The following is a 56,052-nucleotide window of genomic DNA, read 5'->3' on the forward strand; positions in this document are numbered from 1 at the left end:
GCCGGCGCGCCAGTATCGCTACAGCGCGCCGCAGGACTACGTCGCGCAGCCGCCCGACCCGGCGCTGGTGCGCCAGGCGCTGGGGCATGCTCTGTGGCCGGTGCAGGCCTATCGCGAACAGCAGTACCGGCTGCCCGCCCTGGCCCCGGCCCGGCCCGCGGCCCTGGCCGGCGCCCCGGCGGCGGCGCCGCCGCGCTAGCGGCCCGTCCCGCCAGCCGCTCGCGCCGCGCGCCCGGTCGGAGCCGGGACAGGGCATCAGGGCATCAGGCCAGGGCGGGCAGCACCATGCCGGCGGCGCTGCCGAAGCCCAGCCGCCGGCGGCCCGGCGCCTCGCAATGCGCGGTCAGGATGACCTGGTCGCCGTCTTCCAGGAAGCTGCGGGTTTCGCCCCAGGGCAGCTGCACCGGCGTCTTGCCGCCCTGGCTCAGCTCCAGCAGCGAGCCGGCCTCGTGCGGCTCGGGCCCCGAGAGGGTGCCCGTGCCCAGCAGGTCGCCCGGCTGCAGGTTGCAGCCGTTGACGGTGTGGTGGGCGAGCAGCTGCGCCATGCTCCAGTAGGCATGGCGCAGGTTGCTGGCCGACAGTCGCGCCGGCACCAGACCGCGCTGGCGCGATTGCTCGGTCGAGAGCAGCACCTGCAGCCGCACGTCGTAGGCGCCCTGGCTGCGGTTGGCCGCGCTGTCCAGGTAGGGCAGGGGCTGCGGATCTTCGGCGGGCCGCTGCCATGCGGCGCGGAACGGTTCGAGCGCTTCGCGCGTGACGATCCACGGCGAGATGGTGCTGGCGAAGTTCTTGGCCAGGAACGGTCCGAGCGGCTGGTATTCCCAGGCCTGGATGTCGCGCGCCGACCAGTCGTTGAGCAGGCACAGGCCGAACAGGTGGCGCTCGGCCCGGTCCAGCGCGATGGGCTCGCCCAGCGCATTGCCGGTGCCCACGAACACGCCCATTTCCAGCTCGTAGTCCAGGCGCCGGCAGGGGCCGAACTGCGGCGCCTGGCCTTCGGCCGGCGGCCGCATCTGGCCGCGCGGGCGCCGGAACGCCTGGCCCGAGACGCCGATGCTCGAGGCGCGCCCGTGGTAGCCGATGGGCACCCACTTGTAGTTGGGCAGCAGGGGATTGTCGGGGCGGAACTGCCGGCCCACCGCCGTGGCGTGATGCACCGAGATATAGAAATCGGTGTAGTCGCCGATGCGCGCCGGCAGGCCCATCGCCGCCTGGGCCTGCGGATGCAGGCAGCGCGACACGGCCTGCTCCAGCACGCTGCCGCTGCGCACCGCGCGGGACAGGGCCAGCCGCAGCGCCGACCAGTGCTCGTCCTGCAGCGCCATCAGCGGATTGAGGGTGTCGCCGGTGCAGGCGGCCAGGGCCTGGGCCGCCAGGCCGTCGAAGGGTTCCAGGCTGGCCAGCCTGGCCAGGTCGATGATCTGGTCGCCCAGCGCCACGCCCACGCGCCAGGCTTGCGCCGGCTCGCTGGCCGGGCGGAACACGCCCAGCGGCAGGTTCTGCGGCGGGAAGTCGGTGGCCGGGTCGTTGGCGCTGGCCAGCCAGCTCCGGATGTCGGGATCGTGGGTTTCGTTCAGTTGCGGCATGGGCTCGATGGGGCTGGAGTTGGCGCGGTAAGGGCTCGGGCGCGGACGCTCATTGCGGCTGGAAGTGCTTTTTCAGGCCTTGCCAGCACTGGTGGTAGTCGGCCTGGCGCTGCGGCGAGCGCAACGCCGCGGCGGTGGGCCGGATCACGCGCCGGGTCTCGAACATGAAGGCCATGGTATCGGCCAGCACGTGCGGCTGCGTGGTGTCGGCGCTGCTGGCCTTCTCGAAGGTTTCGGCATCCGGGCCGTGCCCGCTCATGCAATTGTGCAGGCTGGCGCCGCCGGGGGCAAAGCCCTCGGCCTTGGCATCGTAGACCCCGTGTATCAGGCCCATGAACTCGCTGGCCACGTTGCGGTGGAACCAGGGCGGGCGGAAGGTATCCTGCATCACCAGGATGCGCGGGGCGAACACGGCAAAGTCCATGTTGGCCGTGCCCGGGGTATCCGAGGGCGAGGTCAGCACGGTGAAGATCGAAGGATCGGGATGGTCGTAGGTGATCGAGCCCACGGCATTGAAGCGGCGCAGGTCGTACTTGTAGGGATAGTGCGTGCCGTGCCAGGCCACCACGTCCAGCGGCGAGTGGCCGATGCGCGCGCGCCAGAAGGCGCCGCCCAGCTTGGCGATCAGCTCGAAATCGCCTTCGGCGTCTTCGTAGGCGGCCACCGGGGCCAGGAAGTCGCGCGCATTGGCCAGGCCGTTCGAGCCGATCGGCCCGAGCTCCGGCAGGCACAGCGGCGCGCCGTAGTTCTCCAGCAGGTAGCCGCGCGCGCGCCCGTCGGGCAGTTCGACCCGAAAGCGCACGCCGCGCGGGATGACCGCGATCTCCTGCGGCTCGACCTCCAGCACGCCCAGTTCGGTGGCCAGGCGCAGCCGGCCTTCTTGCGGCACGATCAGCAGCTCGCCGTCGGCATCGTAGAAATAGCGCCCTTGCATGTCGCGCGTGGCCGTGTACAGGTTGATGCCGTTGCCGGCCTGCTCGTCGGGCGAGCCGTTGCCGGCCCGGGTGCGCACGCCTTCCAGGAAGTCCACCGGCGCCTCGGGCCAGGGCGGCGGGCTCCAGCGCAGCTGGTTGGGCGAGACCGGCAGGTCGTCGAAGCGGCTGATCCACGCCGCCTGGCCGGGCCAGGGTTCGAAGGGCTGGTGCACCGCCGCCGGCCGGATGCGGTATAGCCAGCTGCGCCGGTTCAGGTGGCGCGGCGCGGTGAAGGCCGTGCCGGACAGCTGCTCGGCGTAAAGGCCGTAGGCGCAGCGTTGCGGCGAGTTGCGGCCCTGGGGCAGGGCGCCGGGCAGGGCCTCGGTGGCATGGCTGTTGCCGAAGCCGCAGAGATAACGCAGTTCCATGGACTAGGTCTCCGGGAAAGGCGCGGCCGGCGCGGGCGTGGCCCGTGCCGTGGCGCCAGGGGAATCAGGATTGGGCCAGCGCGCGGGCATGCGCCAGCGCCTGGCGCAGCACCTGCGCATCGCCCACGTGATTGGCCAGCAGCAGCACCAGCGCGGCGTTCATGGCGTGGCTTTGCGCGGGGGCCAGCCCTTCGTGGGCGCGGATCAGGGTTTCGTAGAAGGCGTCGGGCGCATCGATGTTCGGCGCCAGCTTCAGTGCGTCCATGCGGGTTCCTCCGTGGCGCAGGCCGCCCGCGCCAGCGCGGCGGCCACCGCCCGGGCGTCCAGGGCGCGCCAGCGCGCGGCGACGTGCTGGTCCGGGCGGATCAGGTAGGCGCCGCCCTGCGCCATATCGTAGCGTTCGGCCAGCCGGCCCTCTATGTCCACGACCGTGGCCAGCGCGGTGTCGCACGGCGGCGCGCCGGCCGGGCGCACCAGCACCACGCGGGCGCCGCGGGGGTCGGCATCGAGCGCGCGCAGCCAGTCCCGCGTGTCCCCGGGCAAGGGCGCCTGGCCCATGCAGAACACCGCCAGCACGAAGCGTCCATCCAGCTGCTGCAGCCACCATCCGGGCTGGCCCCGGACCTGCACCGGCGCATCGGGCGCGCAGGCGCCCGGCTCGGCGCAGCCGGCATAGGCATGCTGGTCGGGCGTGTTCAGGGGCGAATCGCGGTAGACGGCCGGGGTGGACAGGCGCCCGCTGTTGACCAGGCTGCGCGCGAAGTCATGATGGCGCGCCAGCTTGAGCACGGTGTTGCGAAACAGCAGGCTGATTTCGCTTTTGGGCGAGATGAAGTCGGTGGCGCGCGAGGAGTGCAGGATGTTCTCGTCGGCGGCCGCCTCGCGCTCGTGCGCATAGCTGTCCAGCAGCGATTCGCCGGCCCAGCCTTGCAGCACGCGCTGCAGCTTCCAGGCCAGGTTGTCGGCGTCCTGCACGCCGCTGTTGGCGCCGCGCGCGCCAAAGGGCGAAACCCGGTGCGCGGCGTCGCCGGCAAAGATCACGCGGCCATGCCGAAAGCGCGCCATGCGCTCGCAGGCGAAGGTGTAGACGCTGGTCCAGACCAGCTCGAAGCGGGCCGCATCGCCCAGCAGCGCATGCAGCAGCGGCCGCACGTTCTCGGGCTTGACGGCTTCCTTGGGGTCGGCGTCCCAGCCCAGCTGGAAGTCCACCCGCCAGGTGTCGTCGGGCTGGCGGTGCAGCAGCACGGACTGGCCGGGATGAAAGGGCGGGTCGAACCAGAACCAGCGTTCGGGCGGGAAGGGCGCCTGCATGCGGATGTCGGCGATCAGGAAGCGGTCGCGGAAGATGCGCCCCTGCGGCTGCTGGCCCAGCATGGCGCGCAGCGGCGAGCGCGAGCCGTCGCAGGCCAGCACCCAGTCGGCATGCAGGTCATATTCGCCTTCGGGCGTGGCCACGCGCAGGCGCGCGCCGTCGGCCTGGGGCGACAGGGCCGTTACCTTGCTCTGCCAGCGCAGGTCCAGCAAGGGCTCGCGCAGCGCCGCCTCGACCAGGAACTCCTCGGCGTGGTATTGCTGCAGGTTGATGAAGGCGGGCCGGCCGTGGCCGGGCTCGGGCAGCAGGTCGAAGCGCCAGACCTCGTCGGCGCCCAGGAACACGCGGCCCACCTGCCAGGACACGCCTTTCTCGACCATGCGCCGGCCCACGCCCAGCCTGTCCCAGATCTCCAGCGTGCGCTTGGCAAAGCAGATGGCGCGCGAGCCCGCCGACAGCTTGTCGTCCTCGTCCAGCAGCACCACGGGCACGCCGCGCCGCGCCAGGTCCAGCGCGGCCGTCAGGCCGACCGGCCCGGCGCCGACCACCACCACGCGATGGCGCGCGGGCTCGTGCGCGCGCGCATCGGGATGCGGGCGGTAGGCGTAGCGCTTGTGCGCCTGTTTTCGTTCGTCTCCCACTTGGCCCTCCGGTGTCGTGCCGCTGGCGTTCAGCCCTCCAGTTGCTGCCACATCTGGCGGTCGCGCTCGGCCGTCCAGATGCGCGGATGCTCGTGGCCGGTGGCCTCGTCGTAGGCGCGCGCCACGTCAAAGGGCATGCAGTGATCGAAGATCACCCAGTCGTGGTAGCGCGGACGCATGAAGTCGTAGACCTCGCGGTACAGCGTCTTGAGGTCCTTGCCTTCGGCCACGGCGCGATTGACCGCGCCGTACAGGTCGGTGATGAAGGCGCGGGTGCCGGCCAGGCCTTGTCGCACCTGGGCTTCGGTCAGCAGCGCGCGCCCGCGCCCGGGTACCAGCTTGGCCGGATCGAGCGCGGCCAGGCGGTCCAGCGTGACGGGCCAGTCGCGGAAATAGGCATCGCCCGCATAGGGCGTGGATTCGTATTCGACCAGGTCGCCGGCGAACAGGATGCGCTGCTGCGGCAGCCAGGCGACGGTGTCGCCCTTGGTATGGCCGCGCCCCAGCTGCATCAGGTGGACCTCGAGCTTGCCCAGGTCCACCGTCATGTGGCCCTGGAAGGTCATGGTCGGCCAGGTCAGCCCCGGCGGGATGGATTCGACGTCGCGGAACAGCCGCGGGAACCGGCCGATCTCGCTGGCCTTGTCCTGCTCGCCGCGCTCGACGATCAGGTCGTAGGTGTCGCGGCTGGCGATGATCTCCTGCGCATGGTAGGCCGAGGCCCCGAACACGCGCACCGCGTGATAGTGCGACAGCAGGATGTACTTGACCGGTTTGTCGGTGACCGTGCGGATGCGGGCGATGACGTCCTGCGCCATGGTGGGGGTGGCCTGGGTGTCGATGACCATGGCCGCGTCCTCGCCCACGATCACGCCCAGGTTGGGATCGCCCTCGGCGGTATAGGCATAGGCGTTGTCCGAGAGCTTCTCGAACGAAACGACCTTGTCCGCCAGGTCGGCCTGCGAAGCGAAAGGCTTGCTCACGATGTTGTCTCCTGCGTTCCCGGATGGTTTTTCGACGACTATAGAACCGGATTCGGTTTTGTGCAATCCATTTGCTATGAACGAATTGCAGTCGCGGGCCGGCCCGGCCTGGGGCCGGCGGGCTGGGCGGCTCAGGACGGTGGAGGTGACGGCGCTGTTGGAACCGGCCGGACCGGGCTGGCGGTTCAGGCCCGCTGGCAGCGCGGGCAGTAGTAGGTGGCGCGCTGGCCCTGCACGATGCGGCGGATGGGTGTGGCGCAGCTCTTGCAGGGCAGGCCGGCGCGTTCGTAGACGGCGGCGTGGATATCGAAATACGCGCCCGGCTCGCTGTCGCTGTTGACGTAGTCGCGCAGCGTGCTGCCGCCCGAGTGCAAGGCGTCCTGCAGCGTGGCCTGCACTGCCTGGGCCAGCCGCTCGCAGCGTGCCGGCGACAGGCGCCCGGCCGGCGTTGCCGGATGGATGCGCGCGCGAAACAGCGATTCGGATGCGTAGATGTTGCCCACGCCCACCACCGCGTCGCCGGCCAGCAGCGCTTGCTTGACGGACTGGCTGCGGCCCTTGAACCAGGCGCGCAGCCAGGCGCCGCCAAAGCGCGGGTCGAAGGGCTCTATGCCCAGCCGCGCGAGCAGCGGATGGTCCTGGACCGGCCCGGCCTCGGCCGGATGCCACAGCACCGCGCCGAAGCGGCGCGGGTCGTGCAGGCGCAGCACCGCGTCCTCGCCGAAGACCCATTCGACGTGATCGTGCTTGCGCAGGAATTCGCCCGGCGCCACGCGCCGCAGCGAGCCCGACATGCCCAGGTGCACCAGCTGCACGCCGTGCTCGAAGCGCAGCAGCAGGTATTTGCCGCGCCGCTCGCAAGCCAGCAGGGTGCGTCCGGCCAGCAGCCTGTCCATGTCCGCGGGCACCGGCCAGCGCAGGCGCGGCTCGTGCACGGCCAGGCGGGTCAATGCGCGGCCTGTCACCAGCGGCGCGATGCCCCGGCGCGTGGTTTCAACTTCTGGCAATTCGGGCATGAAGCGCGGCAACCCCAGGTGCTAAGATCGAAGGCGTCGATCTATGGGATTTCGATTGTGCCATTAAGCATGGCTTGCCGCGTGAAGCCGACCCCGTTGTTCCGCATCCTGCTTGTCAGCCTGGCCGCAGCCTGGGCCGCACAGCCCGCCTGGGCCGCGCCCGTGCAGGCCGGCCCGCAGATCGCCCAGCGCATCCTGCAGAAAAAACCCGTGCCCGAGACCGAGGTCATCCGGCTGCGCCCGGGCCAGCTGCCCGAGGTGACGCTCTCGGCCGATATCCTCTATCGCATCCTGGCTTCCGAGATCGGCGCGCAGCGCGGGGTCTACGGCACGGCGGCCAACACCATGCTCGAACTGGCGCGCGATACCGGCGATCCCCGCCTGGCGCGCCGCGCGCTCGAATTCTCGCTGGCCGGCGGCAACCTGGCCGGCGCGCTGGACGCCGCGCGCCAGTGGGCGCGGCTGGCGCCCAACGACATGGAGGCCAGCTCGACCGAACTGGCGCTGGCCGCCGCGGCCGGGCAGACGCAGGGCCTGGGCGAGGCGCTGCGCAAGCGCATCGATGCCGCCCAGGACAAGCCTGCCGCCATCGCGCAGGCCATGGCCGTGCTCGGCCGCATGGCCGACCGCCGCCAGGCGCTGGCCACGCTGGACCACGCGCTGAGCGAACCGGTGCGCAAGCTGCCCACCGCGCGCATGGCGCTGGCCGACATGGCGCAGGCCGCCGGCGATACGCGGCGTGCCGCCGCCGAGGCGCGCGCCGCCCTGGCCGCCGCGCCGCGCTCCGAAGAGGCCGCGCAGCGCATGCTCGAATACGGCCTGCAGGACGACCCCGAGCGGGCCCTGGCCGAGGCCCGCGCCTTTGCCGAGCGCAATCCCGGCGCGCGACGGCTGCGCCTGCTGCTGGCCACCCAGCTGTCGGACCGGGGCGAGCACCAGGCCGCGCTGGCCGAGATCGACGCCATGGCGCGCCGCGCGCCCGAAGACTTCGACCTGATGTTCATCCGCGCGCAGATGCTGTATCGCGCCGGCCGGCTCGACCAGGCCCGCCAGGCGCTGCAGCAGTTCGTCGACGTGCAGTCCCAGCGCGAGCAGGGCACCGCGCCCGGCTCGACCGACGCGGTCTCGGCCTCGGCCGACGCCTATCTGCTGCTCTCGCGCATCGCGCAGGAGCAGGGCGACATCGACGAGGCCGTGCGGGTGCTCGATCACGTCGACGATCCCTCTGTGCGTTATTCGGCGCGCCTGCGCCAGGCGGCCCTGCGGGCCAGCCAGGGCCGCACGGACGAAGCCCTGGCCCTGATCGAGTCGGCCCAGCCGCAAGACCCCGAGGAATCGCTGCAGGGCCTGCTGGCCAGGGCCCAGGTGCTGCGCGACGGCCGCCGGCTCGACCAGGCCATCGCCCTGATGACGCAGGCCGACCAGGACTATCCCGACACCACCGAGGTCAAGTACGAGCTGGCCATGCTGCAGGAGCGCGCCGGCAACGTGGCCGAGATGGAGCGCCTGCTGCGCCAGGTGATCGCGCTGGATCCGGACCACGCGCATTCGTACAACGCGCTGGGCTACACGCTGGCCGACCGCAACGAAAGGCTGCCCGAGGCGCTTTCGCTGATCCAGCGCGCGCTCGAGCTGATGCCCGACGATCCCTTCATTCTCGATAGCATGGGCTGGGTCAAGTTCCGCCTGGGCCAGCCGCACGAGGCCGAGCAATACCTGCGGCGCGCCTACGCGCAGCGCCCCGAGGCCGAGATCGCCATCCACCTGGGCGAAGTGCTGTGGGTGCAGGGCCGGCGCGACGAGGCCACCGAGATGTTCCGCGAGGCGGCCGGCATGGACGCCGACAACGAGTTGCTGCGCGAGACGGTGCAGCGGCTGGGCGCCAAGCCATGAGCCTGGTGCTGCGCCGTTGGTGGGGGCACTGGCGCCTGGCCTTGCTGTGCGCGGCCTGCGGCGTCCTGGCGGCCTGCGCCAGCCCGCGGCCGGTGGACGGCCAGCAGGACGAATACTCCTTCTCGCGCACCGGGCGCTTTGCCGTACGCATCGAAGACCCCAACGCCCAGCCCGAGGCCGTGCAGGGCGGCTTTGCCTGGCGCGACGAGGGCCGCCGCCTGGTGCTCGACCTGGCCAACCCCTTCGGTTCGACGCTGGCGCGCGTCGAGTCCGATGCGCGCGGCGCGCGGCTGACGCGGGCCAACGGCCAGCAGGTCGAGGCCGCCGATCCGGACGCGCTGGTGGCCGAGGTGCTGGGCAGCGACATCCCCGTGGCCGGCCTGCGCGACTGGCTGCGCGGGCGGGTGGCCGAACAGCCGCCCGCGCAGGCGCTGCAGCGCGACGAGGCCGGCCGGCCCGTCGCCTTCCGCCAGGGCGGCTGGCATGCCCGCCTGTCGCGCTACGACGCGCTGGGCCCGCAGATGCTGGTGCTCGAACGCAGCGAGGGCGGCCGGCGCATCGTGGTGCGCCTGGTGGCCGACGGCGCCTGAACCCTTGCGCGCATGACGCTGTACGACATCCCGGCCCCGGCCAAGATCAATCTTTTCCTGCACGTGGTCGGCCGCAGGGACGACGGCTATCACCTGCTGCAGACCCTGTTCCGGTTCGTGGACCTGCGCGATACGCTGCACATCGAGACCCGCGCCGACGGACGCATCGCGCGCAGCACCGAACTGCCCGGCGTGCCGCCCGATCAGGACCTGGTGGTGCGTGCGGCGCGTGCCTTGCAGGCGGCCACCGGCACCGCGCTGGGCGCGCAGATCGCCGTCGACAAGCGCATCCCCGCCGGCGGCGGGCTGGGCGGGGGCTCCAGCGATGCGGCCAGCACGCTCATCGCGCTGAACCGGCTCTGGAAAACCGGCCTGACGCGCCAGGCGCTCATGCGGCTGGCCCTGCCGCTGGGCGCCGACGTGCCGGTATTCGTTTTCGGGCAGTCCGCTTTTGCACAAGGCGTGGGCGAGCAGCTGGCCGCGGTGGCGCTGCGCCCGCGCGCCTACCTGATCGTGCAGCCGCAGGCCGCGGTGCCCACGGCAGGTGTTTTTGCCGCACCTGAGTTGACACGCGATACAAAGCTTGTCAAAATAGCGGACTTTTCCGATCTGCTTGAAACGAAAGCGGTCGATAAGGCCCGCAAGCCGGGCGCGCCAGGGGATGGGTGCGCCGGTCCTGCCGGGACCTTGCCGGCTTTTTTCGGGCGCAACGATCTGGAACCGGTGGTATTCGGGCGCTATCCGCCAGTGCGGCAGGCGGCCCGGTGGCTGGCGGACCAGGGCGTGGCGGTGCGGATGTCCGGTTCGGGAGCCTGCCTGTTCGGCGAGTTTGCGGGCCTGCCAGAAGCGCTTTTTGCACAATCGGAAATCGCCGCTAAAATGCGACTCGCGCAATCCAAGTCGCAAACGCAAGGCAGTTGTCCGATCGCGCAGGTGTTTGCCTGTGACGGACTGGACGAACACCCGTTGCGGCACTGGATTGACAAGTAGTCGTGCAGTTGGGGAGTCGCCAAGCTGGTTAAGGCACCGGATTTTGATTCCGGCATGCGAAGGTTCGAATCCTTCCTCCCCAGCCAACCGCCAATATGGGCACAATAAATAAAAGCTGTTGACCTTGCCTGGTTACGAGTGGCACCGGTTCAACAGCTTTTTCCATTTGGGTCGCCGGAGTTTCACCGCATCATCATGACCAACGATAGCTTCATGATATTTACGGGCACAGCCAACACGCGTCTGGCTGTGGACGTCGTCAATCATCTGGACATGTCGCTTGGGAAGATGACCGTCGGCCGCTTCTCCGATGGCGAGGTGATGGTCGAGATCAACGAGAACGTCCGGGGCAAGGACGTTTTTGTCTTGCAGCCCACCTGTGCGCCCACCAACGACAACCTGATGGAAGTCATGGTGATGGTCGATGCGCTGCGCCGCGCCTCGGCCGGCCGCATCACCGCCGCCATCCCGTATTTCGGCTACGCCCGCCAGGACCGCCGCCCGCGTTCGGCGCGCGTGTCGATCTCGGCCAAGGTCGTGGCCAACATGCTGCAGGTGGTGGGCGTGGACCGCGTGCTCACCATGGACCTGCACGCCGACCAGATCCAGGGCTTCTTCGACATCCCGGTGGACAACATCTACGCCGGCCCCATCCTGCTGGGCGACATCTGGCGCAAGAACCTCAAGGATCTCGTCGTGGTCTCGCCGGACATCGGCGGCGTGGTGCGCGCCCGCGCGCTGGCCAAGCCGCTGGAGGCCGACCTGGCCATCATCGACAAGCGCCGCCCGCGCGCCAACGTCTCCGAAGTCATGAACATCATCGGCGACGTCGATGGCCGCACCTGCATCATCATGGACGACATGGTCGACACCGCCGGCACGCTGTGCAAGGCCGCTGCCGCCCTGAAGGAACGCGGGGCCGGCGCCGTGTACGCCTATTGCACCCATCCGGTGCTCTCGGGCGGCGCGGTCGAGCGCATCGCCGCGTCCGACCTGGACGAGCTGGTCGTTACCGACAGCATCCCGCTGTCCGAGGAAGGCCGCAATTGCGCCAAGATCCGCCAGCTTTCGTGCGCCGCGCTGCTGGGCGAGACCATCATGCGCATCTCGAACGCCGAGTCGGTCAGCTCGCTGTTCGTCGAATAAGGGCGGTCGCTGGCCGGCCAGCCAGTCCTGCCTTTTGCTGTTCCCGTTTTTCATGCCGGCCGCTGGTCGCGGCGGCCGGCAAACCCCGGCGCGCAATGTCGCGCGCCAGGACAGTCCGGGGGGCGCAAGCCTCCCTTCATTGCTTACGGAGCTTTACATGAACTTCACCGCAACCAAGCGTAGCGAGCAGGGATCGAGTGCGAGCCGCCGCCTGCGCCGCGCTGGCCGCGTGCCCGCCATCGTCTATGGCGCCGGCGCCGAGCCCCTGGCCATCGACGTCGACCACAACGACATCTATCACGCGCTGCGCAAGGAAGAGTTCCACTCTTCCGTGCTGAAGATGCAGCTCGAAGGCGAATCCGGCACGCAGGACGTGCTGCTGCGCGACGTGCAGTGGCACCCCTACAAGAAGCAGGTGCTGCACATCGACTTCCAGCGCGTGGACGCCCGCCAGGCGCTGCACACCAAGGTGCCGCTGCACTTCATCAACGAAGACGTCTCGCCCGCCGTCAAGCTGGGCCACGCCATGATCAACCACGTCATGACCGAACTGGAAGTCAGCTGCCTGCCGGCCGACCTGCCCCAGTTCATCGAGGTTGACCTGTCCGCCATCGAAACCGGCCAGTCGGTGCACGTGGCCGACCTGAAGCTGCCCCAGGGCGTGACCTACGTGGTGCATGGCGGCGACGCCAACCCGGTGGTCGCCACCGCCGTGCTGCCCGCGTCGGCGGTCAGCGACGAAAGCGCCGAAGGCGAGCAAGGCGGCGACAAGCCCGCTGCCTGACCGCTGCAAGGCATGGGCCGCGGCGCCGTCCCGAGCGGGCCGGCCGCGGCGCGAAATGGCTCCCGCCTGGGAGCCATTTTTTTTGCCGCCCGACCCGCGGCCGGCCCGGCACGGGCCGACTGCGCCCGGCCGCGCCGCGCGCGCCTTGGCTTATAGTGTGGCCTGGCTTTTTTGATCGACATCTCATGGCTGTTCCCATCCGCCTGGTCGTGGGGCTGGGCAATCCCGGTTCCGAATACGAACGCACCCGCCACAATGCCGGCTTCTGGCTGGCCGACCGCCTCGCCGAGGACCTGCGGGCCGGCTTTTCGCTGGAAAAAGCCTTCTTCGGCCACGTGGCCAAGGCGCGCGTGGGCGGCGAGACCCTGATCATCGCCAAGCCCATGACCTACATGAACCGCTCCGGGCAAAGCGTGGGGGCGCTGGCGCGCTTCTACAAGCTCGCGCCCGAGGCGCTGCTGGTGCTGCATGACGAGCTGGACCTGCTGCCCGGCCAGGTCAAGCTCAAGCAGGGCGGCGGCCATGCCGGGCACAACGGCCTGCGGGATATCCAGGCCGTGCTGGGCAGCCCCGCGTTCTGGCGGCTGCGCCTGGGCATCGGCCACCCGCGCACGCTGGGACTGGCCCAGCAGGTGGCCGACTTCGTGCTGCACCCGCCGCGCCGCCAAGAGCAGGACGCGCTGGATGCGGCCATCGACCGCTGCCGCGCCGTCATGCCCTTGCTGCTGGAGGGCCATTTCAACCGCGCCGTCGCCCAGCTGCATGCAGACAATCCCGCCTGACCGGCCCACCCGCCGGCAAATCCGCTTTCGCCACGAGCTGCTGGCCTTCCTGCGCGACGTGCGCCGGCCGCGCCTGTCGCCGCGCCAGGGCCGCAGCCGACAGGGCTCGGGCCTGGCTGCCGACTGGCAGCGCCAGGTGCCGTTCACGCGCCTGCTGGCCTGGGCCGGCTTCCTGTGGCTGGTCAACATGTTCGCCCTCGGTCCGCTGGCCGTGGCCGCCGCCGGTTCGGGCGGGGCCTCGCACCGCATGGACATCGACAACATTCCCTGGCTGGCCGCGCTGCTGTGGGCGCCGGTGGTCGAAGAAATGCTGTTTCGGCATGGCCTGCGCAGACCGGTGCAGATGCTCTGGACAGTGCCGCTGGTGGGCGTGGCGCTGTTCTACGGCCCGGCGCTGTGGACCGGCGCGCTGGTGGCGCTGGCCATCGCCCTGGCGCTGTGGCAGGCGGGCCGCCGTCCCGCGCCGCTGCGCTGCTGGCGGCCGGCCCTGCGCCGCTACGTGCGCGCCTTTCCCTATGTCTTTCACCTGGCCACGCTGGCCTTCGCCGGCCTGCACCTGGCCAATTTCTCGCTGAACGCCATGCCGTTCTGGCTGATGCCGCTGCTGGTGCTGCCGCAATGGCTGACCGGCCTGGTGCTGGGCTGGCTGCGCGTGCGCACGGGCATCCTGGACGCCATGCTGCTGCACGGTATTTTTAACGCCGGTCCCTTGCTGCTGGTATTTTTGATCGTTACGCTGGCGCCAGATATGGCTAATCTGTAGGGCGCCCACGCCCGCGCCCGCGCGGGAGCCGCCACCCCAAGGAGCCAGTCATGCCCAGCACCATCCGTCTTCACCGCGTCCTGAGCGCGCCGCCCGAGCGCGTCTACCGCGCCTTCCTCGACCCCGACGCCATGGCCAAGTGGCTGCCTCCGCAGGGCTTCACGTGCAAGGTGCACCACCTGGATGCCCGTGTCGGCGGCGCCTACAAGATGTCGTTCACCAACTTCGGCACGGGCAAAAGCCATGCCTTCGGCGGCGAGTATCTCGAATTGCAGCCGGCCGAGCGCATCCGCTATACCGACGTATTCGACGATCCGAACCTGCCGGGGGAAATGCGCACCACCGTCGCCCTGCGGCAAGTCGCCTGCGGCACCGAATTGCACATTACCCAGGAAGGCGTCCCGGACGTCATCCCGGCCGAATCCTGCTACCTGGGCTGGCAGCAATCCCTGGCGCAGCTGGCGGCGCTGGTCGAACCCGAGATTCCCGACGCGCCGTAAGGCCGCGTCCGCCTGGCCTCGATGGATGCCCCGCTGGCCGCGGCGGCCCGGGCGCTGGCCGCCGGCGATCCGCTGGCCGCGCTGAACCACGTCGCCTTGCGCGGCGACGCCGCGGCGCTCGCGCTACGCGGCATCGCCATGGCGCAGCTGGGCGAGCTGGCGCGCGCCCGGGCGCTGCTGCGCCAAGCCGCCCGGGCGTTCGGCGCCAGGCAGGCCGTGGCGCGCGCCCGTTGCGTCGTGGCGCAGGCCGAGATCGCCCTGGCCGCGCGCGAGCTGTCGTGGCCCGAGCCGGCCCTGGCCGCGGCACGGGCCACGCTGCAGGCGCACGGCGACCACCCGAACGCCGCGCACGCGGGCCAGGTCCAGGCGCGGCGCCTGCTGTTGCTCGGCCAGCTGGATGGGGCCGAGCGTGTCCTGGCGGGCATGGATCCGCGCTCCCTGTCCCCCGCATTGCTGGCCGTCCATGAGCTGGTGCGCGCCGGCATCGCCCTGCGCCGCTTGCAAGCGGCACCGGCGCGTCAGGCGCTTGCCCGGGCGCAGGCCGCCGCCCGCCAGGCCGGCATCCCGGCCTTGGCGGCCGAGGTGCGCAGCGCAAGCCAGGTTCTGCGCGCGCCGATGGCGCGCCGCATCCGGCACGGCCAGGCGCAGCCGCTGCGGCTGCCGCAAGTGCAGGCCCTGCTGGCCTCGGATGCGCTGGTGGTGGACGAGTGCCGCCATGCGGTGCGCCAGGGCGGCACGGCGATCGCGCTGGCCAGCAGGCCGGTGCTGTTCGGGCTGGCGCGCCTGCTGGGCGAGGCCTGGCCCGGGGAAGTGCCCCGGGACCAGCTCGTCGCGGGGGTTTTTCGCACCCGGCAGGCCGACGAATCCCATCGCGTGCGGCTGCGCGTGGAGATCGGGCGCTTGCGCAAGCTGTTGCGGCCGCTGGCCGAGGTCCGCGCCACCGGGCAGGGTTTTGCGCTGGTTCCCGTGCCGGCCCGCGAGGTGGTGGTGCTTGCCCAGCCGGCCGCGGGCCGGCACGGCGCGGTGCTGGCCCTGCTGGCCGATGGCGCCGCCTGGTCGAGCTCGGCCCTGGCGCTGGGCCTGGGGACCAGCCAGCGCGCGGTGCAGCGCGCGCTCGAGTCGCTGGCCGCGGCCGGCAAGGTGCAAGCCTGCGGGCAAGGCCGCGCGCGCCGCTGGGTGCTTGCACCCGTGCCGGGATTCGCGACAACCTTGTTACTTCCGCAGCCGTTTGCCGATGGCTAGGATGACGTCATCTACCCATGACTTCAGGAGCAGCCGCATGAAATCCTCGCCCGCCCAGATCATCCAGGAATACGGCCCGTTCCCGGGCGTGGACGCCGTGCATGGCGTGACCTACGACGGTCGCCAGGTATGGTTCGCCACGGGCGACAAGCTGTGCGCGCTGGACCCGGCCAGCGCCACGGTGCAGCGCTCGCTGCCGCTTACCGCCAATGCCGGCACCGCCTGCGATGGCGCGCATCTTTTCCAGATCGCCGACGACCGCATCCACAAGATCGATCCGCAAAGCGGCCGCGTGCTGGCCGCCATCCCCGCCCCCTGCGCGGATTGCTCGGGGCTGGCCTGGGGCGAGGGCGCGCTGTGGGTCGGCGGCTACAAGGGCCGCAATATCTACCAGGTGGATCCGGAAACAGGGCAGGTGCTGCGCACCCTGGCCTGCGAGCGGTTCGTCACCGGCGTGAGCTGGTTCGGCGCCGAGCTCTGGCACGGCACCTGGGAAGACGGCCAGAGCGATTTGCGGCAGATCGATCCGCAAACCGGCAAGGTCCTGCAGCGGCTGGAAATGCCGGAAGGCATGGGTGTCTCGGGCCTGGAGGGCGACGGGCGCGACCGCTTCTACTGCGGCGGGGGCGGCAGCGGCAGGCTGCGGGTGGTGCGCAAGCCGGCGTAAGGCAGGGCCGACGGCATGGCCGCCCGCGCCGGCTTTGGATAGGGCCAGACGGCAGGGCTACAATCTGCCAGGTTTCTTGGACAGAACAGGCTCAAATCCATGGCTTTGCAATGCGGCATCGTCGGCCTGCCCAACGTGGGCAAATCGACCCTTTTTAATGCGCTGACCCGCGCCGGCATCGCTGCCGAAAACTACCCCTTCTGCACCATCGAACCCAACGTGGGCGTGGTCGAGGTGCCCGACCCGCGCCTGCAGCAGCTGGCCCAGATCGTCAAGCCCGAGCGCATCGTGCCGGCCGTGGTCGAGTTCGTGGACATCGCCGGCCTGGTGGCCGGCGCCAGCCAGGGCGAAGGCCTGGGCAACCAGTTCCTCTCGCACATCCGCGAGACCGATGCCATCGTCAACGTGGTGCGCTGCTTCGAGGACCCCAACGTCGTGCACGTGGCCGGCCGGGTCGATCCCATCGCCGACATCGAGGTCATCGCCACCGAGCTGGCGCTGGCCGACCTGCAGACCATCGAGAAGGCCATCCACCGCCACAGCAAGACCGCGCGCTCGGGCGACAAGGATGCCGCCAAGCTGGTGGCGCTGCTCGAACGCTGCCAGAAGCACCTGGACGGCGGCGCGCCCATCCGCTCGCTGGGCCTGGACAAGGAAGAGCTGTTCGCGCTTAAGTCCTTCGGCTTCATCACCGCCAAGCCGGCCATGTTCGTGGCCAACGTCAGCGACGACGGCTTCACCGACAACCCGCTGCTGGACCGGCTGACCGAATACGCGCAGAAGCAGGGCGCCCCGGTGGTGGCCATCTGCGCGGCCATCGAGGCCGAGATCGCCGAGCTGGGCGACGAGGACCGTGCGGTCTTCCTGGCCGACCTGGGCATGGAAGAACCGGGCCTGGACCGCCTGATCCGCGCCGGCTACCGCCTGCTGGGCCTGCAGACTTATTTCACCGCGGGGGTGAAGGAAGTGCGGGCCTGGACGGTGCCCATCGGCGCGACCGCGCCGCAGGCGGCCGGCGTGATCCATACCGACTTTGAGCGGGGCTTTATTCGCGCCCAGACGATTTCCTTCGATGATTTCATTGCTTGCAAGGGCGAGCAGGGGGCCAAGGAAGCGGGCAAGATGCGAGCCGAAGGCAAGGAGTACGTGGTGCAGGACGGGGACGTGTTGAATTTTCTGTTCAACGTCTGACGTCCTCTGCGTGGCAGCCAATCCCGTCCAGGCTGCCGGCAGGGCTTCAGCGCCTTTCGGTCCGCTGTCCCGGCCTGTCTGGGCGGCACTGCCGGCCCGTATTCCTAGGCAAATCGTACCAATCCGGCCCGCGCGAACGTAGCGCCTGGGTGATGCCGGCGTTATCGCGTGAAGGCAGTCTTGTCTAGGGCCGGCGTTTTCCTTTATCATAAAATTGGAATCCAATTCCAAAATATAGAATTACCTGCAGTATCGCCCATCATCGCAGCCAAAGCAGGGGGCGTAGCGGTACTTGCCCGCGAGCATCATCAAGACACCATCCAAGAGGAAACGACCATGACCCACGCCCTTTCCGCCACCTCCGAGGAGGCCCGGCGCCTGCTGACCCAGTTGGACGTTGACGAGGCGCAGTACACCGGCGGGTCCTTGGCCGTGTGTTCGCCCATCGACGGCCAGCGCATCGCCCAACTGCCCGAGCTGACGGCCGAGCAAGCGCGTGCGCGGGTGGCTGATGCCCGCCAGGCCTTCCTGGCTTGGCGCAAGGTGCCGGCGCCCAAGCGCGGCGAATTGGTGCGCCTGCTGGGGGAGGAACTGCGTGCGGCAAAGGCGGAACTGGGCCGCCTGGTCTGCATCGAAACCGGCAAGATCCTCTCCGAGGGCGAGGGCGAAGTGCAGGAGATGATCGACATCTGCGAATTCGCCACCGGCCTGTCGCGCCAGCTCTATGGCTTGACCATCGCTACCGAGCGATCCAATCACCGCATGATGGAAACCTGGCATCCGGTCGGCCCGGTGGCGGTCATCTCGGCCTTCAATTTTCCGGTGGCCGTATGGGCCTGGAATGCGGCGATCGCCTTGGTGTGCGGTAATTCGCTGCTGTGGAAGCCATCCGAGAAGGCGCCGTTGACGGCGCTGGCGACACAGGCACTGCTGCAACGGGCGCTACGCAAGTTCGGCGCCGCGCCAGACTCTCTTTCCCAGGTGCTGGTCGGCGGGCGGGAAGTCGGGCAGGTGCTGGTCGAAGACCACCGCATTCCCGTGGTGTCTGCAACAGGCTCGACCGCGATGGGCCGCAAGGTGGGCCCGAAAGTGGCCGAACGGTTCGGCCGCGCCATTCTGGAGCTCGGCGGCAACAATGCCGCCATCATTTGCCCCTCGGCGGACCTGGAACTGGCGTTGCGCGCCATTGCTTTTTCGTCGATGGGCACGGCGGGTCAGCGTTGCACCACGCTTCGCCGCATCTTTGTGCACGAGACTGTCGCGGATGATCTGCTTGCTCGCCTGAGGCGGGTCTACCAATCGGTAGCGGTGGGCGACCCGCGTGTGAGCGGCACGCTCATCGGTCCCCTGCGAGACCAGGCTTCGTTCGACGCCATGCAGCGTTCGCTGGACGCTGCGCGCAGCGCCGCGGGCCAGGTCACTGGCGGCGACAGGGTGGCGGTGGGCGGGCATGCCCAGGCCTACTACGTACGTCCGGCGCTGGTCGAGATGCCGGAACAGGCCAAGGTCGTCCAGCACGAAACCTTCGCGCCCATCCTGTATGTCATGCGCTACACCGACCTGGACGAGGCTATCGCCCTGCAGAACGACGTGCCGCAGGGCCTGTCGTCCTCGATCTTCACGAACGACTTGCGCGAAGCCGAACGCTTCATGTCGGCCGAGGGTTCGGATTGCGGCATCGCCAACGTCAACATCGGGCCTTCCGGCGCTGAGATCGGCGGCGCCTTCGGCGGCGAGAAAGAAACCGGCGGAGGCCGCGAGGCGGGTTCGGACAGCTGGAAGGCCTATATGCGCCGTACCACCAATACGGTGAACTATGGCAGCGAGTTGCCGCTGGCGCAGGGCGTGAAGTTCGACGTCGCCTGATTGGCGTGCTTGCAAGCCCCGCCCCATGGTCCGATCAAGGAAACAGACATGGACGAGATCCAATACCTGGATAGCAGCCACCGCTACAGCAAGGCGGTGATCCACGGCAACACGGTATACCTGGCCGGCCAGGTGGCCGACGATCCCGGCGCGCCGGTGCAGGAGCAGATGCGCCAGATCCTGGCTCAGATCGATGCCTTGCTGGCCCGATGCGGCACGGACAAGTCGAAGGTGCTGTCGGCCAACGTGCTGCTCAAGGACATGCGCGATCTGGCCGCCATCAACCCGGTCTGGGACGAATGGGTAGTGCCTGGCCGGGCGCCTGCCCGCACGCCGTCCGAGGCGCGGCTGGCCTTGCCGGGTTATCTGGTGGAAGTGCAGGTCACGGCCGCTCGCTAAGGCGTTTATGTCCAGGCGGATTTCGCCTTGACAGTCTTGAAAACCCAAACCTATGATTCCTCATCAACATAAAAATTGGAATTCGATTCCATAAAATGGAATCATAACCAAGGCGATCGGTATCGGGCAGTTCCGGCGCCGTTGTGCCGCTCCGGCAGAAATGGGGCGATATCGCGGGCCGGCCGCCCGGGCATCGGCTGCCGGATCTAGGGGAATGGTATGAAGAAGCTCTTTGTGACGGCGCTGTTCGCCGTTCTGCCCACCCTTGTGGCTGCCCAGCAGCCGCCCAAGGGCGCCATGACCATCGTGAACCCGTTCACGGTCAGCGGCCTGACGGACCTGGTGGCCCGCATGGTTGCCGAAAAATCCCACGCCAGGTTTCCCAATGGCGTTGCAGTGGTAAGCCGGCCGGGCGCGGGAGGCACCATCGGTATTACTTCCGTGGTGACTGCCCGGCCGGACGGAACGACCATCGGCTTTACGCCAACCGGCGCGGTGGTCGACGCGCCGCAAATGATGAGCGGCCTGATGTACCAGACGCCCGATGACATAGCGCCCATCATCAACGTGTTCTCTTCGTACCAGATGCTGGCGGTGCGCGGCGATGCGCCGTGGAAGACCCCGCAGCAGTTCATCGAGGCGGTCAGGCAATCGCCCGGCAAGTACAGCATGGGCCATACGGGAACCGGCACCGCCTCGCACCTGAACATGGCGCAACTGGTGCAGGCCGCCGAACTGGACCTGCTGGAAGTGCCCTACAAGGGTTGGGCCCAAAGCAGCATCGCCTTGCTCGGCGGGCAGGTCGATGCCATCGTGATCAATGCCGGCGAAGGCCGGGCGCTGATCGACGATGGCCGCATGCGCATCCTGGCTGTATTCCAGTCCGAGCGGGTGCCTTTTCATCCGGATGTGCCTACCTTCAAGGAAGCCGGCCATGACGTGGGTATCGGACTGAAGTTCTTCTTCTTCGGTCCGCGCAACATGGATGCCGGCGTCAAGCAATACATCCACGATGCCTTCAAGGAAGCGATGCAGCACGAGGAGTTCAGGCAGTTCCTTGCTTCGCGCGAGGTGGAGCTCGACTACATGGACGGGGAGCAGACCAAGAAGATGCTTTGGTCCGAATTCAAGCAGCACACCGCCCTGCTGGCTTCGCTGGGCCTGCTTGCGAAGTGACGGATACGTTTATTCTGGAGACATGATTCATGGCTAGCATCAAAGGTTTGAGGGAAGTGGCGTGTTTCGATTGCGCCGGGGGCGGCCAGGTATACGTGCAAGGCAACTATGCCTATATCGCGCACATGGACGCGCCGGCCGGCACCACCATCGTCGACATCAGCGACCCGAAGCATCCCAGGCAAGTGGCGCACATCGCCATACCCGATGGCGTGCACACGCACAAGGTACGTGTCGAGAACGACCTGATGCTGGTCAACTGGGAATGCCCGCCGCCGTATATCCTGGGGGAAAACTTCCAGGGCGGGCTGGCCATCTACGACGTGTCGGATCCGACACGTCCCAGGCAGATCTGTTTCTGGAAGACCGCTGGCACCGGCGTGCATCGTTTCGACTTCGACGGGCGTCACGCCTACATCACCCCTGAGGTGGATGGCTACCACCTGAACATCGCCATGATTCTGGACCTGCAGAATCCAGCCAAGCCCGAGGAGGTCGGCCGGTGGTGGATGCCTGGACAATGGGTCGCCGGCGGCGAGACGCCCGACGAAGGCTATCGCATGACCTGGTGCCACCAGGTGCTGCGCCGCGGCAATCGCCTGTACGTGGCCTATTGGCATGGCGGCATGGTGATTCTCGACATCGAGGACATGAGCAAGCCCAGGCTGGTGTCCAAGTTCGTCTATAGCCCGACCTTTCCGCACCCGACGCATACCGTGCTGCCGCTGCCTTTCGAACTGGCCGGACGCAGGATCGCCATCGTGGCCGACGAAGACGTACGTAAGGTGCGTCCTTCGCCGCCGCCGTTCATGTGGCTGTTCGACATTACCGATGAAACCCAGCCGGTGCCGATCTCGACATACCAGATCGAGGAACTGATGGACAGGAACATGCCCGAGTTCACGGGCTGCCACCAGCCTGCCGAGCAGGTCCATGGCACCGAGATACCCGTGGCCTGGTTCGCCAAGGGCCTGCGCATTGTGGATGTAAAGAACCCGCATGCGCCGCGCGAAGTCGCCCACTTCGAACCCGACATACCGGGCTTCGACCGGGCCCAGACCAACGACGTTTTCCTGACGAAGGAAGGGCTGATCTACATCATTGACCGCAATCGGGGCATGCATATCCTCGAGCGCACATGACCGAGCGGAGGCCTCATGTCCATTGCGATGCAGAAGGTGCCGGTGACAGTGCTTACCGGCCATCTCGGATCCGGAAAGACCACCTTGCTGAACCGTATCCTGACCGGCCAGCGCGATAAGAAGTATGCGGTGATCGTCAACGAGTTCGGGGAAATCGGCATCGATAACGACCTGATCGTGGAATCCGACGAGGAAATCTACGAGATGAACAATGGCTGCATTTGCTGCACCGTACGCGGCGATCTGATCGGCATCCTGCACAAGCTGCTGCGCCGGCCGGGGCGTTTCGACGCCATCGTGGTGGAGACCACGGGCGTGGCGGACCCGGCCCCGGTGGTGCAGACCTTCATGATGGATGAACAGGTTCGGGACAAGACCGAGCTTGACGCGGTGGTGACGCTGGTCGATGCCAAGCATTTCCCGCTGCGCCTGGCCGACAGTCAGGAAGCCGAGGATCAGATCGTCTATGCCGATGTGGTGCTGATCAACAAGGTGGACCTCGTCTCGCCGGAGCAAGTCGACCAGGTTCAGCGGCAGGTGGCGGCGATCAACCCCTATGCCATCTGTCATCGCGTACAGCGAGCCGAGGTGGACTTGTCGCGCGTGCTGGCCATCGGCGCGTTCGACCTGCAGCGGTGGGTTGCGCTGCAGGCGCAGCCGGTGCCGGGCGGTACCTGCGGCATGCACGGCCACGGTCAAGATCACCATGACCATCATGGGCACACCCACGCGGACGATGAGCCTTGTCAGGATCACGTGGGGCATCATCGTCACGAGATCTCGGTGATGTCCGTATCGCTGCAGGCGGGTATGCTGGACGCCAACCGCTTCTTTCCCTGGATCCAGGGCCTTGTCGATGCGCAAGGGCCGAATATCCTGCGCATGAAGGGCATTCTTGCGCTGGCGGACGAGGAGCGGCGCTACGTCATCCAGGGCGTGCACATGATCGTCGAGGGCGAGCACCAGCGCAGCTGGCGCCACGACGAAGCCCGGGACAGCAAGCTCGTATTCATCGGGCGAAATCTGGACGCCGAGGTGCTGCGCGCTGGTTTCCTGCTTTGCCAGGCATAGGCATCGCGGGCCAGGCAGCATGACCGCATGAAGATACTTGGCCGATTGGAACTCGGAGAGCCCTGCCTGTGGGCCGGTTTCCTGGATGGAGTGCCTTGCTTCCTGGCACTGGACGGCCGTTTGCATGGGCTGCAGGGTACGGCGCGGCGCACGCTGGCCCTGCACGATGGCGATGTTCTGTCGTTTTGCGTGGTACCGGACCCGGGCGGGCCGGCCTGCCTGCTGACCGCCGGCGAGGACGGTCGCGTGATGCGCAGCACAGCCCGGACGGATCCGGTTTGCGTGGCCACCCGTACGAACAAGTGGATCAGCGCCCTGGCGGCAGGCCCGGATGGCGCCATGGCTTATGCCAGCGGACGCACTGTGTGGCTGACCATGGGCTCGGGCGAGCCGGTTGTTCTGCCTCAGTCGCGTCCCGTCGAGGCGCTGGCGTTCGGCCGGGACGGCAGACGGCTTGCGATCGGCCTATACGATGCGCTGGCCTTGCAGGACACGCTGGCGGGCACGGCTCCCGTGGAGCTGGCCTGGAAGGGGGTGCCCACGCAATTGGCGTTCTCTCCAGACGACCGCTTCGTGGTCGCCTGCACGCGAGATGCCATGATGCATGGCTGGCGGCTGGATACGTTCAGGCACTTTCGCATGGTCGGCTATTCCCGGCCGCCGAGCGGTCTGTCTTGGTTGGCCGATGGGCAATGGCTGGCCACTAACGGATCGGAGGGTGGCGCGGTGCTGTGGCCGTTCCGGGGCAAGGACGGACCCATCGGCAGCACGCCGCTGGTCCTGGGCGATCGTACCGATGCGCAGGCCAGCGCCGTGGCATGCCATCCCTCGCGGCGATGGGTGGCAGTGGGTTATTCCGATGGCCTGATGGCGCTGGAAAGCTACGAAGGCGACGTGCGCCGCATACTGGGACAGGCCGGCAGGGAGCCGGTCAGCTGTCTGGCTTGGCAGGCGGACGGCGAGCGCCTGGCCTATGGCACGCCTTCGGGGGCATGCGGTGTGATGGGAGCCGGCGCAGGCGCCGGCGGTTCGTAAGAAGGAGCGATCATGTGCGCCGATGTCGACTACGAAGACCGGACCGTTTATCGCAAGGTGCCGCCTCCCTCGGAGGCGCTGATCGAGCGCACCCGTCTGGTGGAGGCCGGCATGCCGGGCGAGCGCGTGCCGCAGCAGGCTTGGGACACTTTCTTTGCCGTCTCCTGCGGGGCGATGGACATGCGCAGCTTCCAGCGCATGTTCGAGGCCCGCCGTATTGCACTCTCTTTCCTGGCCCTGCAACGTGCGCGCTACGCCCGTCGGCACGACGGCGGAACCGGCCTGCGGTGCATCGGCGACTGAGCCCGGCCGGTGCGGGTGCAATGGCCGCCATGTGACCGGACTGGATTCTATCTTGTAGAATCCGCTCTCCGAACATGGAGGACAGACGCCGGAAGGCCGCCGTGAGCATCGACTCGCTGGTGCGACGGCGCGGCAGGAAGTGCTTATGGGAAAAACACTGACCAAGGGATTGCAGTTGCTCGAGCGGTTGGCTGCCAGTCCGGAGCCTGTGAGTATCCTGGAGTTGTCCCGCGATCTGGACCTGGTGCAGAGCAACGTGCATCGCCTGCTTCAGACACTGATGCAATGCGGCTACGTGCAGCAGGATGCGTTGACCCGGCGCTATCGGTGCAGCATGCGCTTGTGGGAACTGGGTACGCAGCTTTCGGACCGGCTCGACCTGCCGCGCATCGCGCGGCCGCATATGCAGGAGCTTGCCCGGCAGACCCAGGAGACGGTGCATCTGGCCATCCTGGACGGCACCGACGTGTTGTACATCGACAAGATCGACAGCCCGCAACCGGTTCGCTCGTATACCCGTGTCGGCGGCCGTGCCCCCGCCTATTGCACCGGTACGGGCAAGATGCTGCTGGCGTATTGCGAGGACCTCAAATCGGCCTTGCCTGGCCGGCTGGTCAAGCACACGGCCGTGACCATCGCCAGCCACACCGCCCTGAAGGCCGCCTTGCGGCAGGTGCGAGAGCAGGGCTATTCCGAGAATGCCGGCGAATGGCGAGAGGATGTCTACGGCATGGCGGCGCCCCTGTTCGACGCCACCGGCTCGGTGCCCGCGGCCATCGGCATCTCGGGTCCCTTGGCCCGTATGGACGCTGACGTGGTCAGGCGTATACGACCCATGCTGCAGGAAACGGCGCGCATCATCTCGCGAGAGATGGGTTATCGGGGCGGCTGAACCGGATGCCCTTTCCCTTGGATTGGAATGTTATGTTATAACGTTTCGATTTTAGCGGAGGGTGAACATGACGGCGATGCAAGCGCTGCTCGCCGCCTGCCTGACAGCGCTGGCGGCAATGGGGCAGGCCAATGGGACAGAGGAGCAAGGGAGCCGCAGCAATACGCCGCGCGGCGCCGTCGCCACCCTGCCCGCGGTAGTCGTCACCGCCACGACCTCGGCGCGCAGCCAGGCCGACGCCCCGGCCAGCGTCTCGGTCATCGATGGCCAGGCGCTGCGCAACCGGCCTGTGGGCGACCTGGCCGACGCCGTGCGCGATACGCCCGGCATCGGGCTGGACGACAGCGTGGGACTGGGGCGACGCGGCATATCGGTGCGCGGCATGAGCCCGGCGCACACGCTGATTTTGATCGACGGGCAGCGCATCAACACCTCCGCCGGGGCCATCGCCCACTCGGACTTCGAGCTGGGCTGGGTGCCGACCGAGGCCATCGAGAGGGTGGAAGTGGTGCGCGGGCCGATGTCCTCGCTGTATGGCTCCGAAGCCTTGGGCGGCGTGGTCAACGTCATCACGCGCAGCGCCACCGACAGCTGGCACGGCTCGGTCAGCAGCTATGCGCTGATCAACGATCACGGCCTGGACGGCGATCAATACAAAAGCGGCTTCTACCTGGGCGGGCCGCTGGTGCCGGGCAAGCTGGGGCTCAACGCCTGGGGCGAGTTCCGGCGCCGCGATGCGCTGCGCGAGGCGGGCAACACGGCGCTGACCGCGCTCGATGAGCAGCGCGCGGTCACGGGGCATGTGGGCCTGAGCTGGACGCCGGATGCGCGCCAGCGCATCGATTTTTCCGTGGACGCGGGCAAGGAAGACCAGCACGGCTGGCGCGGCGGCTCGACCAATACCGTCTACAAGGCCGACAACGACGTGAAGCGGCGGCGCTATGCGCTCTCGCATGCCGGCCAGTGGCAGTGGGGCAGCAGCCAGCTGCGCCTGTATCGCAGCACGCTCGAGCGCCATGCCTGGCGCAGCGACGGCGGCGATGCCACCGGCCCGAACCGTTTCGTCGATACCGTGCTCGATGGCCGGGTGGGCTTTGCCGCGGGCGATGCGCACACGCTGACCCTGGGCGCCGAGACGCGGCGCGAAAGCCTGGAAGACCCCACCGTCAACCGCGCGGGCAAGAAAGCGCAGACGCACTACGCCCTGTTCGCGCAGGACGAGATCGCGCTGGGCAGCCAGTGGGAACTCGTGTTGGGCAGCCGCTTCGATCACCACGAGGACTTCGGCTGGGAGACCAGCCCGCGCGCCTACCTGCTGTTCCATCCCACCGACGCGTGGACGCTGCGCGCCGGCGTGGGCCGCGGCTTCAAGGCGCCCACGCTCAAGCAGCTCTCGCCCGAGTACGAATCGCGCGCGGCCATGGGCGGGCGCGGCATCATCCGCGGCAATCCCGAATTGCGGCCCGAGACTAACCAGTCCTTCGAATTGGGCGCGGCCTTCGCGCAGGCGGGCTGGTCGGCCGGAGCGACCCTGTTTCACAACAACGTCAGGAACCTGATCGAGACGGTGCGCCAGCCTAGCTGCGACGTGCCCGGGCGCGTATGCCTGGAGTACGAGAACGTCGCCAAGGCGCGCCTGCGGGGGCTGGAGCTGACCGCCGGCATGCCGCTGCTGCCGCAATGGCGGCTCGAGGCCAACTACACCTACCTGGATGCGCGCGACCGCAGCACCGACGAGCGCCTGGCCGACCGTTCGCGCCATCGCGCCAACGCCACGCTGGCCTGGGACGTGATGGCGCAGCTGCGCACGCGCCTGCGGGCCGAATATATCGGCGCGCAGTACCGCTCGGCCACCGAAAGCGAGCGTCCCGGCTATACGCTGCTGCACTGGTACGTGGACTACGACGTGAACCGCAACCTGAGCCTGCATGCCGGCATCGAGAATTTCACCGACAAGCGCCTGGCCAACGACGACGCCGGCGTGTATGGCCGCGCCGACGAAGGGCGGCGCTACTTTGCCGGATTGACCGCGAGGTTCTGATGCCTGGGATGTTCCTGATGCCGGTGCGCCGCGCGGTCCGGCTGGCATGGCGGTGCAGCCTGGCCCTGTCGCTGTGGCTGCTGGTTGGGGCCCCCGCGTGGGGTGTGCCGGTGGTGCAGGTGCTGCACAACGGCTTCGTGTCCGCCGAGAAGTTCCAGCGCCTGCAAGCCTATGCCGAGCGCGAGGGCATGCAGCTGCGGCACCTGGACGTGGAGCGCGCTTCGCCCGATGCCTGGCGCCAGGCCCTGCGGCAGGCCCCGCTGCTGGTGCTGGACGTGCCGCGCCCGAACGACCGCGCCATGGTCGAGCAGGCGCTGCGGCAGGGCGCGGCGCAGCAAGGCCTGTCCGTGCCGCCCCGCCTGACGGTGGGCGGCGGACGGCCCGCATGGCAAGGCCTGGCGCCCGCGCACGGCGCGGCGCTGGCGGCGCTGTATGCGGCCGGCGGCCACGGCAATTTCGGCCGCTTCTTCGCGCTGGCCAAGGCGGTGCAGGCGGGGCAAGCGCCCGCGGCCGGGCTGCTGGCGCCGCCCGAGCGGCTGCCCGCCACGGGCTTCTATCATCCCGATGCGCCGCGCGTTCTCGAGGACTTGCCGTCCTATCTCGCCTGGCATGCGGACCGCCGGTCAGCCGGGGACGCGCCGGGCCCGGCGCAGGCTGGCGGCGGCCAGGCGGGCAGCGGCCAAGCCGCCGAGGCCGCGCAGCCGGCCGGCCGCGTGGCTTTCCTGATACACCAGGGCGTGGTGGCCGACATGCTGACCCGCGAGGTCGATGCGTTGATCGCGCGCAGCGAGGCGGCCGGATTGCTGCCCGCGGTCTTCTGGTTCGATGCCGCCGCTCCCGGCGGCCTGGCGCAGGTGCTGGGCAAAGGCCGCATCGACGTGCTGGTCAACCTGACCCACATGCAGGACGGCGCGGCCCGCAGCCGCGATTTCCTGGCGCTGGACGTGCCCGTGATCCAGACCCTGCGCTTTCGCGAGGGCGAGGCGGCCGACTGGCCGCAGGCGCCCAGCGGCGTGTCGGCGCGCACCGCCGCCGTGTTCCTGGCCGGTCCGGAAGGCTGGGGCATCAGCGACCCGCTGGTGCTGTCGGCCGCCACGGCTGGCGTCTCGGACCTGCTGCCGGCCCAGCTGGACGCCTTGATGGACAAGCTGCAAAGCCTGGTGGCGCTGCGCCGCACCGCGCCGGCCGACAAGAAGCTGGCCCTGATGTTCTGGAACTATCCGGCCGGCGAGAAGAACCTGGGCGCCTCGAACCTGAATATCCCGCGCAGCATTGTTTCCATCCAGGCCGCGCTGGCGGCCGCGGGCTACGCGGTCGGCGAGCCGCTCGACGAGGCGCAGGTGATCGCGGCAGGCCAGCGCATGCTGGGGGCGCTCTATGGCAGCGTGCCGCTCGATGCGCTGCTGGCCGAAGGCCTGGCCGCGCTGTATCCGCTGGCCGACTACGAGCGCTGGCTGGCCGGGCTGCCGGCGCAGCGCCAGGCCGAACTGCGCCACGGCGGCGCGCCGGCCCGCCACCGGGCCGTGCGCGAGATCGACGGCCGCCGCTACTTCGTGGTGCCCCGCTGGCAGCTGGGCCATCTGCTGGTGATGCCGCAGATGCCGCGCCATGCCGATCCGCACGGCCACTACCACGACACCGCCAGCGCGCCCGACCACCTGTACATGGCGGCCTATCTATACCTGCGCCAGCAGCATGGCGCCCACGCGCTGGTCCACCTGGGCACGCACGGCACGCAGGAATGGCTGCCCGGCAAGGACCGCGGCCTGGCCGCCAGCGACTATCCCTGGCTGGCGGTGGGCAGCCTGCCGGTGTTCTATCCCTACATCCAGGACAACGTGGGCGAGGCCATCCAGGCGAGGCGGCGCGGGCGCGCCGTCACGCTCAGCCACCAGACGCCGCCTTTCGCGCCGGCCGGCCTGTACGACCAGCTGCGCGACCTGCACCACCTGATCCACGAGTACGAGCAACTGGACGAAGGCGGCGTGCGCGAACGGGTGGCCGCGCAGATCCGGGCGGCGGCCGTGGCCGCCCACCTGCATGACGACCTGGGCTGGACGGCGCAACAGGCCGAAGGGGATTTCCCCGGCTTCCTGCAGGCGCTGCACGACCAACTGCACGAACTGGCGCGCACCGCCATGCCGCTGGGCCTGCATACCTACGGGCAGCCGGCCAGCGCCGAGCACCGCGCCAGCACCGTCATGCAGCAGCTGGGCGAGCCCTTGCAGGCCGCGCTGGGCCTGGACGAGGAGGCCATGCTGGTGCCCGACCCGGACGCCTTGCCGCGCAACCCGGCCTATCGCGCGGTGCGCTGGTTGCTGGACGCCGGCGCCGGCGCTAGCGATGGCGATGGCGATGGCGATGCGCAGCCGCTGCCGGCGCAGGTCCAGGCCTTGGCCGGGCGCGCCCGCGCGCTGGACCAGCATCTGCGCGATACGCAGGAAAACGAGGCGCTGCTGGCCGCCCTGGCCGGACGGTTCGTGGCGCCCGGGCCGGGCGGCGACCCCATCCGCAATCCCGACGTGCCCAGCGGCCGCAACCTGTATGCCTTCGAGGCCGACAAGATCCCGGCGCGCGCGGCCTACGAGGCGGCGCAAGCCGCCTATGCGCAACTGGTGCAGGCGTTTCGCGCCGAACACGACGGCGCCTGGCCGCGCAAGCTGGCCTTCAGCCTGTGGGCCTCGGAGGCGATCCGCCACCTGGGCGTGACCGAGGCGCAGATCCTGCATGCGCTGGGCCTGCGGCCGGTCTGGGACGCGGGCGGGCGCGTGAGCGCTTTGGAGATCATCCCCGCGGCCGAATTGGGCCGCCCGCGCAGCGACGTGGTGGTGCAGGTCACCGGTGTCTATCGCGACCAGTTCGACAGCTTCATGCGCCTGCTGGACGAGGCCATGCGGCGGCTGGCCGAGCTGGACGAGCCGGGCAATCCCATCGCCGCCAACAACCGGCGCATCGCGGCGGCGCTGCGCGATGGCGGCCTGCCGGCCGAACAGGCCGAGGCGGCGGCCCGTTCGCGCATCTTCGGCAACGCGCCGGGCGAGTACGGCACCGGCGTGCCGGACCTGGCGCGGCGCTCGACCGAGTGGGAAGACGACGCGGCGCTGGCGCGGCAGTTCCTGTCCAGCAGCCGCCATGCCTATGGCAGCGACGGCTGGGGCCAGAGCCCCGCGCAGGCCAACCTGCTCGCCGAGCAGTTGCGCGGCGCGCAGGCCGCCGTCATGTCGCGCTCTTCGAACCTGCATGGCGTGCTGTCCACCGACCATCCCTTCGAGTTCCTGGGCGGGCTGTCGGCGGCCATCCGGCACCTGGACGGCAAGGCGCCGCAACTGCTGATCTCGGACCTGCGCGGCGGGCCGCCCCGGACCACGGGGCTGGCGCGCTTCCTGGCCGACGAGCTGCGCGTGCGTTACCTGAACCCGCAGTGGATTGCAGCGATGCAGCAGGAGGGCTACGCCGGCACGCTGCAAGTGCTCAACGCCACCAACAACCTGTTCGGCTGGCAGGCGGTGGATGCCGATACCGTGCGCGCCGACCAGTGGCAGGCCATGTTCGATACCTATGTCGCCGATACCCGCGGGCTGGGCACGGGCGAGTGGTTCGAACGGCACAACCCCACCGCGCAGGCCCAGGTGATCGAACGCATGGCCGAGGCCATCCGCAAGGGCTATTGGGATGCGCCCGAGCAGACCCGGCAGGCGCTGGCCCGACGCTGGCAGGAACTGGCCGGGCAGCACGGCGTGGATACCGGGGCGCCGGCCACGCGCCGCGCCATCGCCCAGATGGCGCCAGGCTACGGGCTGCAGGCCGTCGAGCCGCCGGCCGAGGCCGCTGCGGCCGCTGCTTCCGCCACAACCGAAGCCGGAACCGCAACCGAGACCGAAGCTGACGCCGAGGCCAACGCCGGCGCCCAAGCGCCCCAGGACGTCGCAGCCGCTGCCGACCAACCCCTGCAGGACGTGCAGGGCCAGGTGCTGGCGCGCGTGCAGCAAGACGCGGCGCCGCACGACAGCCGCCAGGCCTGGGTGCTGGCGTTCATGCTGATGCTGGTGGCGGCCGGCGGCCTGTGGCAGGCGGCGGGCCCGGGACGCGCCGGCCGGTGCGGCGCAACGATTCCTTCTTCCCGAAGCATGCCATGACCTTTTTTGCTGAAATCGAAACCCTGCTTTACGACGTCTCGCGCGTTTTCCTGGCGCCGGTGATGCTGCTGATCGCTGCCGCGCTGGCCTATGCGCTGGCCATGCTGGGCGCCTTCCTGGTCGAGGCCTGGCAGCGCCGGCGCGGCCTGCGCACGCCGGCGCTGTCCGCCTACGCGGCCGGAACGCCGGACGGGCCGCCGCCGGCCAGCGACGACCTGGAACTGTGGATCATGAAGCGGCTGGAATGGCTGCGCATCGTCTCGCGCACCGCGCCCATGCTCGGGCTGATCGCCACCATGATCCCCATGGGGCCGGCGCTGCTGGCCCTGGGCACCGGCGACGGCGCGGCGGTCGGGCGCAACATGGTGGCCGCCTTCTCGGCGGTGATCCTGGCGCTGCTGGCGGCCAGCATCTGCTTTTTCATCCTGACCATACGGCGGCGCTGGCTGCTGCAGGACCTGCGCCGCATCGAACGCCAGCGCCAGGGAGCGGCCTGATGCGTTTCCTGGACGAGGACGAGGCCAACGACCCGATGCTCTCGGTGGTCAACCTGATCGACCTGTTCCTGGTCATCATCGGCATGCTGATGGTGGCGATCGCCCAGAACCCCCTGAACCCCTATTCGCGGGACAAGGTGGTGGTGGTCGAGAACCCCGGCCAGGCGGACATGCGCATCACCATCAAGGATGGGCAGGAGCTCACGCGCTACGAATCCAGCGGCGAGCTCGGCCAGGGGCAGGGCGCGCGGGCGGGCGTCACGTATCGCCTGGAGGATGGGCGGATGATCTACGTTCCCGAGGATTGACCGGCCTTGGCGCGGCGCGGCGCCGGCCGGCAGCGGGGAAGGCGCGCGGCTGCTGGTTTATGATCGCCGCACCGCCTTGTGACGCCTTTCAGTCCCGAACCCATGAATTTCATCTTCCGCGGCGACGAGCTGCTCTTGCGCGAGGCCGACCTGGCCTTGCCCGACACCGCCGCCTGCCAGGCGCTGCAATCGGCGCCGGCCGCGTGGCAGGCCTTGTGGGCGGCCAATGCCCATCCCGAGCAGCGCGTCCTGCAGCTGGGCCGCGGCGCCGATCCGGCCATGCCCCAGGGCTATGCCTTTCGCAAGCTGCGCAGCTGTTTCGGCACGCACGACGAACGGTTCATGGGGCTGGCCAGCCGGGCCTTCCAGGTGGCCGAATGGGCACGCACGCACCGCTATTGCGGCGCCTGCGGCACGCCCACCGAGCGCCTGGCCCACGAGCTGTGCATGCGCTGCCCGGCCTGCGGGCTGCCGGCCTATCCGCGCGTCTCGCCGGCCATGATGGTGCTGATCAAGCGCGGCGACGAAATCTTGCTGGCGCGCCACGCCACCTATGCCTCGGCGCGCCATACCGCGCTGGCCGGCTTCGTCGAGGCCGGCGAGAGCATCGAGGACGCCATCCATCGCGAGGTCCAGGAGGAAGTGGGGCTGCAGGTGCGCGACCTGCGTTATTTCCAGAGCCAGTCGTGGCCCTTTCCGCATTCGCTGATGATCGCCTTCACCGCCGAGTACGCCGGCGGCCAGGTGCGCGTGCAGCAAGACGAGATCGCCGAGGCCAACTGGCACGGCCCGGGCGCGCGCCTGCCGGTGATCCCGATGCCGCAGTCGGTGGCCGGCCGCCTGATCCGCGCCAACCTGCCGCCCGGGGCGGTGCTGGATCCGGCGTCCGAGACGCCGTAGCGCGCGCCAAGGGCCTGGCGCCGCGGCCCTAGCCCCCGGGCAGCGCCGCATCGGCCAGCAGCCGATAGCGCGCGCCCGTGCCCGGCTCGCCCACGCTGCTGTAAAGCCCGATCGACTCGAAGCCGGCCGGCGGGCCGTCGCGCCAGGTTTCTATCATCTGCAGGCTTTGCGCATCGCAGCCGCCGGCGTCGCGCCGCAGCCGCGCCAGCGTGACGTGAGGGCGGAACTTGCGCGTCTCGACCGGCAGCTGCAGGCGGCGCAGCACGGTTTGCACGTGGGCCACCAGGGCGCGCAGCGCTTCGGGATAATCGTATTGGGCCACCTGCACCTGCGGCCGGGCGGCCGAAGGCCAAAGCGCCAGGTTGAGAAACGCCAGTTCGGGCAGCGGGGCGGCCAGCTCGGGCAGCGCGTGGGCCAGGGCATGGCCCTGGTCCGGCCGGACAGGGCCCAGGAAGGCCACCGTCAGGTGCAGGTCGTCGAAGGCCACCCGGCGCGCCGGGCGCGCGATGGGCAGGTCGGCCAGGCGCTCGCGCGTGCGGGCATCGGGCGCAAGGGCGATGAAACAGCGGTTCCAGGGACTCGGCATGCCTTTACCTTAGCGCCTGCGGGGCCGGCACGCAAAGCGGCGCCGCAGGCCCGGGAAGGGGATAAAGTAACGGATCGGTCCGCTCATCCGTCATATAGGGAGTGAGCACCGCCGGGCCCGGCCCGGCGCGATTTCGACCGATATCCAAGGAGCCTGGATGAGCAGTGCCATTTCCTCCGGCGCGCCCCGCACCGAGACGCCGCCGGCCCCCGCGGCCACGCGCGCGGCCGCCCTGAAGCAGGCCACCGCGGCGCTGCACGAAAAGGTGGACACGGCCATGATGGCCGGCGAACCCATGTCCGGCCGCGAGCGTTATGCCCGCTTCGTCGCCGTGCAATACCGCTTTCATCAGCTGACCCGCCACTATTTCGGCGACCCGGTCCTGAACGGCTGGTTTCCCGGGCTGGCCGCGCGCGAGCGGCTGGCCGCCGTCGAGCAGGACTGCCGCGACCTGGGCCTGGACCCGGCGCAGCTGCAAGAGCCGCCGCTGCCCGCGCCCCAGGGGCCCGAGGCGCTGGCGCGCGCGGTCGGCTGGCTGTACGTGAACGAGGGCTCGAACCTGGGCGCGGCCTTCCTGTACAAGCGCGCGCTGCAGCTGGGGCTGGACGCGCAGTTCGGCGCCCGCCACCTTGCCCCGCATCCGGACGGGCGCATGCCGCATTGGCAGCAATTTGTCGCGCAACTGAACGCCGCGCCGCTGGCCCCCGAACACGAGGCGCTGGCGATCGAGGGCGCGCGGCAGGCCTTCGAGCGGGTGATCGCGCTGGCACGGCCGCTGGCGCAGGCCGGCTGAAAGCGGCCGCGGGCGGGCAGACGCCCGTGCTATGCTTGCATTCATGAATGATTATCATAATCATTAACATGATCTTGCAGCATTGCCTGCGGGCCTGAGGGACGTGGCGCCATCTCCCGACATCGACCGTCTTTACGCCGAGTACGCCGAACGCCTGCGCCGCTTCCTGGTGCTCAAGACGGGCGACGACGAGCTGGCCGCCGACCTCGTGCAGGACTGCTTCGCCCGCCTGATGGACCGGCGCGGGCAGGCCTGGCCCGACAACGTCCTGGCCTACCTGTACACCGTGGCCACGCACCTGCTGATCGACCATCGCCGCAACCACCACCAGGCCAGGACCGACTCCGTGCCGGTCGAAGGGCTGCTGGACGTGCTGGATCCCGCGGCCGGGCCCGATGCCGTGGCCGAGGCGCGCCAGCGCCTGCGGCGCGCCGAGCAGGCGCTGGCCGAATTGCCGCTGCGCACGCGCCAGATCTTCCAGCTGTGCCGCTACGAGGGCCGCAGCTACCAGCAGGCGGCCGATCACCTGGCCATCTCGACCAGCTCGGTGCAAAAGCACCTGGCCATGGCGCTGGAGTTCATCCGCGAGCGGGTGGAGGGGCGATGAAGCCAGCACGCGCCACGCCGCCGTTTTTACCGTTTCCTTGCCGTGAAACGTCTTAGTTCACATGAAGAGCCCGTCATGTCCGCGATGACTCCCCCCGTGCCGCCGGGCGTGCGAGCGGCCGCCAGCCAATGGGCCGTGCGCCTGGCGCAGGGGCCGCTCGATGCGCGCACCCGGCGCCGCCTGGATCGCTGGCTGGCGGCCGACCCGACGCATGGGCCGGCCCTGGCGGACGCCGAGATGGCCTGGGCCCTGGCGGGCGAGTTGCGCGAGCTTGCCTTGTTTGCCGCGCCCGTGCCGCGGGTGAGCCGCGGGCTGGCGGGGCGGCGGCTGGGCGCCTGGCTGGGCGCCGGATGGAGCGTCCGCCGCTTGGCGCCCGCGCTGGCCGGCTGCCTGCTGGCGCTGATGCTGGGCGGGGCGTTCCTGCTGGGCGGCGATGGCTGGCGGGCGCTGGGGGCGGACTATCGCACCGCGGCCGGCGAGATCCGGCCCCTGCGGCTGGCCGACGGCAGCCAGGTCCTGCTGGGCAGCGACAGCGCGCTGGACCTGGACTATGGCCCCAAGGAGCGGCGGGTGCGGCTGCTGCGCGGCGAGGCGGTGTTCACACCGGCCCCGCGCCAGGGCGCCGAGCAGCGGCCGTTCGTGGTCGAGGCGGCGGCCGGCCAGACCACGGCGCTGGGCACGCGTTTCGTGGTCCAGCGTGAAAGCGCCGAACAGGCCTGGGTGGGGGTGCTGGCGCATCGCACCGAAGTGGCCATGCTCCAGGCCCCGCGCAGCGGCGAGCGGCGCCTGGCACTGGAGGCGGGCCAGGCGGCCCGCTACAGCCCCGAGTCGGGGGTGGTCGCCAGCCAGATGGACCCGCAGGCGCTGGCCGACTGGGCGCAAGGCTCGCTGGTGTTCGACCAGGCCCCGCTTGCGCGCGTGGTGCGGCGGCTGGACGATTTCTGGCCGGGCCGGCTGGTGCTGCTGGGACGGCGGGACGATGCCGCGCCGGTGACGGCCCTGGTCCACCTGGACAACCTGGAGCAGGCGCTGCGTGCCCTCTGTACCCAGTTCCGCCTCAAGCGCCTGTCCCTGCCGGGCATGACACTGTTGTATTGAACGGGGCGCGCAGCCCGGGACTGGCTGGATTGACCGCCGGCGGTTTTTTTACTCGATTCCTTTCCCCGTCCGTCATTGGTAATGATGCTCGTTCGCATCTGTATTGCCGAGACGGAAATGAAAACAAGACCGACACACCGTATACGACACCTGGGCCGCGTCCTGGCGGCGGGCGCGCTGGGCTTGCCGTTGCTGGGCGGCATGGCCTGGGCCCAGGCCGCCGCCGCGCAGGCGGCCGAATCGCAGCGCCACCGCTTCGACATCGCGGCGCAGCCGCTGAAGCAGGCCTTGATGGACCTGGCCCGGCAGGCCGGCATCGACCTGTACGCGGGCCAGGCGAACCTGTCCGGCCAGCAGGCCGGCCCGCTGGTGGGCAACTATACGGTGGCCCAGGCGCTCGACCTGATGCTGGCCGGCACCGGCATCGGCTATCGCCAGCAGGCGCCGGCCGCCAGCGGGCGGCCTGTGGTGCACCTGGTGCCCGCGCCTGCCGGCAGCCGCGCCGTGCCGTCCATGCCCGAAGTGGTGGTGACGGGCCGGCTGGCGCAGGACGAATGGATCTACCAGGCGCCGCGCGCGGCCAGCGTGATCACGCGCGAGCAGATGGACCGCACGCCGGCCCGCCATGCCGCCGAACTGATCCAGGACACCCCGGGCGTGGCCAGCGCGGTCAACCGCCTCAATCCCGGCCTGTCCGTGAATATCCGCGGCATGCAGGATTTCGGGCGCGTCAACATGATGATCGACGGCATGCGCCAGAATTTCGTGCAGGCCGGCCACATGCAGCGCAACGGCGAGATGTACGTGGATTCGGAGCTGCTTTCGGACGTGGTGATCGAGCGAGGCCCGCGCACCAGCGTGCACGGGGCCGGCGCCATCGGCGGCAGCGTCAATTTCCGCACGCTGGATTTCGACGACATCATCCCCGCAGGCCGCGACATGGGCTTTCGCCTGCGCGCCAACACCGGCAGCAACGGCGTGAACTTCCTGGGCAGCGCCGCCGGCGCGGCCCGCGTCGGCGACCGGCTCGAGCTGCTGGCGGCCTATTCGCACCGCTCCTTTGGCGACTACCGCATCGGCACCCGGGGCGATAACCGCAACGTGGTGCGCGACGAGCAGGGCGAGCTGGCCTTCTTCAACGACGTGAAGTTCGCCAGCCAGCGCCAGAACTCCAACCTGTTCAAGGCGCGCTGGAACCTGGGCGCGGGGCAGTCGCTGCAATTGGGCTACGTGGGCACGCGGGTGGACTACGAGAACACCACCGACCGCCAGAACGCCGCGCAGGAAGGCGGCTCGGCCTGGCGCCGGCTGGGCACCTCGCGCGCGCAGTCGCAGGGCTACACGCTGGATTACCGGCTGCAGCCCCCGGGCAACGATTTGGTGGATCTGAACCTCAAGCTTTATACGGTGGAGACCACCAATCGCAACTACAACGATCCGGTGTATCCGCGGTCGCTGAGCATCGGCTTTGGCAGTCTCACCGATCCCGGGCAGATCCGCCAATGGGTCGACGATGTATGGAGCCGCGGCCAGTGCGAGCGCGACGAGATTGCCGCCTCGGTGGCTTCGTCCTGCAGCTACGGCCTGGGCACGGACCATCGGGTGCGCACGCGGACCTACGGCCTGCAACTGGACAACACGTCGCGCTTTGCCGTGGGCAGCGCCAGCATCCTGAGCGCCAACTACGGGGCCGAATACTTTACCGACCGGGCCGACTCCACGGTGCGGATGGACCACAAGGGCAGGCATATCGCCACCTACAACCCCTACGGCCAGGGCCAGAGCCTGAACCCCACCGGCCGGCGCAACATGGGCAGCCTGTTCCTGAACATGACCTTGGAGAACGAGGTCTATACCCTGTCGGCCGGCCTGCGCTACGACCGGTACTGGCTCAAGGGCGACACGCAGGTGCGCGGCACGCACAACGAGTACGAGAGCCGCTACGAGCGATTCCTGAGCTATCACTGCTCGCGCGCCAACACTGCCCGCCATGCCGAAGCCTGCGCGGCGGGGCGCGAAGGGGGCGAGGCTGCCGCCCGGGCCTGGGCGGACGCGCATTCGGCCCGTCCTACCGACAGGTACGACACCTTCTTCCAGTACGAGCCCCGCTGGGTCCAGCGCAGGGGCGTGTACGACCGTACGGTGGACCGCTCCGACGGCAAGCTGCTGCCCTCGCTGGCCGCGGCCGTGCGTCCCACCTCCTGGCTGGAGCTCTATGCCAACTGGGGCAAGTCCTGGCGGCCGCCGGCCATCAACGAATCGCTGATGGTGGGCGCGCATCCGGGCGACGACTATTCCTTCATGCACCCGAACCCGGACGCCGATCCCGAGACCACCACCAGCTGGGAAATCGGCGCCAACACCATCTTCCAGGACGTGCTGGCGCGTGGCGACCGCTTCATGGCCAAGCTGAGCTATTTCGACACCCGCGCCCACAACTACCTGTTTTCGTCGCTGGAGAACACGCTGCCCGGCACCAACACCAACGTGCCCTTCGGCTTCGGCAACGTGGCCTTCGTCAACAACCGCCACGTCACGCGGTTTCGCGGCATCGAGCTGGAAGGCCACTACGACGCCGGCTGGATCTATGCCGGCGCAGCCTACACCCACTACGTGGGCGGGCCCAACAAGTTCTGCCAGGACCTGTACTTCGCCGGCGCCGGCAGCAGCATCTACGACCGTCCCAACGAGGACGGCACCTACCCGCGCCCGCACCAGGAGGCCGTGGCCGCGGGCTACGACTCCTGGGAAGCCTGGGCCAACGACCAGGTGGTGTGCCGCAACACGGTGTTCAACAGCGTCATCGCCAAGCCGGTGGACAAGGCCAGCGCCGTGCTGGGCGTGCGGCTGTTCGAGCGCAAGCTCGATACCGGCGTGCGGTTCACCTACAGCGGCAGCGGTTGGTACAACCGCGACACCGGCGGCGCCCAGACCTGGTTCCGCTACACCACCTGGGACTGGTACGCCAGCTACCAGGCCACCGAGAACGTCAAGCTGATGGCCTCGGTGGAGAACCTGACCAACCGTATGTACCTGGACGGCTATTCCGACGTGCTGGCGCGCACCTACGCGCCGGGACGCACGGTGCAGGTGGGCATGGAGGTGCATTTCTAGGGCGCCGCGGGAGGTCGCCCGCAGGAACATGCGGTTTCTTCCGCATGGGTGGCCTGGGCGCCCGCCGCCCTGGCCGCCGGCGCCGGCGCGAGCCGGCATCGCAATCACGACTCTTACAGGAGTATCGACATGAGTGCATACATCAGCGACTACGACGAGGTTTGGTTCCCGGACGGCACCTCGGCGGACAACGACCTGCGCACGGTCCTGACCGCGTTCGAGGAAAACGGCGTGGCGGGCGAGCACACCGACGTGCCGAACTTCGGCGGCTTCTTCGGCGGTGACGGCTTCAACGGCAGCAGCTACGGCTACACCAGCACGCTGGTCGATGGCTTCGCCTTCCTGGCGACCGGCGATCTGCACTATTACTTCCCGCCCTTTAACGGCGCGCCCAATCCCGACTACACGCCGCACACGCTGCACGGCACCCTGACCAGCATCACGCTGGGCGCCGGCGTGGACCAGGCCGGCAACGTGGTCGATCCCTTCATCACCTTCACCTTCGACGATCCGCTGGTGGGCAACCTGGCCGATGGCCGCGAGAACGTGGTGCACGACATCATCTGGGGCCTGATGAACGGCTCGGTATCCGGCGCCGACGACAGCGCGGGCACGGGCACGCAGGGCGGCCTGCTGGCCGCGCTGCAGGCCAATGGCCTGCAGCTCGATGGCGTGTCCATCGCCGACCTGGTCGGCGGCGCGCTGGCCACCGAAACCGAGTGGGCGCTGGCGGCTTGATGCGGCCGCATTGAGCAAGCCGCCCGCCTGCCGGGCCCGGACCCCGGTCCGGGCTCGCGCGGGCGGGCTCTGTCATTGCCGGACGGCGCCTGCCCCGGCGCCGGTACACCTGGAAAGCCGATACGCGAGCCGCCATGCAACATTCCCGGGAACACCCCGCCGCCCCCGGCGCCGCCGAAATCCGCGCGGCGCTGTCCTGCTATCGCGGCGGCTGGCGCAGCGTGGCGGTCTTCAGCGCCGCCATCAACCTGCTGATGCTGGTGCCCTCGCTATTCATGCTGCAGGTCTACGACCGCGTGCTGGCATCGGGCAACCTCTACACGCTGGCCATGCTCTGCCTGATGGCCGCAGGGCTGCTCGCCGTCATGGGCGCGCTGGAGTACGCGCGCGGGCTGCTGCTCATACAGCTGGGCGCGCGCTTCGATGCGCTGCTGGGCCCGCGCGTGCACGGCGCGGCCTTCGCGCGCGGGTTGTCCGGTGCGCCGGCCAATGCGGCGCAGGCGGTGGGCGACCTGAACGCGCTGCGCCAGTTCCTGACCGGCAGCGCGGTGTTCGCGTTCTTCGATGCGCCGTGGTTTCCGCTGTTCCTGGCGGTGATGTTCCTGTTCCACCCCTGGCTGGGCGCGTTGGCGCTGGCTGGCGCCGGCCTGCTGATGGCGCTGGCCTGGGCCAACGAGCGGGCCTGCCGCCAGCCGCTGGCCGAGGCGGGCGCCCTGTCGGTACGCGCCAGCCTGTTGGCCGAAAGCCAGTTGCGCAATGCCGAAAGCATCCAGGCCATGGGCATGCTCGATGCCTTGCGGGCGCGCTGGCAGGGCCTGCATGGCGCCTATGTCGGCCTGCAGGGCCAGGCCAGCCGCCGTTCGGCGCTGGTCTCGTCCGTCTCCAGGAGCGTGCGCATCGCCCTGCAATCGGGCGTGCTGGCGGTAGGCGCCTGGCTGGCGCTGGACAACCGCGTCAGCGCCGGCATGATGGTGGCCGGCTCCATCCTGATGGGCCGGGTGCTCAGCCCCATCGACCAGGTGATCGCGGCGTGGCGGCAATGGGCCGCCACGCGGCTGGCCCAGCAGCGTCTGCAGGCGCTGCTGGCCGCGCACCCGGCGCCGGCGGCGGGCTTGCCGCTGCCCGCCCCGCAAGGCGCGCTGGCGCTGGAGACGGTCACGGTGGTGCCGCCCGGGGCGGCGCAGCCTTCGCTGGTGAACCTTAGCCTGGCGCTGGCGCCCGGGCAGGTGCTGGGCGTGGTGGGACCGTCGGGTTCGGGCAAGTCCACGCTGGCGCGGGCGGTGGCGGGCATCTGGCCGGCCCGCGTGGGCACGGTGCGCCTGGACGGGGCGGACCTGCGGCACTGGGACCGCCAGCGCCTTGGCGCATGGATGGGCTACCTGCCGCAGGACGTCGAGCTGTTCGCCGGCACGGTGGCCGAGAACATCGCACGTTTCGCCGTGCCGCAGGACCCGGCGCAGCGCCAGGCGCAGGACGCGCAAGTGATCGAGGCGGCCAGGCTGGCGGGCGCCCATGAGTTGATCCTGGCGCTGCCTCACGGCTACGACACCGTGCTGGGCGCGGGCGGGCTCGGCCTGTCGGGCGGCCAGCGCCAGCGGGTCGCGCTGGCGCGCGCCTTGTACGGCGATCCCAGGCTGGTGGTGCTGGACGAGCCCAACGCCAGCCTGGACGAGGCGGGCGAGCAGGCGCTGCTCGATGCCTTGCTGCGGCTGCGCGAGCGGCGCGTCACCGTGGTGCTGGTCGCGCATCGCCCCAAGGTGCTGGCCGCCGCCACCCACCTGCTGGTGCTGCGCGCCGGTCAAAAGCAGGCCTTCGGCCCGGCGCAGGAAGTGATGGCGCACGCCGGCGGCGCGGCCGCGCCCACGGGCAGGGCCGCCGCGACGCCCGCGGCTGCATCGCCGGCCAGCCTGGGCGCGCAGGCGTGGCGCGGCGTGCTGGATCTGCGGCGCGACAGGCAGGTGCAGGCATGAGCCAGGAGCGCGCGCGCGTGCTGCCCCTGCGGCCCGAGGCCGTGCCGCAGGCATCATCGGCTCCGGCCGCCGCCGATGCGCCGCGCGGCGGCGCGCGCCTGGGCTGGTGGGTGCTGGCGCTGGGGTTCGGCGGCTTTCTGGCCTGGGCCGCGCTGGCGCCGCTGGACAACGGCGTGGCGGTGCCCGGCACGGTCGTCGTGACCGGCGAGCGGCAGGCCGTGGAAAGCCTGGGCGGCGGCGTGGTGCGGGCGCTGCTGGTGCGCGAAGGCGAACGGGTGCGGGCCGGCCAGCCGCTGGTGCACCTGGACGCCACCGCCGCGCAAGGCCAGGTGCACAGCCTGCAGGCGCAGTGGCAGGCCGTGCAAGCCAGGCAGGCGCGCCTGGCTGCCGAGAAGGCGCAGGCCCCGGACATGCAAGGGCCGCCGGCCGGCTCCGCGCCTGCGCTGCGCGCGGCCTACGAGCGGGAGCGCCAGCTGTTCGGCAGCCGCCGCGCCGCGCTCGAAGGCGAGCTGGCCGGCATCCAGGCCAGCCTGCTGGGCAACCAGGCGCTGGCCGCCGGGCTGCAATCGGCGCTGGCGCAAAAGCGCGCGCAGCAGGCGCTGCTGCAAGAGCAGCTGGCCAGCCTGCGCGGGCTGGCCGAGGAAGGCTACGTGCCGCGCAACCGCGTGCTGGAACTGCAGCGCATGCAGGCGCAGCTGGCGGGCGAAATCGCCGCCGACCTGGGCACGCTGGGCCAGGCCCGCCAGCAGGCGGCCGAGCTGAAGCTGCGCGCGCAGCAGCGCCGCGACGCCTTTTTCGAGGAAGTGGACACCGACCTGGCGCAGGCCGCCGTGCAGGCCGAGCAGATCGGCCAGCAGCTGGCCACGGCGCGCTTCGAGCTGGCGCACACCGAGATCCGCGCCCCGGCCAGCGGCATGGTGGTGGGACTGAGCGCCCATACCGTGGGCGGGGTGGTGCAGCCGGGGGCGCGGCTGATGGAGATCGTGCCCGAGGACCGGCCCCTGACGGTGGACGCCAGCCTGCCGGTGCAAAGCGTGGACAAGGTCCGGGCCGGCCAGCCCGTGGAACTGATGTTCACGGCCTTCGACGCCGCCACCACGCCGCGCCTGCCGGGGCAGGTCACGCTGGTGTCGGCGGACCGCTTCGAGCAGGAGCGCACCGGCCAGCCCTACTACCGCTTGCGCGTGCAGGTCGATGCCGCCCGGCTGCAGGGCTTGCAGGGCTTGCAATTGCGCGCCGGCATGCCGGTGGAGGTGTTCGTGCGCACGGGCGAGCGTTCCATGCTGAACTATCTGTTCAAGCCGCTCATCGACCGTGCCCGGACGGCCTGGGGAGATGCATGAGGCTGGCGGGCAGGGCGGCCGATAGCGCGTTCGGGCGCGTCCTGGCCGGCGCGGCGCTGGCGCTGTGCCTGGTGGCGCCGGGCTGGTCCCTGGACTTTCGCCAGGCCTATACGCTGGCGCTGGCGGCCGACCCGGTCTGGGCCCAGGCGCGCGCCCAGGCCCGGGCCGATGCGCAGCAGGCCAGCCTGGGCCGCAGCGGCCTGCTGCCGCGGCTGGACTACCGCTATGCGCGCGGGCGCAACTGGTCCGAATCGCGCCAGCGCACGGCGCTGGGCAGCAGCACGCAGGAGTTCGACTATTCCAGCTATGCCTCGGCCTTCACCCTGACGCAGCCCTTGTTCGATGCGGCCGCCTACGCCCGCTATCGCGAAGGCCAGGCGCGCGCCCGGGCGGGGGCCTACACCCTGGCGCGGGCGCGCCAGGCGCTGGCCGTGCGGGTGTTGCAGGCCTATACCGACGTGCTGTACGCGCAGGATGCGCTGGACCTGGCCCGGGCGCAGGAGCGCGCGCTGCAGGAGGACGCGCGGCGCAGCGCGCGCTTCGTGGCCGGCGGCGAGGGCACCGTCACCGACCAGTTCGAGATCGAGGCGCGCCTGCGCGTGGTGCAGGCGCAGGCCATCGAGGCCGGCGACCTGCTGCGCGCGGCGCGCAATGCGCTGCGCGGGCTGACCGGCCCGGCCTGGAACGGTTCGACGCTGGCGCCCTTGCAGGAAGCCGGGCTGGACGTGCTGGAAGAGGCCCCGCTGCCGCTGGCGCGCTGGCGCGAGCTGGCGCTGGCCGGCAATCCGGAGCTGGCCGCGCAAAGGCAGCTGGTGCAGGCAAGCCATCAGCGCTACCTGGGAGAGCGCGCCGGCCACCTGCCCAGCGTGCGCCTGTATGCCCGCAGGCAGTTGAGCGATTCGAACGCCGAGAACCAGATCGGGCAGCGCTACGACACCAGCACCGTGGGCGTAGAAATCAACGTGCCGATCTACGGCGGGGGCCAGACCTCGGCGGCCAGCGCCCAGGCGCTGGCGCAAGAGCAGGCCTTGCAGCACCGCCTGCAGGCCGATACCACCGCCTTGCTGGACGATCTGGAGCGCCAGTTCGATACCCTGGCCAGCAGCCGCGCGCGCATCCAGGCCTACCAACTGGCCGCGCGGGCGGCCGGCGAGCGCGTGCGGGCCACGCGGCGCAGCGTGCTGGGCGGCGAGCGCACCAGCCTGGACGTGCTCGATGCCGAGCGCCAGCTCGCCGAGGCCCGGCGCGACCTGGCGCGGGCACGCTACGATTATCTGCTGGCCTGGCTGAGCCTGCGGTGGCAGGCCGGCATCCTGGCCGAGCAGGACGTCACGCGCATCGCGACCTTGTTCGGCACGGGCGCACCCCCGGACGCCCCGGCCAAGGCGGCGGTACGATTGCCACCATGACGCCAGACCGCCAAGCCGAAGGAGCCTGGGCCCGCTGGGTCCGGCGGGGCTATTTCGCCCTGGGCATGGGCCTGCTTGCGCTGGCCGTGGTGGGCGCCTTCCTGCCCGTCATGCCCAGCACCATCTTCGTGATCCTGGCCGCGGCCTGCTTCGGCAAGGCCTCGCCGCGCTGGGAGGCCTGGCTGCTGAACCACCCGCGCTTCGGGCCCGCGCTGGTGGCCTGGCGCGAACAAGGCGCGATCTCGGCGCGCGGCAAATGCATGGCCGTGGGCGGCATCTCGCTGGGGCTGCTGCTGTTCTGGCTGGGCGCGCGCCCGGGCTGGCTGCTGGGCGGGGCGGTCAGCGCCGGCATGCTGGGCTGCGCCCTGTGGCTGGCCACCCGGCCGGCGCCCAGGCCCGGCGACGGCCCGGCCGCAAAAGCAGAGTAAAAGAGCGCCTGGCGGCTTGCCGGCCCCCGAATATGTATCCAAGCTTGTATCGGGCGAACCGGCCGGCGCGATGGGCGTCAAAGGGGGCTTGAGGGGCCGTCCGGCCCCGTTTGCAGGGATTTTCCGCCACCCCCTGTTCCGCCGTGGTCCCGCTTGGGGGCCGCGGCGCTTCATCTTGCGGTAGCATTCGAGGTTACGCCCGCGGCCGGAGCGCGGGCGGAGGCCGCGGCGCCTCGGCATACACACGACAGGGAGGTCTTCGGGGCCGCAATGAAACAGTGGATCAAAAGGATACTCATCAGCCTCGTGGTCGTGGCCGTGGTGGCGGTCGTGGGCGTGGCAATCTTCCTGCTGACGTTTGATCCTAACGCCTACAAGTACAAGCTGGCCGAAGTGGTGCAGAACCGCTACGACCGCACGCTTTCCATCGACGGGCCGATCGAGCTGTCCCTGTTTCCCCGCATCGGCCTGGCCGTGCAGGACGTCTCGCTGTCCGAGGTCAACAGCACCGAGCAGTTCGCCGCCATCAAGAGCGCGCGCGTGGCCGTGGCCGTCTGGCCGCTGCTGTTCAACCAGCTGGTGGTGGACCACATCGCCATCAATGGCTTCCAGGCCCGCGTGGTGCGCGGCAAGGACGGCAACTTCAACTTCAGCAACCTGGTGGACCGCAATGCCGTGCCGATCTCGATCGACGGCGAGCCGGTCGTGCCCACGGCCGGGCAGGCCGCGGCCGGCGCGGCCCTGGAAGGCGCGCGCATGGGCGGGCAGGCCGTGGTCGACGCCTCCGAGGCGGTGCGCCGCGCCGACATGCAGATCGACATCGCCGGCCTGGATCTGAAGGACGGCGACATCCAGCTGCAGGACGCCATCAGCGGCATGGCGGTGCGGGTCAGCAGCCTGTCCATCGCCACCGGCCGCGTCACTTTCGACCAGGCCTTCGACGTCACGCTGTCGGCCAACATCGAGGGCGGCGATCCGCGCGTGCAGGCCAAGCTGGCCGGCCAAGGCCTGCTGATGCTCGATCCGGCCGCCATGCGCTATGCGGCGCAGCGCCTGGACCTGCGCCTGGACGGGCGGCTGGGCGACGTGCAGGCCAGCGCCATCACCGCGCGCGGCAACGTCGCCTTCGACGCCGGCCTGCGTTCGCTGGACGTGGCCGGGCTGGAGCTGGGCTTTGCCGGCGACGTGCAGGGCGCCTATCCCATGAAGGGCGTGGAGGCCTCGGTCAGCGTGCCGCGCCTGTCGGCCCATCCGGGGCGCCAGCGCCTGCAGATCGAGAAATTCGCGCTGCGGGCCACCGGCAACTGGGACGGCAGCCCCTTCGACGTGGGCCTGGATGCCCCGGCGCTGGACATCCGGCCCACCGAGGCTAGCGGGCAGGGCATCTCGGGCCGCGTGCGGGTGGACGGCCAGCAGGCGCTGGACCTGACCTTCGGCCTGACCGGCCTGAGCGGCAGCGCCGACGCGCTGGACATCAAGGAAGCCAAGTTCAATGCCGCGCTGCGCCAGGGCCAGCGGCTGGTCAAGCTCACCTCGGTCTCGCCGTTGTCGCTGAGCCTGCTGCAGCGCAGCTTCGCGCTGTCGGCGGTCAAGGGCGAGGTCGACATCACGGACCCCGAACTGCCCAAGGGCATGCTGCAGATCCCGGTGATCGGCAGCGTCTCGGCCGACCTGGCCAAGGACCTGGCGCGCGCGCGCATCAACGCCGTGCTCGAGGGCGGCAAGTTCGACCTGTCGGCCGACGTGACGCAGCTGGCGCAGGACCCCATCGTCAAGTTCGGCCTGGCGGTCGACATCCTGGACCTGGACAAGCTGGCCCCGCCGTTCGAGCCGGCGCCCAAGCCCGCCCAGGGCGGCGGCAACGGCGAGGGCGGCTCGCAGGGCGAGCGGCCCGTGCCGCCCCCGCCGCCGCAGGAAAAAACCTGGGATTTCACTGCCCTGCAAGGCGTGACCGCCGACGGCACGATCAAGGTCGGCGAGCTGGTGGTGCGCAACCTGAAGGCCAGCGAACTGAACGCGCAGATCCGGGTCGCCAATGGCCGGCTGGACATCTCTGGCCTGTCGGCCGCGCTGTACGGTGGCAAGGTGGCGGGACAGCTGTTCGCCGACAGCAAGGACAACCAGCTCGGCGCCAAGGTCTCGCTGGCCGGCATCGAGATCGATCCGCTGCTGACCGACGCCATGGGCCAGAGCAGCCTGCGCGGCAACGGCAGCCTGGCGCTGGATCTGCGCGCCAGCGGCGTCAGCGCCACCGAATGGCGCCGCACCCTGTCCGGCTCCAGCCAGCTGCGCCTGAAGGACGGCGCCATCAAGGGCATCAACGTCGCGCAGATGCTGCGCGAGGCGCGCGCCCTGGTCTCGGGCGAGGCCGGCGCGGCCCAGGCGGACGTGGCGCGCGAAACCGACTTCTCGTCGCTGGAGGCCGACCTGGGCTTTGCCAAGGGCATCGGCACGGTGCGGCGCCTGGCCATGGCCGCGCCGCTGCTGCGCATCACCCAGGGCAAGCCCGCCGAAATGAACCTGATCGAGTCCACGCTGGACATGACGCTGAACGTGCGCGTGGTCAACACGTCCACCGGACAGGGCGGCAAGGAGCTGGCCGAACTGCGCGACCTGACCATCCCTTTGCGCATCGTCGGCCCCTTCAAGCAGCCGGCCTATTCCATCCAGTGGCGCGGGGTGGGCAGCGAGGCGCTGCGCCGTTCGCTGGAGAACAAGCTGCTCGAGGAAGTCGAGCGCCGCACCAAGGCGCAGGCCGAGCCGGCGCCGGGCAAGCCCGATACGGGCACCGGATCGGGTTCGCTGATCGAGCAGGAAACGGTCAAGAGCCTGGGCAATGCCATCAAGGGGCTGCTGGGCCGCTGACGGCGCGCCGGGGGCCCCGGGCGCGGCTCAGGGCTGGCCGGTCAGCCGGCGGTACTTGGCCATCAGCGCGTCCTGGCCTTCGTGCCAGTCGGGATGCAGGGTGATGCACTCGACCGGGCACACGACCTTGCACTGCGGCTCGTCGTGGTGGCCGACGCATTCGGTGCAGCGTTCAGGGGCGATCTCGTAGATCTGCGGCCCCATGTAGATGGCGTCGTTGGGACACTGCGGCTCGCATACGTCGCAGTTGATGCACTCGTCGGTAATGCGCAGGGCCATGGCGTCAGGGCCAGGACTGCTCGCGCTTCTCGCGGGCCTTGACCTGCAGCCAGCGCTCGACCGAAGGGAACACGAACTTGCTGACGTCCCCGCCCAGGATGGCGATTTCGCGCACGATGGTGCCCGAGATGAACTGGTACTGGTCCGAGGGCGTCATGAACAGGGTCTCGACCTCGGGCAGCAGGTGGCGGTTCATGCCGGCCATCTGGAACTCGTACTCGAAGTCGGAAACCGCGCGCAAGCCGCGCACGATGACGCGCGCCTCCTGCTCGCGCACGAAGTCCTTGAGCAGCCCGGAGAAGCTGCGCACGATCACGTTGGGATAGTGGCCGAGCACTTCCTCGGCGATTTCCAGGCGTTCCTGCAGCGAGAAGAAAGGATTCTTGGCGCGGCTTTGCGCCACGCCCACCACCACCTTGTCGAACAGGCCGGCCGCGCGGCGGACCAGGTCTTCATGGCCGCGGGTCAGGGGATCGAAGGTTCCGGGATAGACAGCAGTGATCATCGTGCTTGGGCTCCGGGCCGAATGGAAAATCCTGGGCCTAAAGCGCGATTATTGACTTAATTCTGCGATGCAGCAAATTGGAAGAGGTGGTAGTGGACGGCGCCGGCCTTGTCCTGCCTGAGCAGGGTAAAGCCGGGCGGCGCGGCCAGCGGCGCCTCGGATTCGGCGTAGACCAGGCCGGCGGGCGCCAGCGCCCCGGGCAGCAGCGGCCACAGGCGTTCGAGCCAGCCCTGGCGAAACGGCGGGTCGAGCAGCACCAGGTCGTAGCCGGCGGCGCCGCGCAAGGCCGCCAGCGCATCGCCCGGGTGCACGCGCACGGCCTGCGCGCCAAGCTTCTGGCGCAAGGCCCGCAAGGCCGCCACGGCGCGCCGGTCGGTCTCGACCAGCAGCACCTCGCGCGCGCCGCGCGAGGCCGCCTCCAGGCCCAGGGCCCCGGTGCCGGCGAACAGGTCCAGCACCCGCTTGTCCGCGAACTCGCCCTGCCAGAAATGGCCCAGCCAGTTGTAGAGCGTCTCGCGCACCCGGTCCGGCGTGGGACGCAGGCCGGGCGCATCGATCACGGCGATGGGGGTGCGCCGGTAACTGCCGCCGACGATGCGAATATACTTCGTGGTCATGTTCAATTTCTTCAAGAAAAAGCCCCCCGCGCCGCCCCCGGCTCCCGAGCGCGAAGAGGCTGGCGCGCAAGCCCAGCCGCCCCAGGCCCCCGAGCCGGTCCCCGCGCCCGAGCCGGAGCCTGCGCCTGCGCCTGCGGAACCCGCCGCATCCGCTTCCGCCGCATCCGCTTCCGCAGAAGAATCCGCCTTCGCGGAATCCGCCGCGCCGCCTGCCGTCCCGGCGCCGTCTTTAGGGGCGACGCCCGCGGACGAACCGCAGCCTCTTGCCCGGCCCGAGGCGGCCGGCGGGTCCGATGCCGCTGCGGCCAAGGAAAAATCCTCCTGGCTGAACCGGTTGCGCAGCGGCCTGTCGCGCACGGGCAAGAGCCTGAGCGGGCTGTTCGTCGGCGTCAAGGTCGACGAGTCGCTGTTCGAGGAGCTCGAAACGGCGCTCATTATGGCCGATGCGGGCGTGGAGGCCACCGAGAAGCTGCTGGCCGCCTTGCGCGCCAAGGTGCGCAAGGACCGCATCGACGACGCCCAGCAGGTCAAGGCGGCCTTGCGCGAATTGCTCGCCGAGCATCTCAAGCCGCTGGAGCGCACGTTCGACCTGCAGCGGGCCAAGCCGCTGGTGGTGATGATCGCGGGCGTGAATGGCGCGGGCAAGACCACTTCCATCGGCAAGCTGGCCAACACCTTCCAGGCGCAGGGCGCCAGCGTGCTGCTGGCCGCGGGCGACACCTTCCGCGCCGCCGCGCGCGAACAGCTGATCGAATGGGGCGCGCGCAACAACGTTACCGTCATTTCGCAGGACGGCGGCGACCCGGCGGCGGTGTCCTTCGATGCCGTCAACGCCGGCCGCGCCCGCGGCGCGGGCGTGGTCATGATCGATACGGCCGGACGCCTGCCCACCCAGCTGCACCTGATGGAAGAGCTCAAGAAGATCCGCCGCGTGATCGGCAAGGCCGACCCGGCGGCGCCGCACGAGGTGCTGCTGGTGCTGGACGGCAATACCGGCCAGAACGCGCTGGCGCAGATCCGCGCCTTCGATGCGGCCATCAACCTTACCGGGCTGGTCGTGACCAAGCTCGACGGTACCGCCAAGGGCGGCACGCTGGCGGCGGTGGCCGCAGGCAGCCAGGGCGTGCGGCCCGTGCCGGTCTACTGGATCGGCGTGGGCGAAGGCATGCAGGACCTGCAGCCTTTCGTGGCCAAGGATTTCGCGGCGGCGCTGCTGGGCGATTAGGCGTCCCGCGCCGGCCGTGCCGCCGGGCAGGCCTGCCGCCCCGGGCGGGCCTGCCCGGCCGCCTGCTTCGACTTCCTACTTCCAGAACGGCTTGCTTTCCCCCAGCGCCACGAAGGCCCGCTCGGCCTGCTGGCTCAGGGCGTCGAGCCGGGCGGTGATCCAGCCGCGCGCGAACCAGGCCTGCGGGTGGCCGGCCGTCAGCGTCTCGAAGTGCGACAGGGCCACGTGCAGGTCGTTCATCTCTCCAAGGATGTCCTGCACGGCCGAGAGCGCCTTGCGGTAGGCCTTCACGCGCTGGGACGAAAGCAGCGGCTCGGCGAAGGACAGGCCGTAGCGCAGGCGCTTGCCTTTCTTGCGCAGCTCGTGGCGGGCCTCGGCCGGCAGCGAGAGAAACTGCGCCCCTTCGGCCACCAGCGCCTTGTGCCACTTGTGCAGCCGCTTCTCCAGCAGGGCGCGCAGCCGGGGGGGCGGCGGCGCGCTCAAGGGGATGATCTCGACCTCGCCGGCCAGCGCGGGCGTCTCGCCTTCGTCGCCGGACGGCTGCAGCGCAGCGCCGGCGTGGGCCGCCGATGTCCCCGCGCCGGATGCCGAGGCCGCCATCGCACGGCCGCCTGCCGCAGGATCGCCTGACGCGGTACCGCCCGCCGCGGGATCGCCCGCCGCAGCCGCGGACCGCGCGGGCGCGGTCCCGGCCGCGTGGGCAGCGGGCAGGCCGATGGTCCAGGCCAGCATTTCGAGCAGCCAGCCCTGGAAGCCGGCCGAGGCCGCCTTGGCGCGGGCATCGACGTCCGGGCCGGACGCGGGCAGTTCCAGGGCAGGCATGCCCGCGCGCTCGAGCGTGGGCAGCACGGTATCGCGCAGCACGTCGGCGTCGCGGCTCAGGCCGAAATCGGCGAAGTGCTGCCGGGCCGCCTGGACCAGTTCGGGGGCCGGGTCGGGCGTCCAGCCGCGAAACAGCTTCCAGGCCGAACGCAGGCGCCGCATGCCCACGCGCAATTGATGCACGTGGTCGGGGTTGCCGGCCAGGTAGCGGCCGTCGGTGTCCGCCTCGGCCAGCACCGTGGCGTTGCGCACCACCTGCTCCAGGCATTCGTAGCCCACCGCGCGCAGCGCCTGCTCGGGCGTCATGTCCGGCGCCAGCGGCGCGGTGCCCGCCGGCCAAGGAGCCCAGAAGCCCCGGACCACGCGTTCGCGCTCGGCGTCGCTGCCGGCCTGGGCCAGCGCCTGCGCCGTGCGCGCCAGCGCGTCGCCGCGTTCGGACTTGCTGCGCAGATCCAGCACCAGGCCATGCTTGCGCAGCCAGCGGCGGCCCAGGTCGAACACGGCGTCCAGGCGGCCAGAGACCAGTTCGAATTCGACTTCGCTAAGCGGCAGTTCGAGCTGGCCCGCGCGCAGGCAGCCGGTATCGAAGGCGGCCTCGACAGTGCCGTGACGGGTGCGGATGCGGCGCAGCAGGCGGCTGACGTCGGTTTCGTAGCGCACCGACAGCTCGCCCTTGAGCCCGGCCAGCACGGGCGCGACCGCGGTGTCGGCGTAGACCGACAGGTCCAGCACCGGACCCGGCCGCTCGTGGTTCAGTTCCATGCGCGCCAGCGCGTGATCGCCGGGCGCCTTGAGCGTCTGGACCCATTGCCGGCCTTCCTTGCGCAGGCGGATGGCCACCCGCGCCTTGGCCAGCTCGCGGCCCGGCGTGTCGAAATACAGGGCTTGCAGGCGGATGCGCGTGCAGGCGCCTTGCTCCAGTTCGCGGCGTACGCCGGCTCGGGCCGCACGCGGCACGTGCAGCTTCAATTCTTGTTCGGACATGATGATGCGACTTGCACCCTATAGGGACGTTGATCACCGATATTAGCGATATCCCCCGGGGGATTTGATGAATAGTCATAAAAACTTCATCAAATCGCGGTCCGATGTTGTTGTAAACGTTTGCAGCTGGCCGTCGGGCGCAAGCTGCCGCCGTGGCCAGGGCGCGGCCCGGTTCAGCCGTGCGGGGCGGCTCCGTTTAGCTGTGCGGGCGCGCCCGTTCAGCTGTGCGGCGCCCCCCGATAGCCCAGCTTGCGGGAGATTTCGGCGGTGCATTCGTGCAGCTGCCGCGCCACGGGACCGTCCCAGTCGGCATCGAACAGGCCGGTGGGACCCAGCGCGGTCAAGGCCAGCACCAACGCGCCCGTATGGTCGAACACCGGCGCGCTCAGCGCGTCCACGCCGGGCAGGGGCGTACCCAGGGCGCGCGCCATGCCCTGGCCGCGCACGGCGGCCAGCAGGGCCTGCCACTCGGCCGGATCGGGGCGGACCTGGTTGCGGCCGGTGACCACCGCCGCGTCGTCGGCCTCGCGCGCGATGTAGTGCTCGGCCACCTTGGGCGGCAGCCAGGCGGCATAGACGTGGCCGGTGGCGGTGTGCTGCATGGACATCACGGTGCCCTTGCGCATGTTCACGTGCACCGGATAGCTGGCTTCGGTGATGTGGATCATGGTGGGCCCGTGCGAGCCCAGCACCGACAGGGCCAGCGTATGGCCGATGGCGGCCGCCAGGCGCGCCACCTCGGGCAGCGCCAGGCGCACCGGATCCAGCCGCTGCAGGCTCACCAGGCCCATCTGCAGGGCGAAGGGGCCCAGCTCGTACTGGCCGGTGACCGCGTCCTGCTGCACCAGGCCCACCCGCACGAAGCTCACCAGGTAGGGATGCGCCTTGGCCGAGGTCATGCCGGCCGCCTGCGCCAGGTCGCGCAGGGTCATGGCGCGGCCGGCCTCGACCAGCGCGGCCAGCAGCGGAAAGCCGGTCTCGACCGACTGGATGCTGCGCTGGCCGTCGCGCGCGGCCCCTAGCGTGCGGCCAGCCATTGGTCCAGGCGCTCCAGGGTTTGCTCGCCGGCCACCAGGCCCAGCCGGGTGCGGCGCCAAAGGATGTCCTCGGCGCTGCGGGCCCACTCGTTCTCGGCCAGCCAGCGCACTTCGGCCTCGAGCAGGCCGGCGCCGAAGTCCTCGCCCAGGTCGGCCATGCCTTGCGCTGCGCCCAGCAGCAGCTCGGTCAGCGTGCCATAGGTGTGCACGTAGCGATGGGCCAGGGCCGGCGGCAGCCAGCGGTAGCGGTCCTGCAGCGCCGCCAGGTAGGCGGCCGGGTCGGCCCCCGGCATGTTGGCCCCGGGCAGCGGCGCGCTGGCGGTCCAGTCCTCGCGGCGGCCCGTGTAGGGCGCCAGCTTCTGCATGGCGTGCTGGGCAAGCTGGCGATAGGTGGTGATCTTGCCGCCGAACACCGACAGCAGCACGGGCTCGCCGCCGCGCCCGCCGCGCACGTCGAAGACGTAGTCGCGCGTGACGGTCGAGAGATCGCCCTGGGCGTCGTCGTACAGCGGGCGCACGCCCGAATAGCTCCAGGCGATGTCCCGGGCGCTGATCTGCTGCTTGAAATAGCGGTTGACCGCGCGGCACAGGTAGTCGGTCTCTTCGGGGCTGATGCGCGCCTGCGACGGGTCGCCGTCGAAGGCCACCTCGGTGGTGCCGATCAGGCTGTAGCGGTCCTGGTAGGGGATCACGAAGACGATGCGCCGGTCGTCGTTCTGCAGGATGTAGGCGTGCTCGCCCTCGTAGAGCCGGGGCACGGTGAAATGGCTGCCCTTGACCAGCCGGAGCTTGTTGGTGACCGGCCCCATGCCAGCCTGGCTGGCGATCAGCGACTGCAGGGCATGCACCCAAGGGCCGGTGGCGTTGACCAGAATGCGGGCGTTGACCGTGACCTCGCGGCCCTCGAGCGTGCGCAGGCGCGCCCGCCAGCCGGGCGTGCCCGGCTCGGCGCCGGGCGGGCCGCAGCCTTCCAGCCGGCGCAGCCCCACGCATTCGTGCCGGGTGAGCACGGTGGCGCCGCGCTCGCAGGCGTCCATGGCGTTGAGCACCACCAGCCGCGCGTCGTCCACGCTGCAATCGGAATAGGCAAAGCCGGTGGCCAGGTCGGCGCGCAGGGGCACGCCGGCCGGATCGCTGCGCAGGGCCAGGCGCCGCGCGCCGGGCAGGCGCGGCGAGCGGCGCGCCAGGTGGTCGTACAGGAACAGGCCCAGGCGCAGCATCCAGGCCGGGCGCAGGTGCCGGTCGTGCGGCAGCACGAAGCGCATGGGATGCACGATGTGCGCGGCGTTGTTCAGCAGCACCTCGCGCTCGGCCAGGGCCTCGCGCACCAGGCGGAACTCGCCGTGCTCCAGATAGCGCAGGCCGCCATGCACCAGCTTGCTGCTGGCCGAGGAGGTGGCCTGGGCCAGGTCGCCGCGCTCGCACAGCAGCACCTTCAGGCCGCGGCCGGCCGCATCGCGGGCGATGCCCGCGCCGTTGATGCCGCCGCCCACGACCAGCAGGTCGACGTCGTGGTGGCTGGCTGGCTGCTCGCTGGTCATGGCGTATCGGGGACAGGGTCGGTGCAATGCAGTTTACCTTGCGGGCCGGGCCGGCGCGCTGGCCTTTCGCGGCGGCGCTAAAATGCCGGTTTGATCCGCCTTGCCGGTCCCGCCATGTCCGCCTCCAGCACCCACACCCTTTCCGCCGTCCCCAGCGACAAGCCGCTGGGCGAGTTCTCCATTTCCCCTGTCGGCGAGATCATCGCCGAGCTGCGCGCCGGGCGCATGGTCATCCTGGTGGACGAGGAAGACCGCGAAAACGAGGGCGACCTGCTGATGGCGGCCGAGTTCGTCACGCCCGAGGCCATCAATTTCATGGTCACCCACGGGCGCGGGCTAGTCTGCCTGACCCTGACCGAAGAGCGCTGCCGCCAGCTCGACCTGCCCTTGATGGCCAGCCGCAACGGCACGCGCTACGGCACCAACTTCACCGTCTCGATCGAGGCCGCGCAGGGCGTGGAAACCGGCATCTCGGCGGCCGACCGCGCCCGCACCATCCTGGCAGCAGTGGCGCGCGATGCCAAGCCCGAGGACCTGGTGCAGCCGGGCCACATCTTCCCGGTCAAGGCCGTGCGCGGCGGCGTGCTGGTGCGCGCCGGCCACACCGAGGCCGGCTGCGACCTGACCCAGATGGCGGGGCTGACCCCGGCGGCGGTCATCTGCGAGATCCTCAAGCCCGACGGCACGATGGCGCGCCTGCCCGACCTGGTCCGCTTCGCCCAGCAGCACGGGCTCAAGATCGGCACCATCGCCGACCTGATCCAGTACCGCAACGAACACGAGTCGGTGGTCGAGCGCGTGGCCAGCACCACGATGGAGACGCCCTGGGGCACCTTCCAGGCCCACGCCTATCGCGACACGGCCAGCGGCGCGCCGCACCTGGCGCTGGTGCACGGC

The 56,052-nt window shown here is 70.0% G+C and carries 50 protein-coding genes and 1 tRNA gene (2 of these 51 running past the window's edge); 38 read left to right on the forward strand and 13 right to left on the reverse strand.

All coding sequences use genetic code 11. The features are described 5' to 3' along the window. On the forward strand, positions 1-199 hold the final stretch of the coding sequence (locus tag V8Z80_RS12410) for an LTA synthase family protein (RefSeq protein WP_336062161.1). 1,769 nt of this gene lie to the left of the window's left edge; only the last 199 of its 1,968 coding nucleotides appear in the window; its start codon lies beyond the left edge, outside the window; it ends in the stop codon at positions 197-199. Between the two features lie 64 nt (positions 200-263). On the opposite strand, the gene fahA is transcribed toward V8Z80_RS12410, so the two are convergent. The 6 genes from fahA to mutM all read right to left on the reverse strand — a co-directional run bounded on the left by fahA (position 264) and on the right by mutM (position 6,880). After that, entirely contained in the window at positions 264-1,586 is a 1,323-nt protein-coding gene (gene fahA, locus V8Z80_RS12415; RefSeq protein WP_336062162.1) for a fumarylacetoacetase, read from the reverse strand. 49 nt (positions 1,587-1,635) lie between these two features. Beyond that, on the reverse strand, positions 1,636-2,928 hold the full coding sequence (hmgA, locus tag V8Z80_RS12420; protein WP_336062163.1) for a homogentisate 1,2-dioxygenase: 1,293 nt from the start codon (positions 2,926-2,928) through the stop codon (positions 1,636-1,638). A gap of 64 nt (positions 2,929-2,992) precedes the next feature. Further along, a complete protein-coding gene (locus tag V8Z80_RS12425; protein ID WP_155194520.1) occupies positions 2,993-3,193 on the reverse strand; it encodes a DUF2783 domain-containing protein in 201 nt (66 codons plus the stop codon). After that, the gene (locus tag V8Z80_RS12430; protein ID WP_336062164.1) at positions 3,181-4,881 is read right to left on the reverse strand and encodes an FAD-dependent oxidoreductase; all 1,701 of its coding nucleotides are present in this window, start codon (positions 4,879-4,881) and stop codon (positions 3,181-3,183) included. The genes V8Z80_RS12425 and V8Z80_RS12430 overlap by 13 nt, the downstream gene beginning before the upstream one ends. 29 nt (positions 4,882-4,910) lie before the next feature. Further along, the gene (locus V8Z80_RS12435; RefSeq protein ID WP_336062165.1) at positions 4,911-5,864 is read right to left on the reverse strand and encodes an MBL fold metallo-hydrolase; all 954 of its coding nucleotides are present in this window, start codon (positions 5,862-5,864) and stop codon (positions 4,911-4,913) included. A 185-nt stretch (positions 5,865-6,049) separates the two neighbouring features. Beyond that, entirely contained in the window at positions 6,050-6,880 is an 831-nt protein-coding gene (gene mutM / locus V8Z80_RS12440; protein ID WP_155194517.1) for a bifunctional DNA-formamidopyrimidine glycosylase/DNA-(apurinic or apyrimidinic site) lyase, read from the reverse strand. 69 nt (positions 6,881-6,949) lie between these two features. Here mutM and V8Z80_RS12445 point away from each other — a divergent pair, with 69 nt between their 5' ends. The 25 genes from V8Z80_RS12445 (at position 6,950) to nudC (ending at position 33,194) form a co-directional block, all read left to right on the forward strand. Then, positions 6,950-8,773 carry a tetratricopeptide repeat protein gene (locus tag V8Z80_RS12445; protein ID WP_442951972.1) on the forward strand — a complete coding sequence of 608 codons (1,824 nt, stop codon included), beginning with the start codon at positions 6,950-6,952 and terminating at the stop codon, positions 8,771-8,773. Then, positions 8,770-9,363, forward strand: a complete 594-nt coding sequence (locus tag V8Z80_RS12450; protein WP_336062167.1) for an outer membrane lipoprotein LolB — start codon at positions 8,770-8,772, stop codon at positions 9,361-9,363. The genes V8Z80_RS12445 and V8Z80_RS12450 overlap by 4 nt, the downstream gene beginning before the upstream one ends. A gap of 12 nt (positions 9,364-9,375) precedes the next feature. Continuing rightward, on the forward strand, positions 9,376-10,353 hold the full coding sequence (gene ispE, locus V8Z80_RS12455) for a 4-(cytidine 5'-diphospho)-2-C-methyl-D-erythritol kinase (RefSeq protein WP_336062168.1): 978 nt from the start codon (positions 9,376-9,378) through the stop codon (positions 10,351-10,353). A 9-nt stretch (positions 10,354-10,362) separates the two neighbouring features. Next, positions 10,363-10,439, forward strand: a tRNA-Gln gene (locus V8Z80_RS12460). A 109-nt stretch (positions 10,440-10,548) separates the two neighbouring features. After that, positions 10,549-11,499 (forward strand): ribose-phosphate pyrophosphokinase, encoded by a 951-nt coding sequence (locus V8Z80_RS12465; protein WP_336062169.1) that lies wholly within the window; start codon positions 10,549-10,551, stop codon positions 11,497-11,499. Positions 11,500-11,656: 157 nt separating this feature from the next. Then, positions 11,657-12,283, forward strand: coding sequence for a 50S ribosomal protein L25/general stress protein Ctc (locus V8Z80_RS12470; RefSeq protein ID WP_155194509.1), 627 nt, complete (start codon positions 11,657-11,659; stop codon positions 12,281-12,283). A 185-nt stretch (positions 12,284-12,468) separates the two neighbouring features. Beyond that, on the forward strand, positions 12,469-13,065 hold the full coding sequence (gene pth / locus V8Z80_RS12475) for an aminoacyl-tRNA hydrolase (protein WP_155194507.1): 597 nt from the start codon (positions 12,469-12,471) through the stop codon (positions 13,063-13,065). Next, positions 13,046-13,828: a CPBP family intramembrane glutamic endopeptidase gene (locus V8Z80_RS12480; RefSeq protein ID WP_336062170.1), complete on the forward strand. Its 783-nt coding sequence runs from the start codon at positions 13,046-13,048 to the stop codon at positions 13,826-13,828. The genes pth and V8Z80_RS12480 overlap by 20 nt, the downstream gene beginning before the upstream one ends. Before the next feature lie 50 nt (positions 13,829-13,878). Continuing rightward, positions 13,879-14,328 carry an SRPBCC family protein gene (locus V8Z80_RS12485; protein WP_155194504.1) on the forward strand — a complete coding sequence of 150 codons (450 nt, stop codon included), beginning with the start codon at positions 13,879-13,881 and terminating at the stop codon, positions 14,326-14,328. A gap of 21 nt (positions 14,329-14,349) precedes the next feature. Continuing rightward, a complete protein-coding gene (locus V8Z80_RS12490) occupies positions 14,350-15,570 on the forward strand; it encodes a helix-turn-helix domain-containing protein (RefSeq protein WP_336062171.1) in 1,221 nt (406 codons plus the stop codon). Positions 15,571-15,607: 37 nt separating this feature from the next. Then, positions 15,608-16,237, forward strand: coding sequence for a Vgb family protein (locus tag V8Z80_RS12495; RefSeq protein WP_336062172.1), 630 nt, complete (start codon positions 15,608-15,610; stop codon positions 16,235-16,237). 99 nt (positions 16,238-16,336) lie between these two features. Further along, positions 16,337-17,428 carry a redox-regulated ATPase YchF gene (gene ychF / locus V8Z80_RS12500; RefSeq protein WP_155194498.1) on the forward strand — a complete coding sequence of 364 codons (1,092 nt, stop codon included), beginning with the start codon at positions 16,337-16,339 and terminating at the stop codon, positions 17,426-17,428. A 336-nt stretch (positions 17,429-17,764) separates the two neighbouring features. Continuing rightward, positions 17,765-19,294 (forward strand): L-piperidine-6-carboxylate dehydrogenase, encoded by a 1,530-nt coding sequence (amaB, locus tag V8Z80_RS12505; protein ID WP_336062173.1) that lies wholly within the window; start codon positions 17,765-17,767, stop codon positions 19,292-19,294. Between the two features lie 48 nt (positions 19,295-19,342). Next, positions 19,343-19,693 carry a RidA family protein gene (locus tag V8Z80_RS12510; protein ID WP_336062174.1) on the forward strand — a complete coding sequence of 117 codons (351 nt, stop codon included), beginning with the start codon at positions 19,343-19,345 and terminating at the stop codon, positions 19,691-19,693. A gap of 219 nt (positions 19,694-19,912) precedes the next feature. Then, complete coding sequence (locus V8Z80_RS12515; protein ID WP_336062175.1) at positions 19,913-20,869, forward strand: tripartite tricarboxylate transporter substrate binding protein; 957 nt, start codon at positions 19,913-19,915, stop codon at positions 20,867-20,869. Positions 20,870-20,898: 29 nt separating this feature from the next. After that, the gene (locus V8Z80_RS12520) at positions 20,899-22,011 is read left to right on the forward strand and encodes an LVIVD repeat-containing protein (protein WP_336062176.1); all 1,113 of its coding nucleotides are present in this window, start codon (positions 20,899-20,901) and stop codon (positions 22,009-22,011) included. 15 nt (positions 22,012-22,026) lie between these two features. After that, complete coding sequence (locus V8Z80_RS12525; RefSeq protein WP_336062177.1) at positions 22,027-23,082, forward strand: CobW family GTP-binding protein; 1,056 nt, start codon at positions 22,027-22,029, stop codon at positions 23,080-23,082. 27 nt (positions 23,083-23,109) lie between these two features. Then, positions 23,110-24,117 (forward strand): WD40 repeat domain-containing protein, encoded by a 1,008-nt coding sequence (locus tag V8Z80_RS12530; protein ID WP_336062178.1) that lies wholly within the window; start codon positions 23,110-23,112, stop codon positions 24,115-24,117. Positions 24,118-24,129: 12 nt separating this feature from the next. Further along, a complete protein-coding gene (locus V8Z80_RS12535; protein WP_336062179.1) occupies positions 24,130-24,420 on the forward strand; it encodes a hypothetical protein in 291 nt (96 codons plus the stop codon). 145 nt (positions 24,421-24,565) lie between these two features. Continuing rightward, positions 24,566-25,312 carry an IclR family transcriptional regulator gene (locus V8Z80_RS12540; RefSeq protein WP_336062180.1) on the forward strand — a complete coding sequence of 249 codons (747 nt, stop codon included), beginning with the start codon at positions 24,566-24,568 and terminating at the stop codon, positions 25,310-25,312. Positions 25,313-25,379: 67 nt separating this feature from the next. Then, on the forward strand, positions 25,380-27,353 hold the full coding sequence (locus tag V8Z80_RS12545) for a TonB-dependent receptor domain-containing protein (protein ID WP_336062181.1): 1,974 nt from the start codon (positions 25,380-25,382) through the stop codon (positions 27,351-27,353). Then, positions 27,353-31,489 (forward strand): cobaltochelatase subunit CobN, encoded by a 4,137-nt coding sequence (cobN, locus tag V8Z80_RS12550; protein WP_336062182.1) that lies wholly within the window; start codon positions 27,353-27,355, stop codon positions 31,487-31,489. The genes V8Z80_RS12545 and cobN overlap by 1 nt, the downstream gene beginning before the upstream one ends. Next, positions 31,486-31,986, forward strand: coding sequence for a MotA/TolQ/ExbB proton channel family protein (locus tag V8Z80_RS12555; RefSeq protein ID WP_155195879.1), 501 nt, complete (start codon positions 31,486-31,488; stop codon positions 31,984-31,986). Before cobN ends, V8Z80_RS12555 begins: the two co-directional genes overlap by 4 nt. Then, entirely contained in the window at positions 31,986-32,294 is a 309-nt protein-coding gene (locus tag V8Z80_RS12560; RefSeq protein WP_336062183.1) for a DUF2149 domain-containing protein, read from the forward strand. The genes V8Z80_RS12555 and V8Z80_RS12560 overlap by 1 nt, the downstream gene beginning before the upstream one ends. 102 nt (positions 32,295-32,396) lie before the next feature. Then, the gene (nudC, locus tag V8Z80_RS12565; RefSeq protein ID WP_155195876.1) at positions 32,397-33,194 is read left to right on the forward strand and encodes an NAD(+) diphosphatase; all 798 of its coding nucleotides are present in this window, start codon (positions 32,397-32,399) and stop codon (positions 33,192-33,194) included. Positions 33,195-33,222: 28 nt separating this feature from the next. Here the strand turns inward: nudC and thpR are convergent, their stop codons facing one another. Beyond that, entirely contained in the window at positions 33,223-33,780 is a 558-nt protein-coding gene (gene thpR, locus V8Z80_RS12570; RefSeq protein WP_155195874.1) for an RNA 2',3'-cyclic phosphodiesterase, read from the reverse strand. 157 nt (positions 33,781-33,937) lie between these two features. Here thpR and V8Z80_RS12575 point away from each other — a divergent pair, with 157 nt between their 5' ends. The 10 genes from V8Z80_RS12575 (at position 33,938) to V8Z80_RS12620 (ending at position 48,145) form a co-directional block, all read left to right on the forward strand. Next, on the forward strand, positions 33,938-34,573 hold the full coding sequence (locus V8Z80_RS12575; protein ID WP_336062184.1) for a biliverdin-producing heme oxygenase: 636 nt from the start codon (positions 33,938-33,940) through the stop codon (positions 34,571-34,573). A 103-nt stretch (positions 34,574-34,676) separates the two neighbouring features. Further along, positions 34,677-35,180 (forward strand): RNA polymerase sigma factor, encoded by a 504-nt coding sequence (locus tag V8Z80_RS12580; RefSeq protein ID WP_336062185.1) that lies wholly within the window; start codon positions 34,677-34,679, stop codon positions 35,178-35,180. A 75-nt stretch (positions 35,181-35,255) separates the two neighbouring features. Next, on the forward strand, positions 35,256-36,278 hold the full coding sequence (locus V8Z80_RS12585; RefSeq protein WP_336062186.1) for a FecR family protein: 1,023 nt from the start codon (positions 35,256-35,258) through the stop codon (positions 36,276-36,278). Between the two features lie 117 nt (positions 36,279-36,395). After that, positions 36,396-39,392 (forward strand): TonB-dependent receptor, encoded by a 2,997-nt coding sequence (locus V8Z80_RS12590; protein WP_336062187.1) that lies wholly within the window; start codon positions 36,396-36,398, stop codon positions 39,390-39,392. A gap of 129 nt (positions 39,393-39,521) precedes the next feature. Beyond that, entirely contained in the window at positions 39,522-40,130 is a 609-nt protein-coding gene (locus V8Z80_RS12595) for a heme acquisition protein HasA (RefSeq protein ID WP_155195864.1), read from the forward strand. A gap of 134 nt (positions 40,131-40,264) precedes the next feature. Further along, the gene (locus V8Z80_RS12600) at positions 40,265-42,100 is read left to right on the forward strand and encodes a type I secretion system permease/ATPase (protein ID WP_336062188.1); all 1,836 of its coding nucleotides are present in this window, start codon (positions 40,265-40,267) and stop codon (positions 42,098-42,100) included. Next, complete coding sequence (locus tag V8Z80_RS12605) at positions 42,097-43,443, forward strand: HlyD family type I secretion periplasmic adaptor subunit (protein WP_336062189.1); 1,347 nt, start codon at positions 42,097-42,099, stop codon at positions 43,441-43,443. Before V8Z80_RS12600 ends, V8Z80_RS12605 begins: the two co-directional genes overlap by 4 nt. Then, positions 43,440-44,852 carry a TolC family outer membrane protein gene (locus V8Z80_RS12610; protein WP_336062190.1) on the forward strand — a complete coding sequence of 471 codons (1,413 nt, stop codon included), beginning with the start codon at positions 43,440-43,442 and terminating at the stop codon, positions 44,850-44,852. The genes V8Z80_RS12605 and V8Z80_RS12610 overlap by 4 nt, the downstream gene beginning before the upstream one ends. Next, positions 44,849-45,280, forward strand: coding sequence for a YbaN family protein (locus V8Z80_RS12615; protein WP_336062191.1), 432 nt, complete (start codon positions 44,849-44,851; stop codon positions 45,278-45,280). Before V8Z80_RS12610 ends, V8Z80_RS12615 begins: the two co-directional genes overlap by 4 nt. A gap of 270 nt (positions 45,281-45,550) precedes the next feature. Beyond that, complete coding sequence (locus tag V8Z80_RS12620; protein WP_336062192.1) at positions 45,551-48,145, forward strand: AsmA family protein; 2,595 nt, start codon at positions 45,551-45,553, stop codon at positions 48,143-48,145. Between the two features lie 27 nt (positions 48,146-48,172). Here V8Z80_RS12620 and V8Z80_RS12625 read toward each other — a convergent pair whose 3' ends face one another. Genes V8Z80_RS12625 through rsmD form a run of 3 tightly spaced genes read right to left on the reverse strand, consistent with a single transcriptional unit; the run spans position 48,173 to position 49,546 of the window. Next, positions 48,173-48,424 carry a YfhL family 4Fe-4S dicluster ferredoxin gene (locus tag V8Z80_RS12625; RefSeq protein ID WP_155195853.1) on the reverse strand — a complete coding sequence of 84 codons (252 nt, stop codon included), beginning with the start codon at positions 48,422-48,424 and terminating at the stop codon, positions 48,173-48,175. Between the two features lie 4 nt (positions 48,425-48,428). Further along, positions 48,429-48,929 (reverse strand): pantetheine-phosphate adenylyltransferase, encoded by a 501-nt coding sequence (coaD, locus tag V8Z80_RS12630; protein WP_155195851.1) that lies wholly within the window; start codon positions 48,927-48,929, stop codon positions 48,429-48,431. 56 nt (positions 48,930-48,985) lie between these two features. Then, on the reverse strand, positions 48,986-49,546 hold the full coding sequence (rsmD, locus tag V8Z80_RS12635) for a 16S rRNA (guanine(966)-N(2))-methyltransferase RsmD (RefSeq protein ID WP_155195849.1): 561 nt from the start codon (positions 49,544-49,546) through the stop codon (positions 48,986-48,988). On the opposite strand from rsmD, the gene ftsY reads away from it, so the two are divergent. Beyond that, a complete protein-coding gene (ftsY, locus tag V8Z80_RS12640; RefSeq protein ID WP_336062212.1) occupies positions 49,545-50,771 on the forward strand; it encodes a signal recognition particle-docking protein FtsY in 1,227 nt (408 codons plus the stop codon). The two genes, rsmD and ftsY, sit on opposite strands and share 2 nt — an antisense overlap. 75 nt (positions 50,772-50,846) lie before the next feature. On the opposite strand, the gene V8Z80_RS12645 is transcribed toward ftsY, so the two are convergent. The 3 genes from V8Z80_RS12645 to glpD form a co-directional block, all read right to left on the reverse strand. Beyond that, positions 50,847-52,577 (reverse strand): CYTH and CHAD domain-containing protein, encoded by a 1,731-nt coding sequence (locus V8Z80_RS12645; protein ID WP_336062193.1) that lies wholly within the window; start codon positions 52,575-52,577, stop codon positions 50,847-50,849. A 218-nt stretch (positions 52,578-52,795) separates the two neighbouring features. Further along, on the reverse strand, positions 52,796-53,614 hold the full coding sequence (locus V8Z80_RS12650) for an IclR family transcriptional regulator (RefSeq protein ID WP_155195846.1): 819 nt from the start codon (positions 53,612-53,614) through the stop codon (positions 52,796-52,798). Then, complete coding sequence (glpD, locus tag V8Z80_RS12655) at positions 53,596-55,155, reverse strand: glycerol-3-phosphate dehydrogenase (protein WP_155195844.1); 1,560 nt, start codon at positions 55,153-55,155, stop codon at positions 53,596-53,598. The genes V8Z80_RS12650 and glpD overlap by 19 nt, the downstream gene beginning before the upstream one ends. A gap of 114 nt (positions 55,156-55,269) precedes the next feature. Between glpD and ribBA the strand changes: the two genes are divergently transcribed. Then, positions 55,270-56,052, forward strand: the 5' portion of a protein-coding gene (ribBA, locus tag V8Z80_RS12660; protein ID WP_155195842.1) for a bifunctional 3,4-dihydroxy-2-butanone-4-phosphate synthase/GTP cyclohydrolase II. Its footprint extends 423 nt past the window's final position; 783 of the gene's 1,206 nt are visible here — the first part of the coding sequence; the start codon lies at positions 55,270-55,272; its stop codon lies off the right edge, out of view.

The sequence above is a fragment of the Orrella sp. JC864 genome (assembly GCF_037026685.1).
Lineage (GTDB): Bacteria > Pseudomonadota > Gammaproteobacteria > Burkholderiales > Burkholderiaceae_B > Orrella.

Coding starts and splice junctions, on each gene's coding strand:
- fahA (WP_336062162.1), bottom strand. CDS start 1,586: ATGCCGCAACTGAACGAAACCCACGATCCCGACATCCGGAGCTGGCTG.
- hmgA (WP_336062163.1), bottom strand. CDS start 2,928: ATGGAACTGCGTTATCTCTGCGGCTTCGGCAACAGCCATGCCACCGAG.
- V8Z80_RS12425 (WP_155194520.1), bottom strand. CDS start 3,193: ATGGACGCACTGAAGCTGGCGCCGAACATCGATGCGCCCGACGCCTTC.
- mutM (WP_155194517.1), bottom strand. CDS start 6,880: ATGCCCGAATTGCCAGAAGTTGAAACCACGCGCCGGGGCATCGCGCCG.
- V8Z80_RS12445 (WP_442951972.1), top strand. CDS start 6,950: ATGGCTTGCCGCGTGAAGCCGACCCCGTTGTTCCGCATCCTGCTTGTC.
- V8Z80_RS12450 (WP_336062167.1), top strand. CDS start 8,770: ATGAGCCTGGTGCTGCGCCGTTGGTGGGGGCACTGGCGCCTGGCCTTG.
- ispE (WP_336062168.1), top strand. CDS start 9,376: ATGACGCTGTACGACATCCCGGCCCCGGCCAAGATCAATCTTTTCCTG.
- V8Z80_RS12465 (WP_336062169.1), top strand. CDS start 10,549: ATGACCAACGATAGCTTCATGATATTTACGGGCACAGCCAACACGCGT.
- V8Z80_RS12470 (WP_155194509.1), top strand. CDS start 11,657: ATGAACTTCACCGCAACCAAGCGTAGCGAGCAGGGATCGAGTGCGAGC.
- pth (WP_155194507.1), top strand. CDS start 12,469: ATGGCTGTTCCCATCCGCCTGGTCGTGGGGCTGGGCAATCCCGGTTCC.
- V8Z80_RS12480 (WP_336062170.1), top strand. CDS start 13,046: ATGCAGACAATCCCGCCTGACCGGCCCACCCGCCGGCAAATCCGCTTT.
- V8Z80_RS12485 (WP_155194504.1), top strand. CDS start 13,879: ATGCCCAGCACCATCCGTCTTCACCGCGTCCTGAGCGCGCCGCCCGAG.
- V8Z80_RS12490 (WP_336062171.1), top strand. CDS start 14,350: ATGGATGCCCCGCTGGCCGCGGCGGCCCGGGCGCTGGCCGCCGGCGAT.
- V8Z80_RS12495 (WP_336062172.1), top strand. CDS start 15,608: ATGAAATCCTCGCCCGCCCAGATCATCCAGGAATACGGCCCGTTCCCG.
- ychF (WP_155194498.1), top strand. CDS start 16,337: ATGGCTTTGCAATGCGGCATCGTCGGCCTGCCCAACGTGGGCAAATCG.
- amaB (WP_336062173.1), top strand. CDS start 17,765: ATGACCCACGCCCTTTCCGCCACCTCCGAGGAGGCCCGGCGCCTGCTG.
- V8Z80_RS12510 (WP_336062174.1), top strand. CDS start 19,343: ATGGACGAGATCCAATACCTGGATAGCAGCCACCGCTACAGCAAGGCG.
- V8Z80_RS12515 (WP_336062175.1), top strand. CDS start 19,913: ATGAAGAAGCTCTTTGTGACGGCGCTGTTCGCCGTTCTGCCCACCCTT.
- V8Z80_RS12520 (WP_336062176.1), top strand. CDS start 20,899: ATGGCTAGCATCAAAGGTTTGAGGGAAGTGGCGTGTTTCGATTGCGCC.
- V8Z80_RS12525 (WP_336062177.1), top strand. CDS start 22,027: ATGTCCATTGCGATGCAGAAGGTGCCGGTGACAGTGCTTACCGGCCAT.
- V8Z80_RS12530 (WP_336062178.1), top strand. CDS start 23,110: ATGAAGATACTTGGCCGATTGGAACTCGGAGAGCCCTGCCTGTGGGCC.
- V8Z80_RS12535 (WP_336062179.1), top strand. CDS start 24,130: ATGTGCGCCGATGTCGACTACGAAGACCGGACCGTTTATCGCAAGGTG.
- V8Z80_RS12540 (WP_336062180.1), top strand. CDS start 24,566: ATGGGAAAAACACTGACCAAGGGATTGCAGTTGCTCGAGCGGTTGGCT.
- V8Z80_RS12545 (WP_336062181.1), top strand. CDS start 25,380: ATGACGGCGATGCAAGCGCTGCTCGCCGCCTGCCTGACAGCGCTGGCG.
- cobN (WP_336062182.1), top strand. CDS start 27,353: ATGCCTGGGATGTTCCTGATGCCGGTGCGCCGCGCGGTCCGGCTGGCA.
- V8Z80_RS12555 (WP_155195879.1), top strand. CDS start 31,486: ATGACCTTTTTTGCTGAAATCGAAACCCTGCTTTACGACGTCTCGCGC.
- V8Z80_RS12560 (WP_336062183.1), top strand. CDS start 31,986: ATGCGTTTCCTGGACGAGGACGAGGCCAACGACCCGATGCTCTCGGTG.
- nudC (WP_155195876.1), top strand. CDS start 32,397: ATGAATTTCATCTTCCGCGGCGACGAGCTGCTCTTGCGCGAGGCCGAC.
- thpR (WP_155195874.1), bottom strand. CDS start 33,780: ATGCCGAGTCCCTGGAACCGCTGTTTCATCGCCCTTGCGCCCGATGCC.
- V8Z80_RS12575 (WP_336062184.1), top strand. CDS start 33,938: ATGAGCAGTGCCATTTCCTCCGGCGCGCCCCGCACCGAGACGCCGCCG.
- V8Z80_RS12585 (WP_336062186.1), top strand. CDS start 35,256: ATGTCCGCGATGACTCCCCCCGTGCCGCCGGGCGTGCGAGCGGCCGCC.
- V8Z80_RS12590 (WP_336062187.1), top strand. CDS start 36,396: ATGAAAACAAGACCGACACACCGTATACGACACCTGGGCCGCGTCCTG.
- V8Z80_RS12595 (WP_155195864.1), top strand. CDS start 39,522: ATGAGTGCATACATCAGCGACTACGACGAGGTTTGGTTCCCGGACGGC.
- V8Z80_RS12600 (WP_336062188.1), top strand. CDS start 40,265: ATGCAACATTCCCGGGAACACCCCGCCGCCCCCGGCGCCGCCGAAATC.
- V8Z80_RS12605 (WP_336062189.1), top strand. CDS start 42,097: ATGAGCCAGGAGCGCGCGCGCGTGCTGCCCCTGCGGCCCGAGGCCGTG.
- V8Z80_RS12610 (WP_336062190.1), top strand. CDS start 43,440: ATGAGGCTGGCGGGCAGGGCGGCCGATAGCGCGTTCGGGCGCGTCCTG.
- V8Z80_RS12615 (WP_336062191.1), top strand. CDS start 44,849: ATGACGCCAGACCGCCAAGCCGAAGGAGCCTGGGCCCGCTGGGTCCGG.
- V8Z80_RS12620 (WP_336062192.1), top strand. CDS start 45,551: ATGAAACAGTGGATCAAAAGGATACTCATCAGCCTCGTGGTCGTGGCC.
- V8Z80_RS12625 (WP_155195853.1), bottom strand. CDS start 48,424: ATGGCCCTGCGCATTACCGACGAGTGCATCAACTGCGACGTATGCGAG.
- coaD (WP_155195851.1), bottom strand. CDS start 48,929: ATGATCACTGCTGTCTATCCCGGAACCTTCGATCCCCTGACCCGCGGC.
- ftsY (WP_336062212.1), top strand. CDS start 49,545: ATGTTCAATTTCTTCAAGAAAAAGCCCCCCGCGCCGCCCCCGGCTCCC.
- rsmD (WP_155195849.1), bottom strand. CDS start 49,546: ATGACCACGAAGTATATTCGCATCGTCGGCGGCAGTTACCGGCGCACC.
- V8Z80_RS12645 (WP_336062193.1), bottom strand. CDS start 52,577: ATGTCCGAACAAGAATTGAAGCTGCACGTGCCGCGTGCGGCCCGAGCC.
- V8Z80_RS12650 (WP_155195846.1), bottom strand. CDS start 53,614: ATGGCTGGCCGCACGCTAGGGGCCGCGCGCGACGGCCAGCGCAGCATC.
- glpD (WP_155195844.1), bottom strand. CDS start 55,155: ATGACCAGCGAGCAGCCAGCCAGCCACCACGACGTCGACCTGCTGGTC.